We start from the raw sequence: 56,849 nt of genomic DNA, 5'->3' as shown, positions 1-56,849 counted from the left end.
GCCCCGCCTGTGGGCGCAGGCGTACGTCGAGTTCGCCGCCGGCGAGAAGCGCCAATACCTGCACGACCTCGGCCTGCGTCTGATGCCCAATGTCGGATGGGCCGAGCGCGGTCGGGGATCTGCACTCGGGCAGGGCAACTCGGTGCCCCGCTTCCACATCACCTGGGGCACCGGACCGGGTGTCGTCGAAATCTTCCTCACCCGTGTCATCGCCGCCTCACAGCGGGGGCTGGTCACATTCAAGCATCGGCACCAGGTCGACGAGATCGTCGTCACCAACGGCGCCGCCACCGGGGTGCGCGGCACCGTCCTCGAACCGTCCACCGAGCCGCGCGGGGTGAAGAGCTCGAGAACGGCGGTCGGGGACTTCGAATTCTCGGCGCAGGCGGTGGTCGTCACCTCCGGCGGCATCGGCGGAAACCCCGAACTGGTCGCGAGGAACTGGCCTGCCCGGCTGGGCAAGGCGCCCGAGAACATGCTCGCCGGGGTCCCGGCGCACGTTGACGGCAGAATGCTGGAAATCACCGAGAACGCGGGCGGCAACATCGTGAACCGCGACCGCATGTGGCACTACACCGAGGGCATCCAGAACTGGGACCCCATCTGGCCCAATCACGGGATCCGGATCATTCCCGGCCCGTCGTCCATGTGGTTCGACGCCAACGGGAAACGGCTGCCCAGCCCCAACTTCCCCGGGTTCGACACCATGGGAACACTGGAATACATCATGAACAGCGGCCACCACCACACGTGGTTCGTGCTCGACCAGAAGATCATCGAGAAGGAGTTCGCGCTGTCGGGCTCCGAACAGAACCCCGACATCACCGGGCGGGATTTCAAGCTCCTCGCCGCGCGCCTGAGAAAGGGTGCGCCCGGACCGGTCGAAGCATTCAAACAGCACGGGGTCGATTTCGTGGTCCGCGACAACCTACGCGACCTCGTCGACGGCATGAACGCGCTCACCGACCAGCCCCTGATCAAGTACGAGGACCTCGAACACGAAATCGTGGCCCGAGACCGCGAGGTGAAGAACAGCTACAGCAAAGACTTCCAGGTGATGGCTATCCACAATGCACGAAACCTTCTCGCCGACAAGATCACTCGCGTCGCCGCCCCACACGAGATACTCGCCCCCGAGAACGGCCCGCTGATCGCTGTCCGGCTGCACCTCCTCACCCGCAAAACCCTCGGTGGTCTCGAAACCAATCTCGACTCACAGGTCATCAAGCCGGACGGCACGCCGTTCGAGGGCCTCTACGCCGCGGGCGAGGTCGCCGGATTCGGCGGCGGCGGCGTGCACGGTTACAGCGCCCTCGAGGGCACCTTCCTCGGTGGCTGCATCTTCTCCGGGCGCGCCGCCGGCCGAGCCCTCGCCCGGTAGGCGGCTCCGCCGCTCGTGCGCCTTTCTGGTTGTTACTGCTACCAGAAAGGCGCACGGGCGCGAAGCGCCTACACTCCGGCGAGGGTCCGATTTCCCGACTCGGCCGCCTCGAGTTCGCGGACGAGCGGCAGGATCTTGGCGCCGAAGTATTCGATCTCCTCCTGGAAGTGGAGGAACCCGCCCAGAATGAGATCGACTCCGCGGCGGCGGTATTCGACGATGCGCTCGGCGACTTGTTCGGGTGTGCCGATCAGCTGGGTACGGAACCCGTCGTTGTACTGCACCAGATCTTCGAAGGTCGAATCCGCCCACATACCCGATTTGTCGGCGGTGGACGCACCCGCTTGCTGGACGGCCGACTTGAACCCTTCGACGGCCGGCTTGTTGGCCTTGTCGATGATTTCCCGGAGGGTGTCGCGGGCTTCCTTTTCGCTGTCGCGGGCAATGATGAATCCATTGAGACCGAACTTCACTTCGCGGTTCGCCTCACGCGCATGCCGACGAAGGTCCACGATCTGCTCGGTGACACCGTCGTAATCCTTGCCATTGGAGAAGTACCAATCCGCGTAGCGTCCTCCGTTCGCCCGGGCCGCGGAAGAGTTTCCGCCCTGGAACAGTTCCGGGTTGGGCCGTTCCGGCGTGTTCAACGGTTTCGGCTTCAGCGTGAAGTCGTGGATGCGGTAGAAGTCCCCGCGGAAATCGACCTCGTCTTCGGTCCAGATCTTGCGCAGCACTTGCAGGAACTCGGCGCTGCGCCGGTAGCGCTCGTCGTGTTCGAGCCAGGGCTCTCCGAGGTGGGTGAACTCGTCTTTGAACCAGCCGCTCACCACGTTCACCGCGAACCTGCCGTTCGACAGGTGATCTGCTGTGGCTCCCAGCTTCGCGAGTACGGCGGGCTGCCACAACCCGGGGTGCACCGCCGCGATCACCTTCAGCCGCTCGGTGGCCAGCAACAGCGCGAGACTGAAACTGGTCGATTCGTGCTGGAACTCCGCGCCGTAGCTCGCCTCGTAGCGCACCTGGCTGAGTGCGTACTCGAAACCGTTGTTCTCCGCCGTCTGGGCGAGCTTCTTGTTGTATTCGTAGTCCCAGCTCGTGCGCTGTTCGATGTCGGACGTGACCAGTCCGCCACTGACGTTGGGCACCCAGTAGGCGAACTTGATCTGATCGGCGATGTGTTCCGTTGACATACCCAGGATCGAACCTGTTCACCGCGGTGGCGCCCACCCTTCCGATCATGACGCGTGCAACCCTTCCTCCTTCCTGTGGAGGCGTGTGAGCTTCGCTGACATGACAGCCGTACAGGAGCGAAGAGCTGCTTCCCCGATCGCAAGCGAGACGGACTACAACACGCTCGCCAATACATTCCGCCCCATCTTCTCCGACATCGCCGAGGGGGTGGTGCAGCGCGAGCGCGACCATGCTCTTCCCTACGAACAGATCGACGCTCTGAAGAGAGCTGGTTTCGGCGCAGTCCGGGTACCCACGTCACACGGCGGTTTCGGCGCAAGCATTCCGCAGCTGTTCCGGCTTCTCGTCGAACTCTCCGCTGCGGATTCCAATGTTACGCAGGCCTTGCGAGGCCATTTCGCATTCGTCGAGGACCGTCTGGTGGCGGACGAAGGCGTGGACCGCGACCTGTGGCTGCAGCGTTTCGTCGACGGCCAACTCGTCGGAAACGCGTGGACGGAGATCGGGGACGTCGCCCTCGGGGAAGCCAACACCAAGGTATCGCCCTCACCCGACGGTGATCACTTCCTCGCGAACGGCGCCAAGTACTACAGCACGGGGTCCATCTTCGCCGACTGGATCGACCTGTATTCGCAGCGCACCGACACCGGCGCTTTCGTCATCGCCGCCGTCGACGCACGCCAACCGGGTGTGACCCACAGCGACGACTGGAACGGTTTCGGGCAACAGACCACCGGTTCGGGCACGTCGACCTACGAGAACGCAGTGGTCCGGCCGGAGAACATCTTCGACTTCTCCACGCGCTTCAAGTATCAGACCGCCTTCTACCAGTTGTTCCACCTGGCGACTCTGGCCGGGATTGCCCGAGCTGCGACGGACGCCATTGCCGCACGCGTCGCCGCCCGCACCCGCACGTTCAGTCATGGCAACGCACCCACCTACGCTCAGGACGCCCAGATCCAGCAGGTGGTGGGTGAGGTGTCCGCTGCCGCGCACGCAGCCGAGGCCATCGCGATTCATGCCGCGGAGCCGGCGCAATGGGCCTACGAGGCCGCGTTCGGCAGCGACCCCGACGAGGAGAAGGCGGCCAACATCGCCGCCGAAATTGCCTCCGCGCAAGGACAGATCGCCTCGACGTCCCTCGTCGTCCCGGCCACGGCGAAGATTTTCGACGCACTCGGCGCCTCGGGTGTCGACCGCGGCTGGGACCTCGACAGGTTCTGGAGAAATGCGCGCACCGTGGCGAGCCACAACCCGGTGGTGTTCAAGGCGAAGGTCGTCGGCGACTACGAAATCAACGGAACCGAACCCATCTACGTCTGGGCCATCGGAACCGCACGGAACGACACAGGAGACCAGTCATGACAGTAACCACGGCAGAGACAGTCTGGGCAGAGACCCCGACCACGAGCGCCGAGTGGATTGCCCGCGCACAGAAGGTGAGCGACATCCTCGCCCGCGACGCCGTCGAACGCGACCGCGTCGGAGCCGCCCCCTACGCGGAGGTCCAGCTCCTCAAGGACAGCGGACTGGTCACCCTCCTGGGCCCCACCGAGTTCGGTGGCGGCGGACAGCGCTGGGAGACGGCGTATCAGGTGGTCCGGGTGATCGCCCGCGGCGACGGTTCGATCGGGCAGCTCCTCGGATACCACTACCTGTGGGCGTGGGCCGTGCGGCTCGTCGGCACCGAACCGCAGATCGGCGCGGTCGAGGAGCTGTACACCAGCAACAACTTCCTCTTCGGCGGTGCGGTCAACCCGCGGGACACCGACCTCACCATCGTCGACCGTGGCGAGACCCTGGTGTACAACGGCGTGAAATCGTTCTCCACCGGAGGACGTGCCACCGACCTCACCGTGCTCGAGGGCATCATCGAGGGCACCACCACCCATGTGTTCGCCATCGTTCCGACCGCTCAGGACGGTATCGTCTTCCGCGGTGACTGGGACAACCTCGGTCAGCGTCTCACCGATTCCGGTTCGGTGGAAATCAATGACGTCGAGGTGGACTGGGCCGGCGCAGCAGGGTTCGTGGACAAGGAGTTCCAGCCCCTCGTCTACAACACGCTGAACTTTCCGGCACTCGAGATCGTGTTCGCCAACTTCTACGTCGGAATCGCCCGCGGCGCCCTCGACACCGCCGCCGAGTACACCCGAACACGCACCCGCCCATGGCCGTACGGGGGCGACAACAAGGAACTCGCCACAGACGAGTGGTACCTGCGTGAAGGCTACGGCGACCTGCAGGCGAAGCTGTGGGCGGCGGAGGCCTTCGTCGATCAGGTCAATCGCGAGTCCGACGCGGTCCTGCACGACGCACGGGAAAACCTCACCGAGCAGGCCCGCGGCGATCTCGCCGTGCGGATTGCCGCAGCGAAACTACGGGCTGCCGACGTTGCCCTCGAAATCGGAACGAGAGTCTTCGAGTTGACGGGTGCGCGCGCCACCTCCAACAGTGTCGGGCTGGACATCTTCTGGCGTAACGTCCGAACGCATACGTTGCACGATCCCGTGGCGTACAAGCGCCGCGAGGTGGGCGGCTACGTCCTGACCGGCGAGATTCCCGAACCTACCTGGTACACCTAGGACCTCGCACATCTAAGTTTTATGATCGCCGAGTCCGGCTACCTACATCCGGTAGCCGGACTCGGCACGTCACGACCACTCGGAGGATCATGACCGCCGTCCAGAACGCTCACCGGATCACCGACGAGGCGCAGGCCCTGGCCGTCGCCGCCGATCTCGCCGCACAATTCGCCGTCGACGCCTCGGCCCGTGACGCGGAACGGACACTGCCGCACGACCAGATTCGGGCACTGGCACAGTCCGGCCTTCTCGCGCTGAGCGTCCCGCGCGAGCACGGCGGAATCGACACGCGAACGGAGACGCTCACGGAGGTGTTTCGCCTTCTGGCAGAATCCGATCCGAGTATTGCGCAGATCCCGCACAGCCACTACACGTTCCTCGAGGTGTTGCGGCTTCAAGGGACTTCCGATCAGCGCAAGTTCTTCTACAGCGAAGTTCTCGCCGGTGCGCAGTTCGCCAATGCGCAAAGCGAGCGCGGGACGACGACCATCGACGTCGACGCCACCACTCTGGTCGAGGAGGGCGCCGACTTTGTCGTCGACGGAACGAAGTTCTACAGCACCGGCGCCCTCTTCGCCGACTGGATCGCAGTACGGGCCACACTTACCGGGGCCACCACAGCAACCGGAAAACCGGCCAAAGCTGTTGCCTACGTCCCGAGGACCGCACCGGGACTCTCGATCGTCGACGACTGGGACGGCATGGGTCAGAAAACCACCGCGAGCGGCACGGTCACCCTCGAATCCGTGCGGGTGCCCGCGACCCATGTCGTGCCGTTCTCCCCAATCTTCGACGCACCCACCACGTACGGTGCGCAGGCGCAGATCCTGCACGCGGCCATCGACGCCGGCATCGCGTCCGCCGCGCTGAACGAGGCGGTACGGTCGGCACGTCGGGCGCGGCCGTACTTCGAAGCCGGTGTCGACGACGCCGTCGACGACCCCCTGCTCGTCCAATTGGCCGGTGAAGCATCGCTCGGGGTGCGGGCGGCCACCGCTCTGCTGCGAGAGGGGGCCCGAAGCATCGATGCCGCACGCAGAGACCTGACCGAGTCGACGGCCGCCGTCGCCTCGATCGACGCGGCCGCTGCCAAGGTGGCGTCGGCAAGAGCGTCACTCGAGGCCTCGTCCGTGCTGTTCGAGCTCGGTGGCACGCGCAGTGCGTCGGAGTCGGGCAATCTCTCCCGTTTCTGGCGCGACGCGCGTACCCACACCCTGCACGACCCCACACGCTGGAAGATCCAGCACATCGGCCGGTGGACGCTGTCGGGGACCATTCCGCCCCGGCACGGGCTGCTGTAGGCCCTCCGGGCTCGTGAGTGGTTAAGGAGTCTTAGGACTCGTCAGCCACTCACGGGCGCTAGCCGCCCAGCTTCGCCCTCATGAGGAACACGTTGTAGTCGGACCACGTCGACAGGGTGAAGTACAAATCCTCACCGCTCGACCACGGGTGGATGAAACCGCCGTACAGCTCCGGATATTCCATGGCGCTGACCATCGGGGCACCGTCCGACCATTCACCCTGCGGCGAATCGGACTCCCGGAGAACGATGGCCGCCTTGGAGGTGTCGAGGTAGGACATCTGCCACTTGCCGGTGGCCTCCTCGTACCGCACGGACAGTTCGCCGGCCGGCGCGTTCACAATGGGGGTGGCCTCGTTGAAACCACCGACCGGGGTCCAGTTTCCGTGCTGCCAGTACTGGTAGGCCGACTTGTTGAGCACCTGATCGGCGGGAACCCGCGCGAGGCCGATCGAACCCAGCCGGGTATTGGGGGTGCCGAACATGTAGACGAAGTCCCCGACCGGAACCATCGAGGCCACCTGGAATTTGGTGACACCGAAGATGTTGTCCCACTTGGCGTAGGGGTCCTTGGTCCACGTCGACCCGCCGTCGTCCGAGTAGGCGATGCCGCCATAGTTCGTCCACCACGTTGCGGGAATGCTGTTCCACGTCCGAATCGACATGTAACTCATGTACTGCCTGTTGCCGACCGCGAATCCCGACGTCGGAATGGTCGTGATCTCGACGTTGTCGAGTTTCCGGCTGTCCAGCAGTTCCGCCGCGTGACAACGGCTGTCCTGCACCATGCTGTCGAGGCTCATACCGTCTGCGAGGTTGCGGTCGGAACTGAAGCCGAGGACATTGCTGCGCCAGTCGCCGCCCTGGCCACCGGGCGGCATGAAGCCCTTGCCGACGGTGTCACCGAAGGCGACCGCGACCTGGTCGGGCGCACTCTCCCACATGATGCCCAGGTCGGTGCCGTTGACCTGGTAGCGCTTGTCGGTCCGGCTGACGGAGCCGGCCCCGGTCACCTTGGCCACCCGGGTCACGTCCCCGATCTTCGGGGTTGCGGGAGCGGGGCTGCGGGGTGCTTCCTCGGTCGCGGGATGCACCAGCGGCGGCGGAGGCGGTAAGGCCACGTCTGCGCCGGGGACGGGAATGCCGAGGTGGAAGGGCGTGAATTTCACGCTGACATCCGGAATGTTCAACACGCTCGACAGGTTTCCCGGATCGAGCTCGGTGTCGTCGGTGAGGTCGGGGCAGGGATCCATGCACGGGTCCGCGGGCAGCGGCGGTGAAGCAATACGCGTAGGTTCTGTGGTGGGCGCCGGGTACGGAACGGTGGTGATCTTCGGGTACGGGATCGGAATTTCGAGCTTTTCCGGTATGAGCGAAGCGGTTTCGTTGGTGCTGTCGCTGGCGCAGGAACCACTACCCGGCACCCCGTTGGACACCGTTTCGGGTTCGGCGCCGGCCGAGCTCTGATTCGAGTAGACGATCACGCCCGAACCGATAGCCACCGCCGCGAACGACGCGACCCATCTCTTCGACATCCCCGAACCCCTCCGCTGTCCACTCTTTCCGCGCGCAGGTCCGTCTCGGCCACACCTGGCGAGGGCAACTTAGCATCGCCGGGTTACGTCCACCGATTCCCACACGCCATACCCGGGGGTAACATTCCGCGGCGTCACTGTCGCTACAGGACGTCGTTATCCGTTCACTGGTGACCTGACGCCTCCGGTTGGGTCAGCCCTTCCAGGGCCGTGCGGTAGAGGCGCTCCTTGATCGTTCGCAAGGTGGGGCCGGCCTTCGGCGCCAGTGTTGTCGCCAGTTCCATAGCGGCGGGGGCTACGTCGTCTTCCTGGGCGACCCGGTCGACGATGCCGGCGGTCGCCGCGTCGGCGCCGCTGTATCGGCGGCCCGTGGTCATGGCCGCATTCGCGGTGGGGACGGGCAGTTTTGCGCGAATGAGGTCGGTCATGCCGACGGAGAACGGGATCTGGATATAGACCTCGGGGAAACAGAAGTAGCCGCGGTCGGCACGCATCACGCGCTGATCGTGTGCGAGGGCGAACATCGCGCCCGCACCGAAAGCGTGGCCCTGAATCGCCGCGACCGTGGGTACCCCGAGCCCCAGCACCCGGGCGAACAATGCCTCCACGCGTGCACTGAAGCCGGGGATCGCATCCGCGTTGGCCATCAGCCATTCCAGGTCGAGCCCGTTGCTCCAGAACTTGCCGGATGCCGTCGTGACGAGTGCGATCGGCCCGCTCTCGGCCGCGACGACATCGAGCTGCGATTCGACGGCGTCGAGCCAGTCGGGATTCATCCGGTTCTCGTCCGAGCCGAGATGCAGGACGAGAACGTCGCCCACCCGGTTCAGTGCCGGACCAGTTGTCGATGAGAAAGTCATTTCTAGAAACTATATTCTAGAACTGGAGATGTCCAGCGGCCGATCTGAGAGAATGCGCACATGGCCCGGACGACGTTCTCCACCGATGACCTCCTCGACGCCGCCCGCGAGGTGATACTCGAGCGCGGCCCCCGAGCGGCGACCATCACGGCGATCGCTGCCCGGGCCGGTGCACCGACCGGTTCGATCTATCACCGCTTCGCGTCCGTCGACGAGTTGCTGGTACGCGTGTGGCTACGGGCGGTACAGCGCACCCAGCAGGTGCGGCCCGACGGAAGCGACGCGGCCGGTGATCCGGTCGAGATGGCCGTGCGGCTCGCGCTCGCGTTCTACGACCACTGCGTCGAGACGCCGCAGGACACACTCCTACTCGATCGCCTGCGCCGGGAGGACGTGCTGCACCTCGATCTCGACCCAGCGCTGCGAGCGGAGGTCCAGGCCACCGACAGAGACACGGCCGCACTCATGGCGGCACTGACCCGAAACGTGTTCGGGCGTGCAGGCCGAAGAGAGTCGGACCTCGTCGTGCTCGCCGTCATCGACCTTCCGCACAGTTTCGTGCAGCGTTATCTGCAGTCGGGGAAGAAGCCGCCGCGCAGTCGTCGCGAGAAGCTACCCGACGCTGTCCGCGCGGTGCTGACGGACCCGAAGGTCCCCGCAGAAGGTCCCGGCGAGTCTCAGCCGCCCGTCCCGAACAGCATCCCCAGCACGTAGGTCGCGGCCGCGGCGCCGTAACCGATTGCCAGCTGGCGTAGAGCCCGCTTGACGGGTGGGCCACCCGAAAGTAGCCCGACCACCACACCAGTTCCGAGTAGCGCCACGCCGACGAGCGCAGCAGCGACGAGGAGCGCTGCTGTGCCCTCCAGCCCGAACAGGTACGGCAGTACCGGAATAATGGCACCTGATGCGAAGAAGCTGAAACTCGCCGCGGCAGCACCGATGCCGGTGCCGACGGCCTCGTGCTGGTCGACGCTCTCGGTGGCAGGTTCAGGGTGATGCGTGGTCTGCAGCACCTCGTTCGCGCGGTTCTCTGCCTCCTCCACCGACATTCCGCGCGCCCGGTAGACAAGGGCAAGTTCGTTGGCATCGACGTCGAGGAGAGCCACCGCCTCACGGGCGGCACGCCCCGGCGTGGAGGCCTCGAGCAGCTCGCGCTGCGATCGGACCGACACGTACTCGCCTGCTCCCATCGAGAGTGCGCCGGCGAGCAGACCCGCAAGACCGGTCAAAAGAACGATCGAATTGGAGACGCCGCTTCCGCTGATGCCGAGCACGAGCGCCAGATTGCTGACCAGACCGTCGTTGGCACCGAACACGGCGGCACGGAAGGTGCCGGACAGCCGATTCCGTCCCCGCGCAGCCAGTGCGCGTACCACTTCTTCGTGGATGCGTTCGTCGGCGCCCATGGCATCGGTCGCGTCGACGTCCGTCGGATAGGGCGATCGCGTCTCCGCGCGCTGTGCGAGGGCGAGCACGAACACCGAGCCGAATCTTCTCGCGAGGACACCCAGGATTCGAGTCCGGAGGTCACCGCGCACAGGCTTGCCGACGTGCTCCCCGAGGAGCGCCCGCCAGTGCGCTTCGTGACGACCCTCGGCATCGGCGAGTGCAAGGAGGATCGCGCGTTCCTCACCCGTTCGACGCTTTGCCAGGTCCCGGTAGACCGCCGCCTCCGCGCGCTCGTCGGCGAGATAGCGACGCCATTTCCGGATGTCCTGGGAACTGGGATCCGGTCTGGCACCGGAATCGGACACCATGCTCAGCCTCCGATCGTCGACTGTGAGAAGGATACCGAGGCGGCATGTGACTCACGCCGGAAGTCAGTCCTGGCGTGCGAGTGCCTTCGCGAGTGCATCGTCCCGAGCGGACACCACCGCGGGGTCCCGGCCGGACAACAGGTCGAGCACGGCTTTGGGCCTGGACAGTGGTTCTCGGATGGTGTTCCTGGCCCTCGCGAACACACTGCAGTCGCAGCCCGCGTTGACGCCGTCGGCGTCGATGCCCGCGTCGCGGCACAGCGCGACGGCCCGCGGCACGTGGAATTCCTGGGTGACAATCAGAGCCTTCGTCACACCATACGTACGTATGGCCCGCGCACAGGTGTCGTAGGTATCGAGCCCATAGGGGTCACCGACGATCACATCTCGGTCGATGCCCTTCTCCACCAGGTACTCCGTCATCGCCGCGACCTCGTCGCCGGACCTCCCGCCCGCGTCACCCGACACGAGGACCGCACGCGCTCGGCCGTCCCTCACGAGCTGGATGGCGACGTCGAGCCGGCCGGACAGGTACGCCATCGGCTTGCCGTCACGCACCTGCGCACCGAGGACGATTACCACGGGAGCTGCCGGAGCATCCTCGAGGTCATAGATGTGCCCGGTGGCCTGACGCGACACCCAGACCGTCGACGCGGCCACGACGATTCCGGCGAGGATCCCCGCCACCGCTCCCACCCCGAGCATGCGGCGGACCCACCGTCGTTTCCCCATGCGGGTATCCAACCACAGGCCGACTCGCCGACCCGCGGATGTTTCTACTGCCCCGACTCGCCCTCAGGGAACCGAGACGGCGTGTGTGTGAGACTGGACCGCCTGCCGAAGTTCCGTCCGAGAAAGTGTGCGGGAACCGCACGCGCACCGAGCCGGAATCTGATCGTCCTCGAATCTGGAGGCGTCGAGCATGTCGATGTAGTCGGTGCCGGGTCGATCGCCATGATGTCCGGTGCCCGCCCGATCACGTGATCCGTGACCCCCGGGACCACCCCCGGCGACGACCACAGGGCCCTCGTCCGTCCGGTACACGGTGGCAACGCGGTGACTGGCCGGGCAGGTCACCCGGACGATGGCGTGATCACTGCGTTGCGTACCGAGCGACTCCACTGCTGTCCGCGCAAGCCTTCGACGATCCGTCGGTAGAAGTTGTTCTGTGTCCATACAGACATTCCACACCCGATCGGCGCGTACTTGAAGGGTATTTCGCAGTTCTACGCACTCGGCCGGGACACGTGGTGGTCGTCCGTGCGACTGATGGCCACGGCCGACACGATCACGCCGATCACCACCCCGACCAGGGTGTCGATCACCCGACTGACCGCGATACCGGGGGTGACTGCCGACCCCAGACCGGTGAGCAGCAAAGCCATCGGGGTGATCACGACGGACGCGAAGCCGTAATTTCTGATGACGACGAGTTCGGTCGCCGTCTGCAGTACGACGATCACGACCACCGTCTGCCAGTACCCCAGAGCCGCGGCGATCAACGCTGCCGCAAGGACTGCGCCGGCCAGATTTCCGGTCAATCGCTGGATTCCGCGCTGCACCGTCTGACTGAAAGTCATGCCCTGCATGGCCGCCATCGCACCCATCGATGCCCACAACGGATGCTCCAACCCCACAGTGAGGCAGAAGCATCCGGCGAGGAGCGCTGCCACTGCAATGCGGGCAGCACTGACCGCCGCGTCCCGTGACCGCAGCCGGCGCATGCCGTCCGGAAGGAAACGGCCGGGCGTCGGCAGTTCGCGATCGGGGCCCTCGATCCCGGGAAGAACACTGCGGCGCTTCACCTTGCGAAGTTCGCCCTCGTATTCGGCGAGGGTGTGCAGGGTGGCGCAGTCTCGATCCGACGTCCACCGATCGACCACCGTTTCCGCGTCGGCGAGCAGTGCGGAGAGTTCACGAACGTGCGCGTCCTGGCGCCTGCCGGTGTGTGCCAGCACCTCCCACGCACGATCGACGGCCCGGCGGGCAGAGGTCAAAGTATCGCCCTCGCACTTCCGACCCAGTTCCGACACCGCCGCGAGGGCCCTCGCCACCGCGAGCCGCGCAGGTCCGAGCGGAAGGAAGAAATAGGGCGTCATGACGGCGAGCCACCCGACGACCACTCCGCCTGCGACAGCGGCCACAGCCGGTCCCACGTCGGAGAGATTCCTGGCATACCCGACTGCAGCCGTAGCGGCGAAGATCAGGATGACGGGACCGGGGCCGGCGATCCGGAAGGCGGTCAGCAGCCAGGCAGCGGCACCCGCGGCCACCGACATCAGGGCGATCTGCCACCACACCGCCCAGCCGGCCGCACCGAGCAGTGCGCCGGCAGCGACGTAGACAACCAAGGCGATCCCCACGAAACCGGCCTTGCGGGCGAGCTGCGGATACGGCTCGTACCGCCCGAACGCCGCCGTCAGCGCACCGAGCGCACCAAGTCCCGCCAGGTTTCCGTGCCCGAGCAGTCCGCCCAGCACCAGCACCAGTGCCGTAGCCGCACCCACGCGTATCGCCGGCGCGATGGTGGCGTCGACCGGGTGGACCTCGAGCGCTCGACGCCAGGTGGTGGGTGCCACCGAATGCTTCAGCGCAGTGCGGCAGTGCTCGAGTCGACTGCTGTCGGGCACGTATCGAGGGAGAACCTGCATTGCTCGAGAATAGCGTATATTTCACTAGTAAAATAGTTGTGAACTAGTGTGAGGTCGGTCGCTACCATGGCTGTCATGAGCAGCACTTCCCGTCCGGACGAGGACTTCACCGACCGCGTCCGACGCGAATGGGCCGAAACCTATCCCGAGGTCGATACCTCACCGATCGAGGTGATCGGGCGGATCACCCGCATCGGGTCGCGCGCGTTGCAGCAGTTGGACCATTCGCTCGACGAACACGGAGTCTCCCGCCCCGAGTTCGACGTGCTGTGCGTGCTGGCCCGGAGCGGGCGGCCGTTGCGGGCCAGTGAAGTAACAGCTGTGACCATGCTCAGCGGCGCATCCACCACCAAACACGTCGACCGCCTCGGCAGGCTCGGCCTCGTCGAACGCCTGCCATTCGAACGCGACGGGCGGGTGGTCCTGATTCACCTGACCGACGCCGGGCGCGCGCTCGTCGACGCCGAGTTGCCGCGACGAATCGAGCGCGACAGGCGGCTACTCGACGGTCTGGACGAGGACGAACGCTCAGTTCTGGCCGGGCTGCTCCGCCGCATCGCCACCAACGTCGAGTCCGGAGTCCACCCCTAGCTGATCAGGGCATTTCGACGGTTTCGGCGCGGGCGATCTCGTCGAGCGCCCGCCGCAGGTAGTCGGTAGGGGGCACTGCGGCCGTGGCTGACAGGTCGGCGATCACCAGAACCGCCGCCTCGAACACGCGTTCCGGTGATCGCGGGTTCTCCTCCACCTCGGTCACCCCGAGTGCGCCCGTGAGCACGCTGACGAAGGCGTCGACCGGGACGGCGGGGAACCAGAGGGCGGCCGCGCGAGCGCAGCGGCCGAGCACGTCTTGCACATCGTCGCCGGTCAGGCCGTCGGGGTGGAGTGTCTCGAGCAGTTCCCGGACGACGGCTGCCAGCACGACCCGAACCTGTTCCGGCGGTGCCCCGGCCAGCTTCGCCGCTGCTTCGGTCAGCGCTGCCGCGTCCGACGAGCGAGCAGCGGCGAGTGCGGTGTCGACCGCTTCGGCAATGTCGCGGGCGACCGTCGGCCAGTGTGTAGGCCACATCGGGTGATCCTCTTTCTCCGGGAGAAGTGCGCCATCACCCTCTCACGGCGGCCCGACACCTCCACTCCCCCGCACGCGCTCGATCAGCCGGAGCGCATCGAACGGTGCATACCCCTTCATGTCGTTGTCGAAGTACACGAACACATCGAGCCCCTGCTCCATCCACCGCTCGATCTTGCGTGCCCACCCGTCCAGCGCCTCGTCGTCGTAACCGCTTGCGTAAAGCTCCTTGTCGCCATGCAACCGGACGTAGACGAAGGTGCTGGTGGTCGCCTCCACCAACGGATACCGGCCCGCGGTGTCGGCCACCACGAAGGCGATGTCGTGGGCACGGAGCAGTTCGGTCGCCTCCGCCGTGTCGAAGCTGTGGTGGCGAACCTCGAGCGCGTGGCGTAGCGGGCGGTCGGCATCGGTCTCGAGCAGAACTCGATCGCCGGACAGCTTCTCGTCGTGGTGAGCCGCGAGCGCCGCCGCCTCCGCGCTAGTACGCGGAAGCTGGTCGAAGAAGGCGGCCAGGCTCGACTCGTCGAAGGCGAGTGTCGGGGGGAGCTGCCACAGGAACGGCCCGAGCTTGGGTCCGAGCGCGAGCACACCCGAGGCAAAGAAGTTGGCCATTGCGCTCTCCGCATTCACCAGCCGCTTCATGTGGGTGATGTAGCGGCCACCCTTGACCGCGAACACGAAGTTCTCCGGGGTCTCGCTCCGCCACTTCGCGTAGCTGGTGGGTCGTTGCAACGAATAGAACGACCCGTTGATCTCGATGGACGTCAAACGCCCCGCCGCATAGGACAATTCCTTCCGGTGAGCCAGTCCCTCCGGATAGAAATCGCCACGCCAGCCCGGATACGTCCAACCGGAGATACCTATTCGGGCCTGCGCCATATCACGACACTAACGGCGTTGCCTCTTGCGCGCGATCGCTCCCGGGGAGAAGCATGGGACGGACCACAACCGAGGAGGCCCCATGCCGAAATACCTCTGGCAGGTCACGTACTCATCCGAAGGCGCGCAAGGCCTCCTCACCGAGGGTGGCACCGCCCGACGCGAGGCGATCACACGGATGGTCGAAAGCATCGGCGGGACAGTAGAATCCTGCTACTTCGCGCTCGGCGGACGAGATCTGTTCGTCATCGGCGACGTACCCGACGAAGTCGCGGCCGCCGCTCTCGGCATCCGTACCGCCGCATCCGGTGCCGCACGGTCGGAGTCGGTCATGCTGTTGACACCCGAACAGATCGACGACGCCGTACGGCGTGAGGCCGACTATCGCGCACCGGGAAGCTGACGGTCCGCCGAGTACGAGTCGCCGGAATGAATGACGAACAGGGGAGGTTGCACGCCACATGACAGAGACCACAGCGAATACCCCGCAGCTCGGACAGTTCGGCGTATGGCGACACGCGGGCGGCCTACAGCCCGAGGTGGGCGCTGCCATCGAGAAGGCAGGCTACGGCGCCATCTGGATCGGCGGGTCTCCGCCGGCCGACCTCGAGGTGGCGGAGCGCCTGCTCGACGCCACCTCCACGATCACCGTGGCCACCGGCATCACCAACATCTGGACTGCACCCGCCGAAGAGGTCGCGGAATCGTTCCACCGCCTCGAAAAGCGTCATGCCGGGCGTTTCCTCCTGGGGATCGGCGTGGGCCACCCCGAACAGCCGGGACTGAACTACAGCAAGCCGTACTCCTCTCTGGTGAGCTACCTGGACGTCCTCGACGAAGCCGGAGTGCCGGCCGATCGCCGAGTGTTGGCCGCCCTCGGCCCGAAGGTGCTGGAGCTGTCGGCGGCACGCAGCGCCGGCGCCCACCCGTATCTGACCACTCCTCAACACACCCGCGAGGCCCGCGAACTCCTCGGCACCGGTCCGATACTCGCGCCCGAGCAGAAGGTCGTTCTCGACACCGATACCGCGCGGGCACGCCCCATCGGACGCGCCGCCGTCGACAACCCCTACCTGCACCTGCGCAACTACGTGAGCAACCTCGAACGGCTCGGGTACACCCAGGAGCAGATCGCCGACGGCGGCAGCGACGACCTGATCGACGCCCTGGTGGCTCACGGGGAGACGGAATACATCGCCGGACGCCTGCGCGAACACCTCGATGCCGGTGCCGACCACGTCGCGATTCAGGTGCTGCCGGCCGGGGACGATCCGGTTCCCGCGCTTCGCGAACTCGCGGCCACGCTGGGGATCTGACTTACGCTAACGAAATAGTGTGACAGCACGTCCCGCATACCGGCAGAAGTCCGGCTCATCGGTCGGGGTAGGGTCCCCACTGAACGGCAGCCAGGACTGAACGCAAGGGTAGGAACTGTGCAAGAGCCAACGGCACGTCCAGTCGGCCCCTACGCCTCGGGACCGCCCGAAGCAGCCTTGACCGTCGACGCCGTCACCCTCGACCGGTTTCGCGGCGCGGAACTGTGGCGAGCGGTGGTCATCGGCGTCGTCGTCGTGGCCTACGTGCTGTTCTCCGTCGCCAGCTGGCCCTTCGGTCGCCGCGGCCGCACCCTCGCGGACGCGGCGTCGGAAGGGTTGGTCGACGGTTTCGAGGTGCTCGGACCTACCTTCGTGAAGGTCGGGCAATTGATGGCGTCGTCGTCCGGGGTGTTCCCCGCCCCGCTGGCCAACGCGTGCCTGCGATGTCTCGACGACGTCCCCCCGGTACCCGCTGCCGAAGCACGCAGGGTCATCGAGCAAGACCTGGGACATCCGGTGGACGCACTGTTCGCCGCGTTCGAGGACATCCCCCTCGCCGCCGCCTCCGTTGCGCAGGTCCACGCCTGCGTTCTGCACGACGGCCGGGAAGCGGTCATCAAGGTTCAGCGCCCCGACATCTTCCGCCGCATGGTGGTGGATCTGCGCACCGCGTACTGGGGAGCACGAATTCTCGAGCGGCTCTTCGAGTTCTTCCGCATCGCCAACGCCACCGCCATCATCCGCGACCTGCACGCTGCCACGATGACGGAGCTCAACAGCGCCGTCGAGGCCGATCGCCAGGCCCGATTCCGTACCAACATCGGGGCGTTCGGGGACAACAAAGGGGTCACTACCCCTGAGGTGTACTGGGACTACTGCGGTCCCCACGTGATCTGCATGGAACGCATGTACGGACTGCCCCTCGACCGTTTCCCCGACCTCGCACACATGGACACCCGGATGCTGATCCGCCGGGGCGTGAAGGTCTGGCTCGAATCGGTCATCGTCCACGGGCCCTTCCACGGCGACGTGCACGCAGGCAATTTGTGGGTGCTCGACGACGGCCGTATCGCGATGCTCGACTTCGGCATCGTCGGGGAGCTCCCGGAGTCGTGGCGTCAAATTCTCCGCGACATGTTCTATGCGACGCTGATCGACGGCGACTTCTCCCGGATGGCCCGTGGTATCCGGAGCCTGGGATACGTGACGGACAACCCTGCGACCGACGAGGAGGTCGGCCTGCAGGTAGCGGCCGCCCTCGCGCCCCTCCTCGGGCGTGACCTCGGCGAACTGCGCCTCAGCGAACTGATCATGGCGTTGGTCGGGATCGGCAAGAAGTGGGGTGTCGCGAGCCCCGAGGAGTTGGTGCTGTTCGGCAAGCAGCTGGGCTACTTCGAGCGCTACGCGACGGAACTCGCGCCCGGGTGGGTTCTCGGGCAAGACCTGTTCTTGTTCCGCAACGTGTTTCCCGACGCGGTCGCCGCGAAGTCGCGGGAACTCGGGATCGAGCTACCGGACGAGTAAGGGTTACCGCCCGGTGAGCGACTCGAGCACCGATGCACGCTGGAGCGGATCGGCGGGAAGCCGGTCGGGCGTGAGGATCCACTGGTTGCCCGTCCACGGGTCGGACACGGTGAGAACCCCCGAAGACGGAACCTGTTGAGCGATTCGCTCGAGCACCGCGACACCGGGGTCCGTCTCCGCCGCACTGTCTTCGCCGACGATGATCAGGGACGTTCCCACTGCAGGACCGTGGTCGGCCAGATGGACGACCGCGCAGCATCCTCCGCTCCGTAGCCGTGCGGAAAATCGTTGAGAATTACCAGCCGCGGGGACGGCACTGTATCCGCGATTCCGTTGCGGGCGGCCATTTCTGCAAGGTCGACGCTGTCCGAGAGTGCGGCGAGCCGTGCCGAGATGTCGGCGGCGGTAGTCACCACCGGGGCTGCCAGCAGCGCGGCGAGGGGCTCGGTGAGAGCGCGCAACGAACCGCTGAGGTCCACAACTTCGAGTCTGGGCGTCGCCGCGGCGGATGCCACCAGCATGCGAACCGCCAGTGCGGCGACGACCGGCGCGGCCTCCGCCGAGTCCCCAACGATCCACAGCGGGCGAGCCAGCGGATAGTGCACACAGAACGGCACCCGCAGGTCACCGAGATCGGGTGCGGACAATTCGCCGAGCCGCAGACCGTCGGTCATCGCCCTGCTCGCGTCCCGAGCCGACCACGAGGTCGATTCGAAGGTGGCCAGCGAGCGCGGCAGCAGCGGGTCGATGACGCGGAGTTCCTCGGCCAGCTGCGTTGTCTCACCCGCGAATTTCGACTGCGCCTCGGCGAGGAGCGCGTCGTGACGCTCCTGGGCTCGGGCCTGCAATCCCGCCGCGGCGGGGCTGTTTCTCGTGGACTGGTCGGCCACCGACGCCGACAGCTCATCGTCCAGCCGGGCCTGGGCATAGTCGCGGGATGCCCGGAAGGAGGCGGCAGAGCGAGCTGCATCCTCGAAGATCATCCACGCCCGCTCGAACGAGTGGGCTGGGTCGAGGGGCACGGCGGCAGGCCCGGCAGGCGCAGGGGCAGGGACTGTCGGCTTCGGCTCGTCCACCTCGACCCCGTGCCGGGTGAGCAGCTCCGCCAGGCCGCCGTCGTAGCCCTGCCCGACGGCCCGCACCTTCCACTCGTCGCCGCGGCGATAGAGCTCGAGGCAGATCGCCGCCGTCTCGCTGCCGACGAGCGGCACCTCGAAAGCGACCAGCGGAGCGCCCTGCTCGTCGGAGAGTGTGGCCGACAAACCGCTACGAGGGAGAGGTGTTCCCTCGTCGGCCGTCGGGTCCACACTCACCACACAGAGCACCGACGAAGCGGTGCCGTCCACCTTGCCGAGATCCAGCCGAATCACGTTGCCGTCGTCGAGAGTCACGCCGGCCGCGGATCGAGCGTTGTAGAACACGAAGTGATCCGACGACAGCGCGCGAAGGTTCCCGTCGACCACGAGCACCGACACGTCGATCGGACTCGCATTCACCGCCTGGAAACGCACCGAATGCGAAGGCAGCACCGTGTTCTGGCCGGCCGCGAGGTGAATCGTCACCGCCCTGCCCTAGATGCCGAGGAAGCGGGTGAGTTGCGGAGCCGCTTCACCGGCGTGCTTGGCCTGAATGCCCTCACCGATCGCCTGGAGTTTCCATTCGCCGCCGACGCGGTACACCTTGGCCATCACCATCCCGGTGAACGGCATGCCGCCCTGCAGGGTGAACCGGGCGAGCTCCGCCTGCGAGGTGCTGTCGACCAACCGGCAGAAAGCGTTCTTCACCTGTTCGAAGGTGTGCCCCCGGTAGGAGGTCACGATGAAGACGATGCTGGACACGTGCGGCGGGATGCGGGTGAGATCCACCATGATCACCTCGTCGTCGCCGGCGCCCTCCCCGGTGAGGTTGTCACCCTGGTGCCGGATCGAACCGTCCTTGGAGGCCAACTGTCCGTAGTAGGCAACGTCGACGAGGTTGTTGTCGGCGAACAGCACTGCCGACGCGTCGAGATCGACGTCTGCGGAACGGCTGCCGAACATTCCACGCTTCTCGACCGGGTCCCAGCCGAGGCCCATCTGGATGTACGTGAGCGCGACGCCCCCCTCCTTGCGGAGAGTGACCTTCTGCCCCTTGGTGAGGCTGACCGGCCGCGACTTGGTGAGACTGACCTCGGCCGGGGCGGCCGGCGCAGCCGGGGGCGGAGTCGGAGCTGCCGGGGGCGGAGTCGGAGCTGCAGGTGTCGGTGTGGGCGGTGTCGGTGCGGCCGGAGGCGGTGTGGGTGCAGGTGCGGGCGCGTCGTCGACGGACACGCCGTGGTCGGTGACGAGTGCCGCGAATCCGCCGGCGTATCCCTGGCCCACCGCCCGCACCTTCCAGGCACCCTGACGCCGATACAGTTCGAGGGCGATCACGATCGACTCGGAGTTCAGGCCCTCGATCTTGTACTCGTACAACGGGTTACCTGCACCATCGGCCACACGAGCGGTCGGCGGTGCGAATCGGCCGAAGTTACTGTTCGTGTCGTCGAGGGTGATCACCGCACGCACCTGCTCGATGTCGGCGGGCACCGACCCGAGCGCCACCTTCAGCGAGGCCGCCCGACCGGCAGGTCCCGGAACCAGCTGGACGCCCGGACCGCTCGGCTGGTTGAAGAAGACGAAGTCGGCGTCGGAGCGCACCTTCCCCGATTCGGTCACGAGAAGTGCGGACAGGTCTGCGGCGGCCGTCAGTTCGAGAGAGACGACGACCTCGTTGACGCTCAGTGGGCCGTTCTGACCCTTGGAAAGCGGAGTGGACACTGCGTGATTCCTTCACTGTGGGGAGCGTCGGGTTCGTCCCGTTCGACCGGTTTGCCTACCAACCTACAAAAGAGAGGCGACAGACGTCGTCGCCGCACCGTGGGCGACGCGCGCCGACATCCACCGGAGAATCTCCTCACCAGCGGCGATACCGCTGCTCTCGGTGATCGACAGCGTCGGATGCTGCCAGTTCGCCAATTCGAGTTCTCCGTGGCGTGGGCGGATCGCGGCGTCGGCGGCGCTGAGCATGTTGGCGTCGAGCGCACCGTCACCGGCTGCGAGAACGGGTGCATCCGGCGGAAGCACCCCGTCGTCGATCAGCCGCGAACGAACCTCGGCGACCGCCAGGCTCTTACAGACCGCGTTCGGCATCGTGTAGATCTTGCGACCCTGCTGCGACGCCCCCCATCCCCGCGCCACACACCATTCGTCCCACTCCTCGACGAATCCCGACGGCACCGCTTCGGGATCCACCACCAGGTAGGAAAACAACTCGTCGGCGACGCGGAAAGTGCGGACCCAGCTGTCGTCGATCCGGCGACCCAGTTCGGCCCCGACCTCCTCGAGTGAGGCGCCACCGGCCGCGAGCGCGGTCTCGACACCGGTGCGCCACTGCTCGTCGGGTACCCCGTCGACCAGGATGTTCCCGCCGTTCGTGGTGATGGCATACCGCCACGGCGCGCCGGGCAACTCGATCCGCTGGAACTGCACGATGGTTCTCGTCGTCGTAGGGACCACCACCGCCGAAGCGGTGAGCTTCCTCAGCATGGCCTCGGCGGCGGAGGTGACGTACGACAACGGTTTTCCGTCGTACACCTCGACGCACAACACGTCCTCGGCGTCCGGCGTGGACGTCACGTCGGACTCGGCCGTACCGAGCTCCATCGCGGTACGCGAATAAATCATGGTCCGGTCGAGGTCGGTGGCGATCAGCGCCGTCCTGCCCGAACTTTTCGTGTCCTGCCTGCTCATGTCACATCCTTGATGAGGCCCATGCACGAATACGCCAGATCCGGCACTTCCTCCACCGGAACCGAACGCGCCGCGGCGAGCAGTCGAATGTGCGCGTGCTCAGGCGCGTCGAGGTCGCGAACGAGTACACGCCACGGCACCCGTCGCAGCAGCACCCGGGTGGTCTCGCCGACTCCCGGTTTGACGAAGTTGACGGTGGAAATTCCGTACTGCTCGCGGATTGCCTCAACGGACTTCCAGCCGTCCCAGGTCGGTGCCCTGTCCCCGCGGAGCAGCTTCTCCACGTCACCGGGAACGTGTTCGCGCACATCGGCGAAAGCGGCGGAGACAGCGTCGAGGAGATGATTGGACACGTCCTCACCCGCGAGGTGGGCGTAGAACTTGGCGCCGTGGAAATCGCCCGGCCCGATCAGGGTGTCGTTGAGGACCGTGCGCGACACCAGTCCGGAGACCGTCGAGTTGAGGCAGGCGGAGGCGATGAGGAAATCGTCGCGGGTGCCGAACGTGCGTACGCAGTGCCCGGGGTCGGCGAGGACGGCGAGGTCGTCGTCGAAAACGGCACCCCCGGCGTCGCGGTACTCGGTGAGCGCCTGCGACAGCTCGCGCGCGATGGCGCCCTTACCCGTCCAGCCGTCCACGAACACCACGTTGCGGGAATCATGATGCGCCGCAATATAGTCGAGGGCAGTCGCATCGATACCGCGGTCCCGGACGATCGAGACGGCGTAGTGGGGCAGCGTCACTCCGGCAACCTCGCGCGCCCACCGCCGCATCAACACGCCCACCGGGGTCCCGGCGCGTGCCAGCGATACGAGGGTGATGTCCCGGCCTCGTTCGGCCAGGACCAGTTCGGTCACGGTCCCCACCGCCCGGGCAAGTCGGATCGCACTGTCCTGCAGGACCTTCTCGAACAGCTCGCGGTATTCGGCGTCCGGCTGATACTCGATCGGCAGGGTTTCGGCGTAGTGGGCGTCACCCGCCTGGATGCGCCGTTCCCGCTCGGCCACGTCCGCCTCGAGGTTCACGTGGGAGAGGTCTTTGAGTAGCCACGCCACCTCTTCGGCGGCGTACGACCCGAAATCAGGTCCGGTCAACGGGCCGGGTCCGGTCGGGCCCGTCACGACGACGCACCCTCTCGTGCGGCCCGTAGCCGGGCGGGGTCGGCTCCAGACACGACGGCGAGCACCACGTCGGTGCCCGATGCGGTGAGCACGTCGAGCAGGCCGCCTTCGGAAGTCAGCCGGTCGGTATCGGCCGGCGCGTCGACCATCACGACCACCACGGCATCTTCGTCCGGCCACTGGGCGTTGTACAGGAATCTGGGCTGTTCCTCACCGGATTCGGGTGCAATGAAGCGGAATCCACGGCGCAGCGGATAACCGGCCTCGTTCAGCACGTACGCCGGCGACCGCGTCGTCGTCTGGTATCGCACCCGATGGCCGGATGTCGAGAGCGCTTCCGCAACCCTCAGCGGCAGATACATCAACTCCTCGTGCCCGACGACGATCACGGGGCGCCGAGAATCGAGACGATCACCCAGTGCGGCAGCCACGGATCCGACAGCGTGATCGAAGGCGGCAACGTCTTCGCGCAGGAATCCGTGACGCCCTCCGTCGGGAACCGTTGTGGGCCAGTCCAGGTCGATGCGCTCGACCGTTCCCGCCCGTTCGGCGACTCCGTTGAGCACCGGGTCGGGAAGAGCGGTGACGGACTCCACCAGCCCGTCCGGGAGCTCGGTGCGGCCCTGCGCCAAGCTGACACTGTCGATCCGGACATCCAGCTCCGCCGCGGCGACGTCCATGGCGTCGCGATGCTCCGAGGTACGCATGTCGACGAGCGACGCCACCACGTACCGGCTGCGCGGGTTGTGCCGGTGCAGTGCACGAATCGCGTCGACGGCGGTGGCCCCCGTGGAAATCTCGTCGTCGACGAGGACGAGTGGCAGGTCGTTGGCGAACAATTCGGCGCTGGTCGGTTGCAGCTGGTGGCTGGTGGCGTGGGAGTGCCCTTCCTCGAACCCGGCGAACGTCCCCACCTGCGGGACGTCACGACGAGTCGAGTGCAGGTAGCACCGGGCGTGCAGCCGGGCGGCGACACAGTGCCCGAGGCCGGTCGCGGTCTCGGCGAACCCGAGCACCACCGGGTCGGCGTCCGAACCGAGCACCTCGGCAACCAGGTCACCGAGGGTGTTGCCCGCGGAGATCACGACCCCGGGTTCGGTGGGCAGGTGCTTGCCGAGGACCGTCGAGACGAGCAGGTGCGCACGGCGCGGGTTGCGGCGCAGCCCCGGCTCGATCAGCTCGGGAACGGTGAGCCCGACCGCCGAATCGACGTGGGTGAGCGTCAGCCCGAGATGCTCGGTGGCCCAGGGTAGCTCGCGTAGCGAGGTCGATGACGTCATCGGACGGCCAGAGCAGTCAACAGATCCACGAATGTGATCCCCTCGTTTGTCACGCCGAACACTTTGGCTCGGACGAGCGTCTTCTCGGCCCAATTGCGATGAGGGCGCATCTCGTTCATCTTGTTGCGGTACCCCGAGGCGCGCACCCCGCCGACGCCGTCGGCGCCGAGAATGTCGAGAGCGTCGTGGTACTCCTCGTGAGTGACCGCGGAGAGGGCATGTACGGCGGCCACGTGGGTGGGATGGATCACCGTTTTGCCCTGGATACCGTTGGCCCGGTCGAGGGCGATTTCACGGAGCAGACCGTCGAGATCACGGCTCACCAATTGCTGACGGAACCGCACCTCGTCGTGTTCCTCGAACGGAGTGGCGCGCAGCGTGGGCCGGAACATCCGCTCGTGATCGGCGAAGTACTCCCACACCGGTCCGGTGATGACGTGCCCGGTGTGATCGCTGCGCCCGAGGTAGTTGACGATGGCGGCGATCGCGTCGGCCACCACCCGGACGTCGTAGATCGTCAGGTCGCGGTCACGTCTGATCCCGAAGGTGCCGCACATGTCGGTGGCCCCGACCCGCACCGCGAGGATCTGATCGCGGCGCTCGGCCAGCAACTCGCCGATACGCGCGAGTTCGTGGTCACGGGTCTCACGGTGTACCAGTTCCGGCGATTCGAGCACGGGCATCGCGTACAGGTGCTTGCCGAGACGATCGGACGCCGCGGCCAGCTCGTCGAGGAATTCGCGGCCGGTGACGCTCCCGAACTTCGGTATCACGAAGCCGGTGAGGACCTCCGCGCCCGTGGTCAGCAGCTCGGCGATGCGCCGAAGATCCGCGGCCGTCCGCACCCGCACGAACAGCTGCAGCCGGGCACCACCCGAAGCGGCCAGCCGGTCGAGCGCGTCGACGGCATTGAGCAGCGCGAACTCCACTTGATCGTCGGCAACGGCGTCCTCGAGGTCGAGGACCATCGAGCACACGCCCTCCGCGGACCGGCGAAGCACGATGTCCGCCAGGTCGGACCGCGTGGCCGGCACGTACAACGTTGCACCGAGGGCGACGGCCAGCACCACCCTGTCCTCGTCCGGTTCCAGCGACTGCGGAGCGTGCAGGAACAACCGTTCGTGGGTCTGTGAGTCGAGGTGGTGGAAGTGCCGTACCCGCGGCATCGTGGTACCCGGTGTCACGGCGCCTGCCGCGGTCTGTTCGCTAATACTCATCGTCCCCCCATGTCATCGCTGCGCTGTATGTCCTCTCATCTTCTGAACCACCTCGGCAATGAACGCCGACACCGCATCGAGCTGGGTGATGTACGCCCAGTAGTCGGGGTGCCTGCCCGTCAGTGTCCCTGCGATCCGGTCGATCCGCTCGAGCTGGGCGTCGAGGACCGACCCCCATTCCCGCACGAGCCCGCGATTGACAGCCAACATCTGGGCATCGCGCAGGCGAAATCTGATCTCGTTCTCTTTCGCACGCGGATTCTCGCGGACATGCCGCAGTAGTCGCAACCGGTCGGTGACACCGTCCACCTTCGCCTCGGCATCCGCCAGATGAGTCCGCGCCGCGCTCGTCAACTCGAGCGCGCCTTCCGGGTTGCCCGCGGTCAGGGCCTCACGCGCCTTCTGCAGATCGGCCTCGGCCTGTTCGATCTGCAGGCGACTGTCCTGCTCGTTGCGGACGAGATCCGCCGAACTTCTCGCGTTGAACTCTCGCAGTAGTGCGGAGTAGGCGGGCGCGAGCCGCTCGGCGCGGGTCTGCACGGCGGCGATCCGGGTGGTCACGGACGACACCGCGTGTGAGGCGTCCCGCTCCTTGGACGGCGCCGCCGCCAGCGCACTGTCGAGGGCCGCCGCAGCTTCCCGTACCCGGCCCGCGGCTTCGCGCACCGGGTTGGCCCCCCGGGCTGCCTGCAAGGCCGCGACGGCGTCGTCGAGCGCCGCAGCGGATGCCCGCACCGACGGATAGTCGCCGTACGCCTGGTGTCGCCGCAGCCCGTCGCGAGCGGCCTCGGCGGTCTGCAGGGCCTGCTGCGCCACCTGTGGAACGGCGGCCAGCATCGCCGTCGATTCTTCGAGATGACTGCGATGCGCGCGGTAGAACTCGTCCAGCGCCTGTGTCGCGGCCACTAATTGCGCTGTGACCTGCTCGAATGCGGCGGTTGCCGTCGGCGACTGGACGCCGTCGAATTGATCTTCCGCCGCGAGATACGCGGACGCCGCCTGATAGCACCCGTCCCGAACCGGCTCCCACAGCCGCTGGACTCCGCGTTCCGGGGTGAGCTGTTTCGAGGCGTCGACCGCCGCGGCGGCGATGCTCTGGCGGTTGTCCATGTCGAGAAACGCTGCGACCATGGTGTCGTGGGCGCGACGGGTCGACTCGTCGCTCCGGGCTCTTCCTCGGAAGCGTCCCGACCATCCGCTCGTCACACCTGAAATCGTACTGGTCGGCGCAGTCGGCCCGAGCTGACCGGAATCGCCTGTGGACAAACCTGTGGACAGGTATCGGATGGGACAAGTCGGACAAATTCATTATCGTGGTGGTGCACGACGATCTCGAGACTTCGACAGCCGTCGAGGTCGAACACCTCCTCTCGAAAGGACCCCTGAATGGGCGTCAGCTTGACCAAGGGCGGCAACGTTTCACTCACGAAGGAGGCGCCGAACCTGACCGCAGTGGCTGTCGGACTCGGATGGGACGCTCGTTCGACCACCGGTACCGACTTCGACCTCGACGCCAGCGCCATCGGTGCGGGTGCCGACAAGAAGGTTGTCTCCGACCAGCACTTCATCTTCTTCAACAACCTGCGCTCGCCGGACGGTTCCATCGAGCACGTCGGTGACAACACCACCGGCGCCGGCGAAGGCGACGACGAGGTGATCAACGTCAACCTGGCGGCGGTCCCCGCGAACATCGAGAGCATCATCTTCCCCGTCTCGATCTACGACGCCGAGACCCGCTCGCAGTCGTTCGGTCAGGTTCGCAACGCGTACATCCGCGTCGTCGACCAGGCAAACGGCAACGAGCTCGCCCGTTACGACCTGTCCGAGGATGCGTCCACCGAGACGGCGATGGTCTTCGGGGAGCTGTACCGGAACGGCGCAGAGTGGAAGTTCCGCGCTATCGGCCAGGGCTACGCGTCCGGGCTCGCCGGTATCGCCCGCGACTACGGCGTCAACGTCTGACGGTAGTTTCGCTACATCAGCCGGGTAGGGTTTCGCGTCGCTGACGTGGAACCCTCCTCGGCGTTCGTACTCCAGCAGTAGCCACCCGGCATTGCCCAACAAGAAAGGCCACGCTCAGTGGTTCTGCGAATATTCGGTCTGTCCTTCGCTGTCACGGTGGTGTCCATCATCATCGCGGCGCTCTACGGAGGCCCCCAAGCCGTCCTCCTCGTCGTCATCCTCTCGATCCTCGAGATCTCCCTGTCGTTCGACAACGCCGTCATCAACGCCACCGTGCTGCGGCGGATGAGCGAGTTCTGGCAGAAAATCTTCCTCACCGTCGGCATCGTCATCGCCGTGTTCGGCATGCGCCTGGTCTTCCCGCTGGTCATCGTGTGGCTCGCATCGGGCCTCGGCCCGGTCGCCGCCCTCGACCTCGCACTCAACCCGCCCGCCGACGACGCCGCATACTTCCCCGACGGCAGCCCCAGCTACGAAACCCTGCTCACCGACGCCCACCCGCAGATCGCGGCGTTCGGCGGCATGTTCCTGCTGATGCTCTTCCTCGGATTCATCCTCGAAGAGCGCGAGATCACCTGGCTGTCCTGGCTGGAGAAGCCGCTCGCCCGCGCAGGCAAGCTCGACCAGCTCGCAGTCATCGTCGCCGGTGGCCTGCTTCTGCTGACCGCCTCGTACATCGCACCCGAAGACACCGTCTCCACCGTGATGGTCGCCGGCGTCCTCGGCATGATCACCTACATCGCCGTCAACGGCCTCGGCGAACTGTTCAACACCCCCGAAGAGGATGAGAACGGCGAGGTCGTCGAGGGCTCCAGTGGCGGCCCGACCGAACTGGCCAAGGCCACCGGCAAGGCCGGCTTCTTCCTGTTCCTCTACCTCGAGGTCCTGGACGCGTCGTTCTCCTTCGACGGCGTGATCGGTGCCTTCGCGATCACGTCCGACCCGATCATCATCGCCCTCGGCCTCGGCTTCGTCGGTGCGATGTTCGTCCGCTCGATCACCGTGTTCCTCGTTCGCAAGGGCACCCTGTCCGACTACGTGTACCTCGAACACGGGGCGCACTGGGCCATCGGCGCCCTGGCCGTGATCCTGCTCGTCTCGATCGGCTACCACGTCAACGAGAACGTCACCGGACTCGTCGGCGTCGCCCTCATCGGAGCCGCGTTCATCTCCAGCATCTTGCGCAACCGCAAAGCGGCAGCAGCCGGCGGGAGCTCGGACAATGACGTGGACGAGCCGAAACCGCTCTCCATCAGCTAGGTTCTGCCTGTACTCACATCCTGCGGCAGTGTTCGTGACCCGGTCACGAGCACTGCCGCTCGGCACTGGAAAGGGCACCTATGGCGCGGCTGCTCGAGAAGTCGAAGAAGGTGGTCGAAGCCCAACTGGCCGGAACCACCATCCGGGCAATACAGGGATCGATGATTGCCTACGAAGGCAATGTCAGCTTCAAATCGGCCGGTTTCGGTGGCGGCGACGGTGTACTGGCGGGGATGAAGAGGCGCGCCACCGGCGAGTCGCTGTCCTTGATGGAATGCTCCGGCAACGGTGTCGTCTACCTGGCGGTGGGCGGCCAGCACGTCACCGTCATCGACCTCGCGGGTGAAACGCTGCAGGTAGAGTCGCAGCAACTCCTCGCACTCAGCGGCAACCTGAACACCAACGTCACCTTCACCGGTCTCCGCGGCGGTGTCGGCGGCCAGGGCCTGTTCACCACGACGGTGTCGGGGCAGGGGCAGGTGGCCCTCCTCTCGGCCGGTGGCCCGCTCATCCACCTCGAGGTGTCGCCGCAGTATCCACTCGTGGTCGACCCCGACGCCTTCGTCTCGGCCCGCGGGCAGTTGACCCAGTCCTTCGTCACCGATGTGTCGTGGCGGACCGCCGTCGGCCAGGGCAACGGTGAAGCCTTCTCCCTCAAGTGGGACGGCCACGGCGTCGTGTCCATCCAGCCGGCGGAACGGTGATCAGCATGGTGTTCACACAGGTCAATTCGAAGGTCGTCAAGGTCGATGTCGGGGCAGCGGGCGGAGTCGTCGCGCGCACCGGATCGATGCTGTTCTACACCGGTCAGGTCCAGTTCTCACCGCACCAGGTTCCCGGTTCGCAGTCCATGGCCGGGATGGGCGGGTTCACCCGCATGGCCGGACGCATGATGCAGGGCGAACACGAGCGCACGATGCTCGCGCAGGGACAGGGCGAGGTGCACTACGGTCACGCCGGTCTCGAGGTGCACGTGGTCGACATGTCGCAGGGTGGAACTCTGTGCGTCGAGGCGTCCCGACTGCTGGCCCACAACGCCGGACTGCAGAGCTCGGTGGTCTCGGTGATGAGTCAGGGCGGTGGCGGTGGTCGCGGAATGCTCGGTGCCCTCCGCGGCGCCGCTGCGGGTGCGTTGTCCGGGACAGGCATGTTCACCACGCAGCTGTCCGGGTACGGATCGGCGGTGCTGTTGGCGCACGGCGGTTTCCTGGAGATCCCTGTGGGCGGTCCCAACCCCATCCTCGTCGACCCCGACGCGTTCGTCGGTACGTACGGAAACGTTCAGGTAGAACTGAAGTCCGCGGTCGGCTGGCGGGATGCCGTGGGCCGCGGCGCCGGAGAAGCGATGCAATTGCAGTGCACCGGACAAGGAATCGTCTACGTTCAGGCTTCGGAGGAGAAACTGTGAGCACCGTGCTGAATCCGACGACCCTGGGCGCCAGCGACAACATTCCGGACAACAGTTACGCCTACTGCATCGACCTCACTGCACCCTGGTTCATCCGCAAGGGTGCGATGATCGCCTACTACGGGCAGATGCAGTTCCAGGCACTGACCCACGGATTGCACGGCGCCGCACTGCACATGGTGGCCAACCAGTTCTCGGCGCCGCTCTACATGGGTGAGTATGCGGTAGCCGAAGGCTTCGGGAAGCTGATCATCGGTGACCGCGGCTACGACATCAACTCGTATGACCTCGACGACGGCAACCTCACCATCCGGGCGTCCAATCTCCTTGCCTTCGAACCGGGTTTGTCGCTGAACCAGTCGATTGTCCCGGGGTTCCTGACCCTCATCGGAACCGGCAAGTTCCTTGCCTCCTCCAACGGCCCGGTGATGTTCGCCGAGCCGCCACTGCGGATCGACCCCGAAGCACTCGTCGGGTGGGCGGACTGCCCGTCGCCGAGCCACCACTACGACCAGGGGTGGATCAGCAACTTCCTCGCCGCCGGCGCCCACATGATGGGCATCAACTCGGGGGAGGAACGCCAGTTCGACTTCACGGGCGCCGGAACGGTGTTGATTCAGTCCAGCGAGAAGGTCCTGAGCGACACGCATGTCGTGCGCAGCATCGAGGGCCAGATCCACGGCATCACCCCGAGCGGTCTGCAGCGGCTCAACGGTGTGATCGCCGCCAAGCTGGCCGAGCAGCCTCGCTGACGTCGGGGCGAATGTACCTTTCGACGCGGTAGCAAAGCCGAAAGGTACATTCGCCTGCTCACCGGGCGGGGTTGGGGCCGAGCCGGATGACGTCGGTCCGGGCATGCAGCCCGATTTCCGGCCACCCCACGGTCAGGGTGATCACCCCCGACTCCGGGTAGGCGCCGACCCAGTAGCGGGGCTCGGTGTGATACTCGGACGCCTCGCTCGTGGCCACCCTCGACGTGGACTGCAGGTGGCTCGGGTCGGCCTCACCGACCACGTCGTCCACCCGCACGTGCACCGCGAGATACGACCAGCGGGCGGACGGGTCGTCGGGATCGTCGAGGGGGCGGGTTTCGTGACGCGCCCTGTCAGCCGTGCGTCCGGTCGCGGTGAGCTCGATGCGCAGCTCGAGACCCGCCGGGTGGGCGACCACCTCTGCCAGCCGGAGCGTCAGATCACGGGTAGTCGCGAGTTCGACGGGGCCGTATACGACGACCCCTCCCGTGGCGGGCGGCGCGGCCGCCGGCCACCGCCTCCTGCGCATGCACCCCATGGTCCCACCGGGGGCAGCGGCCTGCCACAGCTACGTTCCGGGCCGAATGCTCACGGCAGCTGGGCCATGCCGTACAGGAGTGTCGCGCGCACCCGGAGTACCTGCCGTCGCTCGGACACCATCGCACGACGAAAGTCTTCCCAGTCGTCGTGTTCCCGACCTGCTGCATTGCGGAATACCTCGACGAGTTCGTCGGTGGCCGCGTCGTGGGGGTCGCCGGCGACGGCACTCAGCTCGGCGTCACCTTCGACGACCGCGTAACTCCAGAAGTCGGGCGCGCTCACGTGCAGCGACACCCGGGGGTCCCGCGCGGCGTTGCGTGTCTTCGCCCGGTCCGCGGTCACCGAGATCCGGGCGGTGTTCGTGTCGGGGTCCCAGGTGTAGAGAACGTTGGATAACTGCGGTCGGCCATCCCTTTTGATCGTCGTGAGGACGGCGTGCGAGTGTGTCGCGACGAGGTCGAGCAGGGGACGCTGCGCGTCGTTCACTTCCAGGCTCATACCGACACCCAACCACGGTGCGGTCGGTGATGTTCCCGTTGCGCCATCTGCAGCGCAGTCTCACCCGGACTCGCCCGGTGATCCTTCCGCATCGAGCAGGACACGCGCCGAACCGGCGAACGACCGGACCTGCGCGTCGTCCCAGAGGTGTGCGGGCACACCGCCACCCAGTAGTCGCCGAACCAGTGCGGGGTCGTCGCCGAGGGGCACATCACTTCCGGCGATCACGATGTTGCCGTAGCGACGGCCCTTCAGCATGGCCGGGTCCGCGATCACGGCGGTGTGCGGGAACACGCTGCCGATGGTGGCCGCTTCCCGCCGCGCCTTCACGAGGTCGCGGGTGTCACCGCAGTTGACGACGTAGATCCCGCCCGGTGCCAGGACCCTGCGAACATGGCCGGTGAATTCGACGGTGGTGAGTGACGGAGGCGTCGTGTTGCCGGCGAACACGTCACGAATGATCAGATCACGGCTCGACTCGGTGAGGGTTTCGGTGACAGCCCTGGCTTCACCGACGCGTAGTCGGAGCAGCGGTGCCCGCGGCAGATCAAACCATCGACGCACCAGTTCGGCCAGCTTGCCGTCCAGTTCGACCACTACCTGCCGGGCGTCCGGGTACACGGCCGACAGATAACGGGCAAGTGAGCAGGCGCCGCCGCCGAGATGCAGTGCCCGCACCCGGTCCGCGCGCTGCCAGCGGGACCCGATCAGGTCGGCCATCCACCGCATGTACTCGAAATCGAGGTGTTCGGGATCCGTGAGGTCGATGTGTGAACTTTCGACGCCGTTCACTTTGAGGACCCAGCCGTGGGGATTGACGTTGTCCTCGGCGAGTTCGCAGGTTCCCGTGTCGATCGGATAAACCCCGGCAACGGGCCCACCTTCGGCTGCGTGCGCAGTTCGGCCGCCGCGCTGCCTGCCCATATACCGACTTCCCTACCGTTCGCATCGACTGCTCGCGTCTGCTGCGACAATCGTCATCCCACGATACCGGCACGACTACGCGGTGACCTACCGTAGTGGCGCGCACGAGAGAGGGAGGCGATGGAACCTCAGGAAGTCGACTTCGCCCACACCGAAGGCGCGGCGCGCAAACGTCGCGAGAAGGCCGTGGGGCTCGCCAGATACGTCTGGGATCGCGCTATCAGCGGGAAGGAACTGCTCGACCTCACCGACGGCACACTGCGGAAACTGGCCCGGGCAGCCGGATCCAACCCACCGAGCACCATGGAAACCTGGCTCACCGTGGCCGAACTGCTCGACCAGAAGTCGGCGTGGGCCGAGCGCCACCCGGATCATCCGTCGGCATCGCCCGCACACGCGGACGAGAAGATCATGTGGGTGAAGCCGCCCGTCGCGCCCTGGACCGACTGATCCCCGGGTCACACTTCAGGCCGACGGCCGCACCGCGAGGATGCGGTCGTCGCTCTCTGCCGGCGACCCCCGACCGTCGCGGTTGCTCGTGCTGAACCACAGCGCCCCGTCCGGTGTGGCGACGACGGTGCGCAGCCGCCCGTACTCCTCTGCGAACAGCGACTGCGGTTCACCGAGCGAGCCGTCCCCGCCGACGGGTATCCGCCACAACCGTTCGCCCCGCAATGCCGCCACCCACAGCGACCCGTCGAGGTAGGCGACGCCGGACGGTGACGCCTCGTCCGTAGGCCACTGCACCACCGGGTCCACGAATTCGGCCTCGTCCGCCTGCCCTTCGACGTCGGGCCATCCGTAGTTGGCGCCAGGCCGGATCAGGTTCACTTCGTCCCACGTGTTCGCGCCGAACTCGGTGGCCCACAACCTGCCTGCGTCGTCCCAGGTGATGCCCTGCACGTTCCGGTGTCCCAGCGACCAGACCGGTGATCCGGACAGCGGGTTGTCGGGCGGAATCGTTCCGTCCGGATTGATCCGCAGGATCTTGCCGCCGAGCGAGGAGGGATCCTGGGCGAGCGGCCGATCGCCGGCTTCGCCGGTGGTGACGTAGAGCTTGCCGTCGGGTCCGAAGGCGATTCGGCCCCCGTCGTGGATCGACCCGGCCGGAATTCCTGTGAGGATCGGGACGGGCTCGCCGAGGCTGCGGCCGTCGTATCGCACGGCGACCACGCGGTTGTCCTCGTCGGTGGTGAGGTAGGCGAAAATTGTCTGGTCCGACGTGTAGGTGGGCGACACGGCGAGCCCGAGCAGTCCCGACTCCCCCCGCGCTGCCACTTCCGGCACTTCCCCGACCTCGGTCACGTCGCCGTTCGGTTGCAGGCGACGGATGGTGCCGCTGTCCCGCTCGGCGATCACCGCGGCGCCGTCAGGCAGCAGCGCGATTCCCCAGGGCACCTCCAACTCGGTCGCGATCACGGTGGGAGCGGCTACGGGTGGTTGCGCCGCCGATGTCGCCGCCGACTCCCCCGTGCTCGAATCGGTCTGGCAACCGGTGGCGGCAAAGCCCACCAGCAACGCGGCAACCGCAACACATCCCCGTTTCATGAGAGTCCTTCCGCCGCGCGCCGGTCTCCACCCATACAAGTGCGAAAGTACGCTCGCGCGCACGATGCCGCTCACCGGACGCGAACGGCGCCTGATCACCCACTCGGGCGTGCTTACACTGAGCATCATGGGAACTGCAGGCGATCTCGACCTCGAGCGGTACTTCGAACGGATCGGATACCACGGGGACCGATCCGCGACGACGGCAACACTGAATGCCATTGCCGCCCACCATGCCCGGTCGATTCCGTTCGAGAACCTCGATCCGTTCCTCGGCACACCGAATCGGCTGGACCTCGAGTCGCTGCAACGCAAACTGGTGGAATCGCGCCGAGGAGGTTACTGCTTCGAGCAGAACCTCTTGTTGCGCGCCATCCTCCTCGAACTGGGCTTCGAAGTCACCGCCTTGGCGGCTCGAGTGCTGTGGGGCTCGACGTCGACCGACGTGATCAACCCGCGCTCGCACATGCTGCTACTGGTCGATGTCGAAGGTGACCGGCGCATCATCGACGTCGGGTTCGGCGGCATGACCCTCGACACCACGTTGCGCCTCGAAACGAACACGGTGCAGGACACTCCGCTCGAGCCGTTCCGGCTGCTCGACCTGCGCGGCGACTACCTCTTGGAGGCCCTCGTCGGGGACGAGTGGCGTCCCATCTACCGCTTCGACCTCACCCCGCAGCACCCCGTCGACTACGAGGCGCCGAACTGGTACCTGTCCACCTGGCCCGGTTCCCATTTCGTCACCGGACTCCTCGCTGCCCGAGTCGCGGAAGGGCGACGGTACGCACTCAACGGAACCCGGTTCACCGTCCACCCGCTCGGTGGTGAGTCCGTCCGACTCGAACTGACGAGCGCCGACGAGCTCCGGAAATGCCTCGAATCGGAGTTCCTCATCGACACCAGCGGACTTCGCGGACTGGACGAGGCGTTCCACCGGTTGCCCTGACAGCGTGCTCGCCGGGCAACCGGCTCGACGCTCAACTCCAGCGTGCCTGGCCGCCGTCGAGCGGGATGGTGGCACCGGTCAGGTAGCCGGCGTCGGGTCCGACGAGGAAGACGACGGCGCGTCCGATGTCCTGCTCGCAGTCCCCGATCCGGCCCAGCGGTATAGACCGGACGAACTCGGCCGCCTCCTCCGGATTGTTCTCCGTCCACCACTGCAGTCCGGGAGAGAGGGCATGCGGCGCAATGGCATTGACCCGGATTCCGTCGGCGCCCCACTCACTGGCGGCGGTGCGGGTGAGCGAGCGCATGGCCTCCTTCGTGGCCGCGTACAGCCCGTAACCGCTGGTGTCCCAGCGCACCGCCGAGGAACTCACGAGATTGACGATCGAGCCGCCGCCGCGTGCTTTCAAGTGGGGATGGCACAGCTGCATGAGGAACAGAGTCGCCACGGGACCCACCGCCATGGCCCGGTCCAGCAGCTTGGGAGTGACCTCCAGCAACGGGCCGAGCGCACTAGCGTTGGCATTGTTGATCAGGATGTCGATGCCGCCGAACACCTCGACCACACGTGCGACCATCGGCCCCAGTTGCTCCCGCTTGCTGATGTCACACACGAAAGACTCGGCGACACCACCGAAGTCGGCGATGGCAGCGCACGTTTCGACGAGTTTCGACTCCGTGCGCCCTACCACCGCGATCCGCGCGCCCTCCTTGGCCAGTGCACGCGCCATGCCGGCCCCGACGCCCTGCCCTGCTCCGGTGATCAGTGCCACCTTGCCGTCCAGCGCGCCCATCAGGGATGCGCCGTCAACCGGAAGCTGGGGATGTCGGCGAGAGACATCACCGCCTCGAAGGTCCGCTCGTAGCCGGTGTGCGCGATGCGCCACCGCCCGTCCGGCCCGCGAGCATAGCGGTCGGAATAGAAGGCAGCTCCGCGCAACGCCATGTCGTGTTCGGGGATCAGCACGAGGTCGGAGAGGTACCACCGGCCGGTAGCGGTGTCACCGTCGACGTCGATCTCCGGGTGGCCACAGTGATGCTCGGTGATGGTCTGCGGGCCGAGGCTGGTTCTCATGAACTCGACCACCGCGTCGCGTGAATCGAATGTCAGATGTTCGCCGTAACTCGCGGTCGCGTCGGGAAGCAGGGTGTCGGCGAATTCGTCCCAGTGCTTGGTGTCGAGGGCGCGCAGGTAGGCGTACTTGAGTCTGCTGATCGCGGCGACAGCTTCCAGGTCCATGATCACCCTCCGGGTACCAAAACTGATACCTGTTCTACCACGGATGGACGGCGCGCGGACTAACTCGACACCACGTCGGCCAGCTGCGGATCGACCACGTCACCGAGAACGTCCCAGGGGACGGTGACGATCACCAGCCCGACGGCGTGCGGCCCCACCTGATAGTCGTCGAAGTGAATTTCCATCCCGGCGGGGGTCGCGAGCCAGTTGGCGAAGTTCTTTTCGACGGGCTCGATGCCGGTGCGGTCGAACTCAGGGCCGGCAGCCGTGGCCGGCAGCAGGGTTGCGCAGTGCTCGGACAACCTCCGTAGACCGGCATCCAGATCTGGGAAGAGATCGGCGAGCGTGATCGGCGCGGCCGTGTCGGCGTTCACGACCACCGTCGCGACGATCGGGGTGGGATGCGCACCGGGTGGATCGGCGTTCCACGATGTCACCAGCAACCCGCTGATCACGTGCTCACCGATGTGCGCGACTTGGTGCTCCTGGCTGCTCAGTGTGAAGGCGTCGGTGCCCGAACCGTCGATCTGGTCCTGGAGTGCGGCCCGCATCGATTCGTTGAACTCGGCGGTGACCGCCGAGTTTCCGCCCTCGATCTGTGGGATGACGACGTCGTAGGTGACGTGGCCGGTGGAACCGTCGACCCGCAGCTCGGTCTCCGTGTACGGCAGGCTCGCGGGCGTCGTCGCCTCGGCGCCTGCCGTGTCCGAAGCCGGGGCTACCGTCGTTGTCGACGGCTCACTAACCGCCGTTCCTTCCTGGCCGGAGCAGGCGGCCAGCGCGAGGACGACCGCCGCGAGCGCTACTCCCCGACCAATTCTCCGGATTCCGCTCATGAGGTATCTCTATCACGCCGATTCCGTGAGGTCACCTACCAATCGGGTCGACGATGGTATGCAGCGTGTCGACGAAATCCTGTGCGGTGGAGGCGTCGTAGAGGTCGGCGGAATACACGAGTTCGGCGTCGATCCCGGTGGGCTTTCCGTCGGCGTCGTGTCGCTCGGTGAAGTGGAAGTGGAGATCGCACTTGGCGATGTCGAGTGGCCGCGGAGTCACCTCGAAGTCGAGCCCGGAGACGTCGAAGGCCGCCGGAGCGAAGTTGTTCAGCGACAGCGCCACTTGGAAGAGCGGGTGCAGCGACCCCGACCGAGGTGGGTCGAGTACCTCGACGAGCCGTTCGAATTGCACATCCGCATTCGCCAGCGCACGGAGCTCCACGTCGCGGGATCGATCGACGATGTCGGACAGTGTCATGCTCGGGTCGACCCGAGTTCGCAGAACCAGTGTGTTGACGAACATTCCCACCACGTCGTCGAGCACCGGATCCCCGCGGCCCGCGATCGGGGTCCCGATCGCGATGTCGGGATCGCCGCTGAGCCGGGCGAGCAGTACCGCCACGGCCGACCTGAGCGCCGTGAAGAGGCTGGCGTGGTGTTCGTGCGCGGTGGCGAGCAGCCCCCGATGCGCATGCTCGTCGAGGGTGAACGGAAGTCGCCCCGCTCGATAGGTCCACCGGTGCGGCCGGGGGCGGTCGGTGGGCAGCGCGAGTTCTCCGCGAAGGCCCGACAGTTCCTTCGTCCAGTGGCCGATCTGCTTCGACGCGACACTGCCGGGGTCGTTCTCGTCCCCGAGCATCGTTCGACGCCACATGGTGTAGTCCGCATAGTGCACGGCCGGAGGCTCCCACTGGGGTTCACCGCCCATCGCCCGGGAACGGTAGGAGTCGGCGAGGTCGCGCGCCAAGGGAGCCAGGGACCATCCGTCCGCGCAGATGTGATGGAGGACGCAGGACAAGAGGTGGTCGTGGTCGCCCAGACGGAAGAGCCGGGCGCGGAGCGGAGGGTCGCGGCGCACGTCGAATCCCGCCGTCAGCAGGTCCGATGTCTGGTCCTCCGCATCCGTGTCGTCGGCGGGCACCGGCGACAGGTCGGGCACGGCGTCGACCACGTCGAGCACGCGCTGGTACGGACCCGCCGGCGAGTCCGGATACACGGTTCTCAGCGAGCGATGCCGGTGGAGGACGTCTGCCATCGCCGACTGCAATGCTTCGGCATCGAACGGCCCACGCACTCGTACCGTGAAGGGGATGTTGTGGAGAGCGGGATCCACGAGCGTGCGGTCGATGAATTGTTGAGAGGGAGACAGCGGCACGAGCTCGGGCATCCCCTGGCCGCCTTGGAATCCTGCGACGCCCAATCTCGGTGCCCCCAGCGCCTGAGTTCGCGACGGGTGTTCACAAGCGTCCGTAATCGACAGTGCGAGTGCTGCGACCGTCGGTGCATCGAACAGTTCTCGCACACCCAGCGTTGTGCCCAGCTCGGCGTTGAGCGTCCCGACCACTCGGATGGCCGACAACGAGTCGCCGCTCAGGTCGAAGAAGGAATCGTCGGCGCCCACCGAATCCACCCCTAGTACTCGGGAGAAAACCCGGGCGACGCAGTGCTCGGCGAGTGTCTCCGGGTCGCGATGAGGCACCGAATCCGAGCCGAACTCCGGAACGGGTAGCGCCGACCGGTCGAGCTTTCCCGTCGGTGTCAACGGAATCGAATGCACGAGCATGAACGATTTCGGAATCATGTAGTCCGGCAGGAATCGCGCCGCGTGCGTTTTCAACGCTTCCCGATCGATCGGCGCGTTTCCCTCGACCATGACATAGGACACGAGGTTCGGATCGCCAACCGAGTTCCTGTGCACCATCGTCGTGGCATAGGTGACGCCCGGATAAGTGTTCAACGTGGCGTTGATTTCACCCAGCTCGACCCGGAACCCACGGATCTTGATCTGGTCGTCGGCCCTGTCGAGAAACTCGAGAGTCCCCGACACCGTCCAGCGCACCACATCGCCGGTGCGAAACATGCGGGATCCGCTGTCGCCGAACGGATCGGCGACGAATCGTGCGGCGGTCAGGTCGCACCGCCGATGGTATCCCCGGGCGAGGCCTGCCGTGGTGAGGTAGAGCTCACCGGCCGCACCCGGCGGCAGCGGACGCAGGCGATGATCGAGAACTACCGCGTCCACACCGCGCATGAGACCGCCGATCGTCACTCTTCCGTCCGGCGACATCGGCTCCGTCAGAGTGACACTGCATGTCGTCTCCGTCGGACCGTACGCGTTGCGCATCTCTCGGCCACCAGCCCAGCGTCGCACCAACTCCGGGGACAGCACTTCGCCTCCGACCAGCACCAACTCCAGCTCGTTTTTCGCGGCGGAGTCGATCGCCGCCAGGGCGGAGGGCGTCGTCAACAGGTGGGTGACGTGTTCCTCGCGCAGCAATCGCGACAGCTCGTCGCCGCCGAAGTGGCCGGGAGGGGTCACGACGAGCGTTGCGCCTCCGATACACGCCGCGAGCACTTCGACGAGCGCGGTGTCGAAACTCGGTGAGGCGAAATGCAGAACACGAGAACGAGTGGACACCGCATACTTGTCCCGAATCTCCTGCGCCAGATTGGCGAGACCGCGGTGCGTGACGACGACGCCCTTCGGCGCCCCGGTCGACCCGGATGTGTAGATCAGATAGGCGGGGTGGTCCAGACGCAGGGGACTCACTCGTTCCACATTGCTCGTCGTCCCGGACAATGTTCTCGGACAATACTCTTCGGGGTTATCGATATCGATAGTCAGCCAATCAACCGTGTCGGGTAGACGATCGAGCTCCGAACGAACGGTCAACCCGAGCGTCGCGCCGCAGTCGGCCAGGCAATAGGCGACACGGGCGCTCGGATGTGCCGGGTCGATCGGAACATAGGCCGCGCCGGCCTTCGCGACCGCCCACAACGCCAGCACCGATTCGAGGGACCGGGGGACGGAGACTGCGACGAAGCTCTCGGGACCGATACCCCTGCCGATCAGCTCCCGAGCGAGCCGGTCGGCGACGCGGTCCAGGTCACCGTAGGACAGCTCACGCCCCCGGTCGCGTATCGCGACAGCCTCGGGATCATCGGCGACGGACCCCGCGAGGAGACGGTCCAGTGTCATCGGGACGACATCCGGAAGCCCCTGCGCGGGGGCTAATTTCTCGTGTTCACCGGCAAGGAAGACGTCGAGATCGGAGATCAGGCATTCCGACTCGATCGAGGCGGTGAACCGGTCGAGGAAGGCGAGGAATCGGTTGTGGTGCCCGGCCAGTTCCGCCTGACCGTACAGGGACGAGTTCCCCTCGAAGTCGATTCGGGCGGCACGCTCCGACGATCCCGGATAGATGTTGACGGCGAGGTCGGCGACCGGACCGGTGGTGAGGACCCGAACCGTTGCCTGCACGGCGCCCAGCGTGATCTTCTTGAACATCATGAGGTTGATCACCGGGCCGAAATGCATGAGTTCCACTCCGCCCGAGGCGAGGTCGCGGCCGATGTCCTCGCGGCGGTAGCGCTGGTGGCGCAGGGCCGCCGTCACTGCAGCCTCGGTCATTGCCACCGCATTCCGAACCGTGCCCGAGCCGATACCCCTGAGTCGCAACGGAATGACGTTGGAGACGCATCCTCCTGAAGTCCGCAGACGGGCCGTCGTTCTCGCCGATACCGGCAGGGAGAGCACCACGTCGTCGTTGCCGGTCATCCTGGCGAGGTACGAGGCGAAGGCGGCGACCGTCACCGCCGTGGAATTGCGCGAACTCACGCTTCGAGCCGCGTGTCCGGTCGCAGTCCGGGCGGTCGGGCAGGAACGCGCGGCGCGTCCGCTCAATCCGACGACCGTAGGGAGATCGCTGCCCTGCTCCCGCCAGTAGTCGCGGTCCCGGACGAACCGGGTGGAGGTGCGGTAGGCGGCGTCCTCCTGGATGACGCGATCCGGTCCCACGGCGCGGCAGTCCGGCGGTTCCCTGCCCGCGACAGCGGCGACGTACAGCTCGGCGGTGCGGCTCATCAGCATCATCGCGGCGTACCCGTCCGACGCGATGTGGTGCGCTCGCGAGTACCAGTAGTAGTGCTCGTCTCCCAGTTGCAGAATATGTGACGCGAGGAGCGACCCGTCGTACATGTCCGTGCGCGCGCTTCGGTCGTGGTGCATCCACCGGTGGGCCGCTTCGACGGGGTCGTTCTCGTCACTCAAGTCGGTAGTGGGCACCCGATCGACCACAGTCGGGTCGACCACCTGATGTGGCTGCCCGTCGACATCCAGGAGACGGATTGCTCCCCAACCGAATTCGAGATGCGCGCGACGGGTGCAGTCACCGAGAACAGCCAGGTCGACAGGCCCGTGCAGCTCGGCGTAGTGGGCGATGACGTACGGGATCTCCGGCGTGAGCTGCTGCGCGAACCAGATGGACCGCTGCGCGGCGGTCAAGGGCAGGGCGGTGGTCATTGCCACAAGTGTGCGCGCCTGCCGCACCCCTCACCAGTCACCCCAGGGTGCACAAGTACCACCTCGAAATAAAAGGGGTGCCTTCGCCGCGATCCGGGTAGCGTCGAGCGCGTGACTATTCGCCTTGGTTACCAAATGCCGAACTTCAGTTACTCCGACTCCGTCGCGGATCTCTTCCCGACGGTCATCGCGCAGGCGCGCGAGGCCGAGTCAGCCGGCTTCGACACCGCGTTCGTGATGGACCACTTCTACCAGTTGCCCGGGATAGGCAAGCCCGACGAGCCGATGCTCGAGGCCTACACCGCCCTCGGCGCTCTCGCCACGGCCACCGAGACCATTCAGTTGTCCGCGCTCGTCACCGGCAACACGTACCGCAACCCACCCATGCTCGCGAAGACGGTGTCCACACTGGACGTCGTCAGCGGCGGCCGCGCCGTCCTCGGTATCGGGGCCGGCTGGTTCGAACTCGAACACCGCCAGTTCGGGTACGAATTCGGAACGTTCACCGACCGCTTCGAGCGCCTCGACGAGGCACTGCAGATCATTGCGCCGATGCTGCAGGGAGAGCGTCCCACCTTCGACGGCAAGTGGTACCACGTCGAAGACGCCATCAACGAACCCCGGATCCGCAACGACCTGCCGATCCTCCTCGGCGGTTCCGGCGAGAAGAAAACGTTCCGGCTGGCCGCCCAGTACGCACACCACCTGAACATCATCTGCAACGCGGCGGAGATCCCGCGGAAGCTCGAGGCCCTGGACGCACGCTGCGAGGAGGTCGGGCGCGACCGTTCCACCCTCGAGACCAGCTACCTGGCTTTCGTCATCATCGACGAGAGCGGTGACCGCGCCCGACAGCTCCAGCACGAATTCCTGCTCACGCAGGGCGTCGACCTCTCCACCGCCTCCGACGAAGAGCGAGCCGCGGCCACCCAGCGGCAGTTCTGCGGATCACCGGACGAGGTGGCCGAGCAGATCCAGACCCGCGTTCTCGACAAGGGCATCGACGGCATCGTCCTCAACCTCGTGGTGAACGGGCACGAGCCCGGCATCGTGGAGCTGACCGGCCGCACACTCCGCCCTCTGGTCGGCGGCTGACCCAGGAATACGCGCACTGCCTCCGCGGTTGGACTTCGGAGGTAGTGCGCGAGGCTAACGTCTCGCGCCTGTTCGGTGACGAAAGGTGACGAAGTCCGTGAGTGCTGCGCTGTCGATTCTGGATCTGGCCCATATCCGCGAGGGCGACTCGGCGCGGAACAGCTTCGAGGCGAGCGTGGCGCTGGCCCAGCTCGCGGAGACGCGCGGCTACCGCCGCATCTGGTACGCCGAACACCACAACATGGCATCGATCGGGTCATCCGCGACGAGCGTGCTCATCGCCCACGTCGCCGCACACACCAGCACCATTCGTTTGGGTGCGGGCGGCATCATGCTGCCCAACCACGCCCCGCTGACCATCGCCGAACAGTTCGGCACCCTCGAGACCCTGCACCCCGGTCGCATCGACCTCGGACTCGGACGCGCCCCCGGTAGCGATCAGAAGACGATGTACGCGCTGCGCCGCGACCCGGCGTCGGCCGACCGATTCCCGCAGGACGTTCTCGAGCTCCAGGCCTACCTGGCAGGCAAGTCCCGGGTTCCCGGGGTCGACGCGATCCCGGGCAAGGGCACCAACGTCCCCCTCTACATTCTCGGTTCCTCGCTGTTCGGTGCTCAGCTCGCCGCCAAGCTCGGACTCCCCTACGCCAACGCGTCCCACTTCTCCCCCGACTCCCTGGTCGACGCCGTGACTCTGTACCGGGAGCGCTTCGAGCCGTCCGAACAGCTGGCGGAGCCGTACGTCATCGCCGGCGTCAATGCCATCGCCGCAGACACCAGCGAGGAGGCCCATCGGCAGTTCGAGTCCTCACTGCGGCGTCGTGTGGTGCAGATGGTCGGCCGCGGGCAGAAGTTCACGCCCGAGGAAGTCGACCTGATCATGACCTCACCCGCAGGTCAGCAGATCACCCAGATGGTGCGCTACTCCGCCGTCGGAACGCCGACCGAGGTCAAGGCGTACCTCGACGAGTTCGCCGAGCACGCACAGGCCGACGAGCTGATCGTCGCCTCGATGGCCGAGGACACCGAGTCCTGGCTGAAGTCGTATGACCTCCTCGCCGACGTGTGGCGCTCCGCGCCCGTGCGCCTTTCTGGTAGCTAGCACAACCAGAAAGGCGCACGAGCGGCGAAGCCGCCTACTGGTGCACGATCACGCCGCGGATGTTCTTGCCGTCCCGCAGGTCCTGGTACCCCTCGTTGACCTGCTCGAGGGTGTACTTGGTGGTGATCAGCTCGTCGAGCTTCAGCTGTCCGGCGTCGTAGAGGCGCAGCAGCCGGACGATGTCGTACTGCGGGTTCGCGGAGCCGAAAAGGGTTCCCTTGATCGTTTTCTGGTTCAGCGTCAGGTCGGTGCCGGACACGTGCACCGTCAACTTGGTGGGATCCGCGAGACCGGTGATGACGACGGTGCCGCCCTTGCCGATGACGGCGGTCGCGTTCTGCACTACCTCTTCGTCGACGGTTCCGACAAGAATCAGTGCCTGATCCGCGCCCTGCCCCCACGTCAACTCGTTCACCTTTGCGGCGGCCTCAGCGGCATCGGCGAATGCATGTGTGGCGCCGAACTTCAGCGCCGTCTCACGCTTGAAGGGCACCGGGTCGACGACCACGACGTATTTGGCTCCCGCACTGACCGCTCCCTGCACGGCGTTGATGCCGAGCCCGCCGATGCCGTAGATGACGACGGTGTCGCCCGCCCGGACGCCACCCGCGTACACCGCAGTTCCCCAGCCCGACGGGACGCCGCAGCCCACGAGGACCGCAGTCTCGAGCGGCAGCCACTCGTCGATCTTCACCACCGAGTGCTGCGAGATGGTGGCACGCTCCGCGAAGGTGCCGAGCATGCACATGGCACCGAAATCGTCTTTGCCAGAATGGAATCGGAACGATCCGTCCGGCATCGACCCTTCGAGGATGGTCGCGCCCATGTCGCAGAGGCTCTGACGCCCGGTGGCGCAGTAGCGACACGTTCCGCAGTTCGGGATGAAGCTGCAGACGACGTGGTCGCCGGGCTTGACCTTCGTGACCCCGGGCCCGACTTCTTCGATGATGCCGGAACCTTCGTGCCCACCGACGATCGGGTAGCGCGGCGGCAGGTCACCGTCGGTCAGGTGCAGGTCCGAATGGCACAGACCGGCGGCGGTGTACTTGATGAGAACCTCGCCCGGCCCCGGACCGTCCAGCTCGAGTTCCATGATCTCGAAGGGCTTGCCCGGTCCGAGTAGGACGGCTGCTTTTGTCTTCATGTCTTCTCCTCGACGAGTGACGGTCAGAGTGCGATGTTGACGGCTTTGGTCTGGGTGTAGAGGTCGATGGCGGTGGCACCGAGCTCACGACCCCAGCCCGACTGCTTGTACCCGCCGAACGGCATTGCCGTGTCGAAACCGTTGTACTGGTTGATCCATACCGAACCGGCCTTGAGCTGACGGGCCGTGAGGTGCGCCTTGGACAGGTCCTTGGTCCAGATTCCGGCGGCGAGGCCATAGATGCTGCTGTTGGCGGCCTTGGCCACACCTTCCTGCGCGTTGAACGGCAAAGCGGCTACGACCGGGCCGAAAATCTCTTCCTCGACGATGCTGAATTCGGGTTTCACGTCGACGAATACGGTCGGTTCGACGTAGAACCCGCTCTCGCCCCAGCGCTTTCCGCCGGTGAGGGCGCGTGCGCCGTCGGCGAGTCCCGCAGCCAGGTAACCGGTCACCTTGTCGAACTGTTCCTGCGACACCAGCGGTCCGAGCTGAGTGGTGGGATCGAGACCGGGGCCGATCTTGACCTGCGACGCCGCCTCGGCCACCGCAGCGGTGAAGTCGTCGAAGATGCTGTCCTCGACGAACATCCGGGTTCCTGCGACGCAGCACTGGCCGTGGTTGAACAGCCAGGCGTTGAGTGAACCGGTCACTGCGGCGTCGAAGTCGGCGTCCGCGAACACGACGTTGGCGCTCTTGCCCCCGAGTTCGAGGGACACCTTCTTGAGGTTGCCCTTGGCGGCGTCGACGATCTTCTTGCCCACCTCCGTGGAACCGGTGAACGCGATCTTGTCGACGTCGTCGTGGGCGGATAATGCCGCGCCGGCGTCGCCGTACCCGGTGACGATGTTGACCACACCGGGCGGGAAGCCTGCCTCCTCGAACACTTCACCGAGCAGCAGGGCGGTCAGTGGTGTCTGCTCGGCGGGTTTGAGGATTACCGTGTTGCCGGCCGCCAGTGCGGGCGCCAGCTTGAAAGCGGCCATCAGCAGCGGGAAGTTCCAGGGCACGATGAGGCCGCAGACACCGACGGGCTCACGCAAGGTGTAGGCGTGGAACTGCCCGCCCGGGACGAAAGGCATGCTCACGTTGACCGTGCTGCCCTCGATCTTGGTGGCCCAGCCGGCGAAGTACCGGAAGACGTCCGCGGACCAGGCGACGTCGACGGCGGAAGCGATGCCCGCCGACTTGCCGTTGTCGAGCGACTCGAGTTGGCCGAACTCGTCGGCGCGTTCGGAGAGGATGTCACCGACCCGCCAGATGAGACGTTCCCGCTCGTTCGGCTTCAGGGTCGGCCAGGGGCCTTCGTCGAATGCCCTGCGGGCGGCGCGAACTGCGCGATCGATGTCCTCGGCTCCGCCGCGGGCTACCGTGGTCAGGACCTGACCATCCGCCGGGTCGATGGTCTCGAACGTCTCACCGGTCGCCGATTCCACCCACTGCCCGCCGACGAGGAATTTCTTGGTACCGGACAGGAAGTTCCGTACTGCCGGCAAGAGTTCTGCCTGGCTCGGCTCGATCGTCGCTGTCATCAAAACCTCCGAAGTCGTGAATGTGACGTAGCCCATAGTGCACGGATGGCAATGTCACTAACTGTCCTGACTCCGGACACTTCGCCGTTCGACGACGGTATTCGCGAAGCGCTGTCAGACAGTGATATCCAGCGCGCGCATACGGGTGTACAGCGTGCTGCGGCTGATACCGAGCGCGTTCGCGGCGTGCACTTTGTTGCCCCCGCATTCCTGCAGCGCATCGATGATGGCCTGCCGCTCCGCGCGCTCACGTCCGGCGAGGCGGGTCACTCGCGGCGGCGTCCGATACGACTCCGGTAGATCGGAGACAGTGATGTTCGCGCTGGTGCGTCGCCGCGCCGCAGTCCGCAGGACGACGGACAGCTCGGCGAGATTCCCGGGCCACTCGCGGGCCACGAGCGCTTCGATCGTGCTTGCCGTGAGGCGCAATCCGGGTTCCAGCGAGTCGAGAATCGCCTGCGCGATATCCGCGAACTCGCGGCTGCGTTGCCGCAACGGCGGGAGCACCACCTGTCCGGAACACCGACCGATCAACCCGGCAACGCTCGGTGGGACACTGTCCAGGGGTGTACTCGTCAGGACGATGCGCGGCCCTGCTTCCGAATCGAGCATCTTCGCGAGAAGCGGTTGCATCGACTCGGGCAGGAGCTGCACCTCTTCGATCCCGAGAACGTCCACCGAACCGGATGCCAGCGTGACGAGCCTGTCGAGCCATCGCTGCGTGCCGTCGAGCGCGATGCCGGCAGCGTCCATACATACGAGCGACTTGTCACCGGCGAGGTCGCGAATCGCGGTGGTTCTGCCGGTGCCCGGCTCACCACTGATGACCACCGGTTCCCTGGTGTCCCGCAGCCGTGCGAGTTCAGACCTGCTGCGCTGCAGCACCGAACTGGACGCCAATCTCCCGCGACGAATCGGCGTGCTGGTCCGATGCTCCGGGCGGACGACGAACACCGCCCCGCCCTCCGTGCCCTCGACGTAGTCGGCCTGCACCAGTGCTGCTTCGCCGGACGACAGTCGAATACGAGCCGTCTTCGACTGATCGGGACGCAGATCTGCGACCATGCTCCGGAGCGTCGCATGGTCGGCCACCTGGAGAAGGTCCAGCGCGACCCGATTACTGAGATGGATGTCCTCGCCGATCGCGGTGACCGCGAGCTGATTCTGGGGCGAGATGCGCTGGAACGCGTCGACCAGGCGCTGTTGTGACACCCGAGACCCCTCGAGCAGGCGTCGTTCGATGTCACTCGCCGCGCGCGCGAGGAACGGGGCGAAGAGCGGGTTCGCCCGGGCGGCGACCCCCGTCATGTCGAGGATGCCTTCCACCCGGCGAGTCGCTGGATGGACGATGGGGTGGCCGTAACAACTGAAGTCCTTGAACCGTTCGAGGTAGTGCTCGTCGCGGTGAATGACGACGCCACGGCGGATCTCGAGCGGCGTGCCCAGCGCTGTCGTGCCGACACAGTCCTCACCGAATCGTGTGCCCAGCACAGCGCCGGCGGCGTCGATCATCCGTTCGACCTTGGCCCCGTCGAAGAGCCTGGCCACTATGCGGCAGTCGCGGTCAGCGAGGAGAACGCAAAAGCCGGTGCCCTGGATCTGGGAATCCATTTCGGCGAGGATGGGCCGCGCGGCCTGTAGTAACCGGCTGGATCCGTCGAGGTCGCTGCAGGGGTCGGCGTCCGGTGTCGAACTCGGTTCGAGGCCGCTGAGCGCCGACCGCTTCCACGACAATGCGATTTCGGGCCGCATTGCCGCAGACCCGGTCGAGCCGCCGAATTCCACCCTCGCCTCCTTGGCCTCTCCGGGGCCGTGCACACGACGCGCGACCCCTCCTGAACGTACTGACAGTCTGTGACCCACGCCATAGTGCCGTGCGTCCGGGGCAGCAAGTGTCCGAGATCTGCACACATGCCGCTACCCGGCGAAGAGTTCCCTCACGAACGGGATGGTGTCCGCCTGCGACTCGATCAACGTGCCGCTGTGATCGGTGGGATAGGTCTTGAACGTCACCGGCTCACCGTTCGCGGTGAGTGCCGCCACCAGGGAGAACGCTGAAGGAGCAGGAACGTCGATGTCGGTGAGTCCTTGCCCGATGAACAGCGGGCGGTCGTAACCACTCGTGGGCACACCCATGTAGTCCACCAACAACGGGTAGAAGTTCGGGATCTCGTTCAGCGGCTTGCTGAAGAGGTCACCGACGATCACCCCCTCCGCGGCCTCGTGCATCTCGTGGACGCACAACTGCTCGGCGGCGTCGACATACTGCGCACCGAGTGGGGTGAGGTAAGCGTCGAGGCCGATCTCGGGATGAGCAGAGCGCAGGCCGGCCAGGATGTAGAACAGATACGACGTGAGCCCTGCCGGAATGGCGGTCGGGGGAACTCCGGGACCGAGCGGCAGCAATGCCAACTCGATGTTCGCGGGAACGCCGGTACCGACGGCGCCGCGGTAGTCGAGCGACTTCCCGCCGTACTCCGTCGCATAGCGCCCGGTGATGACAGCGGCGCCGCCGCCCTGAGACTGGCCGACCACCACCCACTTGTTCGACAGCGATTCGTCGACGGCGCGCGCAGCCTTCACGGAGTCGACGACACTGTGCGCCTCTACCTTGCCGTCGAGATAGGGCATCACTCCCGGCGTGCCCAGCCCGACATAGTCGGTGGAGACGATGGCATATCCCTGCTCGAGCCAGCGCCCGAGATACGGATAATCCCGCTCGGGCAGGCCCGGCCCGACGAGAGAGGGAGCGCAGTGATCGGCCAGACCCGAAGTGCCGTGCGCCCACGCGACCACCGGCCAGCCACCGTCGGGCGCCTCGCCGGGGGGCACGTACATCGCCCCGGTGCTGAGTGCAGGATCGCCGTCCGGGCCGATCGACCAGTAGGTGATGCGCTGCGCGTCGGCGGCACCGGGAATCCATAGAGCGGATGGGAGCGGAAACACTTCCACGACATCACCGGGTGCCCCGGCGGCATCGTCTGCGAACGCGGAAGGGGCGGCGAGGCACGTGCCGACCAGCGTCAGGGAGGCTACGGTCACACTCGCGGCCGCCCGTGACATACGTATGAGGGGTCTCTTCACCGACTCACCGTAGAAGGGGTTATACCGTCGACACCAGCACTTCCATCGACCATCGGAGGACGACGCCGTGACGCTCGACTCGTCTGCTCCCGACTACCGCGCCCGGATTTTGGCCGAACAGGCCGATGCGGAGCGCCGGCTCGCGTCGCTGAGCAGGCGCTTCACCGCCATCGTCGAAGGATCGGAATTCACCACGGACGACGACGAGCACGATCCGGAAGGGTCGACCATCGCGTTCGAACGGGCCCAGGTCTCGGCCCTGCTCGCCGACGCACGCCGGGACGTGGAGGAGCTGACGGCCGCGCTGGCGCGACTCGATGCCGGAACCTACGGCACGTGCATCCGGTGTGGGAGGTCGATCGCCGACGTCCGGCTCGACGCACTTCCCGCCGTCCGCACCTGCATCGAGTGCTCGGGCTGACGCGCGTGCCGTAGTCCCGTTCAGCGCTTGATCGAAATCAGTGGAGGATCGAGGTCAGTGGAGGATCGAGGTCAGTGGAGGATCGAGGCCCACGCCCGGCCTGCCACCTCGCGTGCTCGGCGATGACCGTCGGGCGGATCTACGCCCTCCGCAAGATCCCCAAGTGCTTCCGCCAGGTCTCCGATATCCACCTGATGTCGCATCGAGGTGTCGAGCAGTTCGTCGAATGCTTGGTCCGGGCTGTACGAGTCCCCTCGCGCGTCGGTCAGGATGTCTATCGCTGCATCCAACGCGGAAAGGTGGCGCGTTTCGCGGGTGTCGCGGTGAGCTTCAATTGTCAATCTTTCGCCCCTGAGTTGTCGCTGCTCGGCGTTTTCCGATCATGTGTGGGCACATCACATCACGATCGGTGCCGATTCGTCGCCCATTTCCCCGCAACAGCCAAAGTTGTTTCCGGACAGTGACATCCGTCCGCTCTGAAACTACTTGTAACCGCCGTTCTTACCGCGGGGTTCTACTCGGCGGTATTCCCCGCACGCGTGCGGGAGGATGGGTACGGCAGTTCTGAACAACTCCAGAACAGCGGATCCGAACCGTACAGACCGTCCGCTCCGGGATACTGACAACCGGCGGCTTTTTCGCCGGTTTCGAACGGGCGGCCGTGCGCCGCGCTGTCCCTGTGGACGCCTCGGCAACGGAACTGTTCAGGATCGGGTGATGGACGTGAAACTCGTCGTCGACCTCAATCGGTGTCAGGGATACGCACAGTGCGTATTTCTCGCACCGCGTGTCTTCACACTGCACGGCGAGGAGTCCCTTCTCTACGACGCCGGACCGGACGACGGCGAACGCGAGCGGGTCGCGCTGGCCGCGGCCGCCTGCCCGGTGCAGGCCATCACCACCGACATTCGGCCGCAGTCGCATGGGCAGTGACATGCGGGTCGTTATCGTCGGTGCATCGCTCGCCGGCTTGCGCGCAGCGGACGAGTTACGGCGACTGGGGTTCGACGGCCCACTGACCATGATCGGTGACGAACCCTACGAACCGTACGATCGGCCGCCATTGTCGAAAGCGGTGTTGCTCGGGATCATGCCGCCCGAACATGCGACGCTGCCCGCTCGAACCGACCTCGACGCGAAGTGGCGACTCGGTGTCCCGGCAATCGCGCTGGACATCGAGGACAACCGGGTCGTACTCGGCGACGGCGACACCGTCCCCTTCGACAAGGTTCTGCTCACGACCGGAGTGCGGGCACGCCCGTGGCCGAAACCGGAGGAAAGCGACCTCGACGGTGTCTTCACGGTTCGTACCCTGGACGACTCGCGGCGCCTCGACGAACGGCTGTCTGCGGGTCCCGGTCATGTGCTGGTCATCGGCGCCGGATTCACCGGTTCGGAGATTGCATCGGTGTGCCGCGAGCGCGGGTTGTCGGTCACGGTCACCGAACGTGGACCGGCACCCCTGGTGGGCGCCCTCGGCGGGGTTGTCGCGGCGGTCGCGGCTGACATGCAGCGCGACCACGGTGTCGACCTACGCTGCGGCATCACCGTTGCGCGATTGGAAGGTGACGGGCAGGGCCGACTGCGCCGGGCACACCTGTCGGACGGAACAGCCCTCGACGTCGATGTGGCCGTCGTCGCTCAGGGCAGCATCCGGAACACCGAATGGTTGGCCGGGTCCGGTCTCGCCGCGGGACCACGGGGAGTGGCTTGCGACGCCGGCTGCCGCGCGTTCGACCTCAACGGGCTCGTCACCGACAATGTTTTCGTGGCCGGTGACATTGCCCGGCAACCACATCCGCTCTACGACTACCAACTGATCGCGCTCGAGCATTGGGGCAACGCCATCGGGCAAGCGGAAGTGGCTGCCCACAACATGATCCACGAGGGGTTGCACCGCCGCCCTCATCTCGACATTCCTGCATTCTGGTCCAGTCAGTTCGGGGTCAACATCAAATCGGTTGGTATCCCCACCTATTCCGATCAGGTGGTCGTCACCCAGGGTTCGGTTGAGGAACGTCGATTCGTAGCAGCCTACGGTTTCCGTGGACGCCTCACCGCGGCAGTCGCGTTCAACCACGGCAGGTGGCTGGACTTCTACCGTGACCTTATCGAATCGGCGGCTGCCTTTCCGCCCGACTTCGCCGTGATGGACCGGACCGATCCCTGGGAGGTGCGGTCGTCGGAGCTGCCCGACCCCGCCATTCTGAGCCACGGCCCGACCGTGTCTGTGACCGGACACCTGCCCACCGAGCGCCACGTCGAGTTCGTCTCGGCACCGAAGTAACCGAAGTAACAGGGAGACTCGCCATGTCGCGTGCGCAGTTACTCGAACGTATCACCGACCAGTCGAATCGAGCGAACCCGTATCCCTTGTACGAGGAACTTCGTGAGACACCGGCGGCGCTGCAGGACAACGGTTCCTACCTCGTCGGACGGTATTACCACGTCGCCGCGTTGCTGCACGATCCGCGTATCAGTTCCGACTTGCACAACCGCCGTGCAGGAATGCCCGGGGCCGATCGGGCCGACAACGGTGGACCGGCATTCATCCGTTTGGACCCGCCCGAGCACGACCGGCTTCGGCGGTTGACGACGCGGCAGTTCGGACCGCCACACATGCCCGGCAGAGTCGACTCCATGCGCGGAGAACTCGCGGACCTCGTGTCCATCCTTGTCGACAACCTCGAGGGAAAGGACCGCATCGATCTCGTCGACGACTTCGCGTACCCCTTCCCGGTGTCCGTGATCTGCCGACTGCTGGGTGTTCCCCGTGAGGAGGAACCGCGTTTTCACGTGTGGGCGGATGCGCTGGTGGCCTCCATCGAACCGACCCGCGATTCGGACAGCGACGCGAAGATGAAGGCAGCTCAGCAGGCACAGATGGAAATGGGCATGTTCATGGCCGGGCTGATCGAGGAACGCCGAAAGATTCCGGGTGACGACATGTTGTCCGGGTTGGCGGCCGATCGCCATGAGGGCGGTCTCGACACCCTCGAGCTGGTCACCAATTCGATCATGTTGTTCATCGCCGGCCATGAGACGACCGTCAATCTCATCACCAATGGCATGCTCACCCTGCTCCGTAATCCGGGCGAGCTGGACCGCCTGAAGCGCCACCCGGAGCTGATGCCTCTGGCGGTCGAGGAGTTGCTGCGGTTCGAACCGCCCGTCCATTTGGTTCCCCAGCGAACCCCTATCGTCGACATCGAGGTCGGTGGCGTGACCGTGCCGAAGGGTTCACCGATCGTCCTGGCTTTGGCCTCCGCCAACCGGGATCCGGAGCGGTTCACCGACCCCGATCGGTTCGTTCCCGACCGCGCCGACAACCAGCACCTCGGCTTGGGCAGCGGCATACACAGCTGTTTCGGCGCACCACTCGCCCGGCTCGAAGGTCAGATGGCGCTCAATGAACTGATCCGCCGACTCCCGAACCCGCGCCTCGTGGAGGACCCGCCGCCGTACCGACCCAACCCGGTGCTGCGCGGTCCTCGGCACCTCATGGTGGACTGCGGATAATTTCTGCTGCATCATCCTGCACCTCGCTCCGTTCGGTGAAGACTCCGGCCTCGCGCATGCTCGATCAACTCACCGGGGTGGTGCCGGTGATTGATTCGCGGAGCTCGTGTGGGATCGATCTGCGGTGGTGGGATCCATTCAGTCCTGCCCGGGAATTCTGAATCAGGCCGGGTTGTCGTGGTGTTCCAGCCGGCTGAGCCATCGTTGACCTGTGCGTGGCACGCATCGCATGCGAGGGTGAGGTTGTCGATGTCGGTCCCGCCGCCTTTCTGCCAGTCGGTGACGTGGTGGACCGCGCACAGACTGGCCGGCGCGGCGCATCCCGGGCGGGTGCATCCACCGTCGGCAGCGATCAGTGCAAGCCGCTGATCGGCATTGGCGAGCCGGCGACGTCTGCCGAGGCGCAGAGGACGACCGGAATGGTCGAACAGTACGAGAACTGGATGAGCATGCTCGGCGAGCTTCAATGCGTCCTCGAGGGGTAGGAGGCCACCGCTCGCTGTCGTCGCGAGACCGCCTGCGGCCTTTTCGAGTTGATCCAGCGTCATCGTGATGATCGCGGTGACGGGCAGGCCACGATGTCTGCCGAGTACCCCCGTTTCGAGCAGTGCCCGGAATATGGCACTGAACGCGTCATGGTTACGTTGGGCCGCGGAGCGGGTGTCGCGCGCCGCCGCCGCTGCGAGTGCTGTGCGATCGAGTGTGGGGTCTTCGCTGTCACCCGTCGGTGATTCCGGATCGTCGGGGTTGTTCATTCCGGGACGGGCCCATTTGGCGAGGATCGGGTCGAGCAACGCCCGCGCCGTGGGATCGAGTTCACCGGAAATTCTCGACATCAGTTCGGAATCCTGCCGCGCGAGCGAGATGCCGCGTCTGCGCTTGCGGTCACGGTCGTCACCGAGGTTTCCGTCTGGGTTGAGGTACGCGAGGATCCGGTGCCCGGCCTGCTCGACGTCCTCGGGTGTCCCGGTTCGCGCCAGCTGGGCCAGGATCGATTCGGCGTGGGAGACGCCGTCGTTGCCGACAGCGTGCGGGATCTTCCGCATCACCTTGGCCACTGCGCGCGCATGTCCGGGACCGATGTCCCCCTCACGTTGCGCTGCAGCGGTTTCCGGCAGTGCTGGGTCGATTGAATCACCGGACAATGTATGCCACACGCCGAGGTTCCGCGCTGCCGTGACGCGGGCGGATGCGTCCACCGCAGACACACGGAGAACATCGACGAGTAACTTGTTCGGCGAGTTGTATCCGAGCTCGGCCGGTATCGAGCGTTCGACACTCTCGACGACCAACCGATGCGACACCGCGTCGGCGCGGCGCAGCGACCGCTCCAATCGCCGCATGGCCTCGAGCACGTCGGAGTCGCGCAGTGCCGTCAAATCGCTTTCGAGGAGCACGTCGATAGACGCGGACAACGTTGACAGCTGCTCTGCCACCGGACTATTCAACACTGAGCTATCGAACACTGTGCTAATCACCGACCCCCCAGTCGAACTGATGAGTGCAACACTACCCCAGGGGTCCGACACGTTCCGCCAATCAATCACGATGAGCAGGCTGAACCACGTAACCCTCAGGACTCCCCGCCCCGCAGGGTGTCGGACGGCGTCACCCCGTACTTGCGCCGGTAGGCGGCCGCGAATCTGCCGGTGTGCATGACGCCCCAGCGCGAAGCGATGTCGGAAACCGTTGCAGGAGAGCTGCTTGCACAAAGATCTGCGTGGACGCGCTCGAGCCGGACGTCGCTGAGATATTCCATCGGCGTCATGCCCACGTATTCGCGGAATCCCTGCTGCATGCGACGGACGCTGACGTCGACGAGTTCGGCCATCTCGCCCGCGGTCCAGGGGCGGGCGGGGTCTTGTTGGATCGCGTCGACCACCCGTTTGACGATGCGCGGCCGGATACCGGACGCGCCCGCGTCGTCATCCGGCATCGCGGCAAGCACCAGCGCGGTGGTGAGTGCACCGCAGAGCTGCCGCGACACCTGCTCGCTCTGCAGGAGGATGCTGTTGTGCAACGCCTGGTCGGCGACGGATCGGACGAATCCCAGCCATTCGGCGCCCGCACCGGACCGCAGATCGAGTTGCCGCGGCAACTGCCGGCCCGGCCTTGCGAGTACGCGATCCATCTCCCGCTGCAAATAGTCGCGCTCCACCTTGAAACCGATGATCTCGCAGGAGCTACTCCAGTCGGTGATCACGGTGCGGGTGTCCGGTGGGCAGATGGTCGCGAATCCTGGCGTCGAGGTCACTTCCCTGGCACCGGTGACGGACACGATGTGGCCGGCCAGCGGGATGTTGATGCCGTATGCGCCCGGGTGGTCGGATTCGATCGACACGGCCGCGCCGAACCCTATTCGTGCGAGCCGTGAGGGGCCGAGTTCGGTGGACTCGAGCGATGACCTTGCCGCGTCGTCCCGGGAAAGCGGCCGCAGGTCGTGAGGGAAGTACGCGTCGGCCACCACTTCGTGGACTTCGTCCCAGTCCGTGAACCCCGAACCCACCAGCTGATCTCGCATGCCTGCTTCCAGACCTCTCACCTCGCGCTACGGCCGCGCACGGGCAATTCCCGACCTTAGCATCGCCTGTGACGTCCGTCACTACAAGGGTGTGGGCGCCGACCCCGGCAACTCTCTTTCGCGATCCGGATCGCGCCTTCGCAATGCGGATCGACGGGCTGTGACGGCCGTCATATGTTGTGTGCATGCCCTGGAAATGCAGGGGCGTTCGCACGAATCGTGCAGAAAGGCGGTCTCGAAATGGATCAACGCACTCTGCGTAACATCTTCGGCCAGTTCGCCAGCGGCGTCACCGTGATCACGTGCACCAACGCAGACGGCACTCCGCACGGAGCCACTGTCACGGCCTTCACCGCCATCTCGATCGAGCCTCGGCTGTGCCAGGTGACGCTGACCCGGAAGTCGAAGGCCTGCGGCTACTTGACCGACGCACCGTTCGCGGTGAACATCCTCGCCGCCGATCAACTCGACACGGCCATGCACTTCGCCGGGAAGCCGCAACGGACGGAACCGGTGTGGGACTCCTCGGGTATCGCTCCCACACTGTCGGGCAACGCAGCAACGCTGATCTGCTCGCCCTGGGCCTCCTATGACGGCGGCGACCACATCATCTT

The 56,849-nt window shown here is 66.0% G+C and carries 55 protein-coding genes (2 of these 55 only partly in view); 23 read left to right on the top strand and 32 right to left on the bottom strand.

Annotation, left to right across the window (positions count from 1 at the left end):
* Positions 1-1,381, top strand: the 3' portion of a protein-coding gene (locus L1080_RS29360) for an FAD-binding dehydrogenase (RefSeq protein WP_250767799.1). The gene continues 269 nt to the left of window position 1, outside the view; the window shows 1,381 of its 1,650 coding nt (coding positions 270-1,650); its start codon lies beyond the left edge, outside the window; its stop codon occupies positions 1,379-1,381.
* Positions 1,382-1,449: 68 nt separating this feature from the next.
* Here L1080_RS29360 and sfnG read toward each other — a convergent pair whose 3' ends face one another.
* Entirely contained in the window at positions 1,450-2,571 is a 1,122-nt protein-coding gene (gene sfnG, locus L1080_RS29355; protein WP_250767796.1) for a dimethylsulfone monooxygenase SfnG, read from the bottom strand.
* 100 nt (positions 2,572-2,671) lie between these two features.
* Between sfnG and L1080_RS29350 the strand changes: the two genes are divergently transcribed.
* The 3 genes from L1080_RS29350 to L1080_RS29340 all read left to right on the top strand — a co-directional run bounded on the left by L1080_RS29350 (position 2,672) and on the right by L1080_RS29340 (position 6,458).
* Complete coding sequence (locus L1080_RS29350; protein WP_250767793.1) at positions 2,672-3,937, top strand: acyl-CoA dehydrogenase family protein; 1,266 nt, start codon at positions 2,672-2,674, stop codon at positions 3,935-3,937.
* On the top strand, positions 3,934-5,157 hold the full coding sequence (locus L1080_RS29345; RefSeq protein ID WP_250767777.1) for an acyl-CoA dehydrogenase family protein: 1,224 nt from the start codon (positions 3,934-3,936) through the stop codon (positions 5,155-5,157). Before L1080_RS29350 ends, L1080_RS29345 begins: the two co-directional genes overlap by 4 nt.
* Before the next feature lie 89 nt (positions 5,158-5,246).
* Entirely contained in the window at positions 5,247-6,458 is a 1,212-nt protein-coding gene (locus L1080_RS29340) for an SfnB family sulfur acquisition oxidoreductase (RefSeq protein WP_250767774.1), read from the top strand.
* Between the two features lie 58 nt (positions 6,459-6,516).
* Here the strand turns inward: L1080_RS29340 and L1080_RS29335 are convergent, their stop codons facing one another.
* Positions 6,517-7,992, bottom strand: coding sequence for a DUF4185 domain-containing protein (locus L1080_RS29335; RefSeq protein WP_159923409.1), 1,476 nt, complete (start codon positions 7,990-7,992; stop codon positions 6,517-6,519).
* A 164-nt stretch (positions 7,993-8,156) separates the two neighbouring features.
* On the bottom strand, positions 8,157-8,852 hold the full coding sequence (locus L1080_RS29330) for an enoyl-CoA hydratase-related protein (RefSeq protein ID WP_250767770.1): 696 nt from the start codon (positions 8,850-8,852) through the stop codon (positions 8,157-8,159).
* Positions 8,853-8,912: 60 nt separating this feature from the next.
* Here L1080_RS29330 and L1080_RS29325 point away from each other — a divergent pair, with 60 nt between their 5' ends.
* Entirely contained in the window at positions 8,913-9,566 is a 654-nt protein-coding gene (locus L1080_RS29325) for a TetR/AcrR family transcriptional regulator (protein WP_250767767.1), read from the top strand.
* Here the strand turns inward: L1080_RS29325 and L1080_RS29320 are convergent.
* The 4 genes from L1080_RS29320 to L1080_RS29305 all read right to left on the bottom strand — a co-directional run bounded on the left by L1080_RS29320 (position 9,530) and on the right by L1080_RS29305 (position 13,260).
* Positions 9,530-10,609 (bottom strand): VIT1/CCC1 transporter family protein, encoded by a 1,080-nt coding sequence (locus L1080_RS29320; RefSeq protein ID WP_250767765.1) that lies wholly within the window; start codon positions 10,607-10,609, stop codon positions 9,530-9,532. The genes L1080_RS29325 and L1080_RS29320 overlap by 37 nt on opposite strands.
* 63 nt (positions 10,610-10,672) lie before the next feature.
* Positions 10,673-11,341 (bottom strand): SanA/YdcF family protein, encoded by a 669-nt coding sequence (locus L1080_RS29315; protein WP_250767762.1) that lies wholly within the window; start codon positions 11,339-11,341, stop codon positions 10,673-10,675.
* A gap of 63 nt (positions 11,342-11,404) precedes the next feature.
* Positions 11,405-11,785 (bottom strand): hypothetical protein, encoded by a 381-nt coding sequence (locus L1080_RS29310; protein WP_250767759.1) that lies wholly within the window; start codon positions 11,783-11,785, stop codon positions 11,405-11,407.
* Positions 11,786-11,835: 50 nt separating this feature from the next.
* Positions 11,836-13,260 carry an FUSC family protein gene (locus L1080_RS29305; protein WP_250767755.1) on the bottom strand — a complete coding sequence of 475 codons (1,425 nt, stop codon included), beginning with the start codon at positions 13,258-13,260 and terminating at the stop codon, positions 11,836-11,838.
* 75 nt (positions 13,261-13,335) lie between these two features.
* On the opposite strand from L1080_RS29305, the gene L1080_RS29300 reads away from it, so the two are divergent.
* Positions 13,336-13,851 carry a MarR family winged helix-turn-helix transcriptional regulator gene (locus tag L1080_RS29300; protein ID WP_374432977.1) on the top strand — a complete coding sequence of 172 codons (516 nt, stop codon included), beginning with the start codon at positions 13,336-13,338 and terminating at the stop codon, positions 13,849-13,851.
* A 4-nt stretch (positions 13,852-13,855) separates the two neighbouring features.
* On the opposite strand, the gene L1080_RS29295 is transcribed toward L1080_RS29300, so the two are convergent.
* Together L1080_RS29295 and L1080_RS29290 are read right to left on the bottom strand one after the other, a co-directional pair.
* Complete coding sequence (locus L1080_RS29295) at positions 13,856-14,329, bottom strand: hypothetical protein (protein ID WP_250767752.1); 474 nt, start codon at positions 14,327-14,329, stop codon at positions 13,856-13,858.
* A 42-nt stretch (positions 14,330-14,371) separates the two neighbouring features.
* Positions 14,372-15,211 carry a DUF72 domain-containing protein gene (locus L1080_RS29290; RefSeq protein WP_250767748.1) on the bottom strand — a complete coding sequence of 280 codons (840 nt, stop codon included), beginning with the start codon at positions 15,209-15,211 and terminating at the stop codon, positions 14,372-14,374.
* Positions 15,212-15,293: 82 nt separating this feature from the next.
* On the opposite strand from L1080_RS29290, the gene L1080_RS29285 reads away from it, so the two are divergent.
* From L1080_RS29285 to L1080_RS29275, 3 genes are all read left to right on the top strand, one after another.
* Positions 15,294-15,614 carry a GYD domain-containing protein gene (locus L1080_RS29285; RefSeq protein ID WP_109333912.1) on the top strand — a complete coding sequence of 107 codons (321 nt, stop codon included), beginning with the start codon at positions 15,294-15,296 and terminating at the stop codon, positions 15,612-15,614.
* A gap of 58 nt (positions 15,615-15,672) precedes the next feature.
* On the top strand, positions 15,673-16,527 hold the full coding sequence (locus tag L1080_RS29280) for an LLM class F420-dependent oxidoreductase (protein ID WP_250767744.1): 855 nt from the start codon (positions 15,673-15,675) through the stop codon (positions 16,525-16,527).
* A gap of 117 nt (positions 16,528-16,644) precedes the next feature.
* Positions 16,645-18,051, top strand: a complete 1,407-nt coding sequence (locus L1080_RS29275; RefSeq protein ID WP_159923387.1) for an ABC1 kinase family protein — start codon at positions 16,645-16,647, stop codon at positions 18,049-18,051.
* 3 nt (positions 18,052-18,054) lie between these two features.
* On the opposite strand, the gene L1080_RS29270 is transcribed toward L1080_RS29275, so the two are convergent.
* The 8 genes from L1080_RS29270 to L1080_RS29235 all read right to left on the bottom strand — a co-directional run bounded on the left by L1080_RS29270 (position 18,055) and on the right by L1080_RS29235 (position 26,570).
* Positions 18,055-18,270: a hypothetical protein gene (locus tag L1080_RS29270; RefSeq protein ID WP_250767741.1), complete on the bottom strand. Its 216-nt coding sequence runs from the start codon at positions 18,268-18,270 to the stop codon at positions 18,055-18,057.
* Positions 18,255-19,613, bottom strand: a complete 1,359-nt coding sequence (locus tag L1080_RS29265; RefSeq protein ID WP_250767738.1) for a TerD family protein — start codon at positions 19,611-19,613, stop codon at positions 18,255-18,257. Before L1080_RS29265 ends, L1080_RS29270 begins: the two co-directional genes overlap by 16 nt.
* A 9-nt stretch (positions 19,614-19,622) precedes the next feature.
* Positions 19,623-20,849: a TerD family protein gene (locus L1080_RS29260; RefSeq protein ID WP_250767735.1), complete on the bottom strand. Its 1,227-nt coding sequence runs from the start codon at positions 20,847-20,849 to the stop codon at positions 19,623-19,625.
* A gap of 63 nt (positions 20,850-20,912) precedes the next feature.
* Entirely contained in the window at positions 20,913-21,821 is a 909-nt protein-coding gene (locus L1080_RS29255; protein ID WP_250767732.1) for an HAD family hydrolase, read from the bottom strand.
* Positions 21,818-22,942 (bottom strand): cysteine protease StiP family protein, encoded by a 1,125-nt coding sequence (locus L1080_RS29250; RefSeq protein WP_250767729.1) that lies wholly within the window; start codon positions 22,940-22,942, stop codon positions 21,818-21,820. Before L1080_RS29250 ends, L1080_RS29255 begins: the two co-directional genes overlap by 4 nt.
* Positions 22,939-24,222 (bottom strand): phosphoribosyltransferase family protein, encoded by a 1,284-nt coding sequence (locus tag L1080_RS29245; protein ID WP_250767726.1) that lies wholly within the window; start codon positions 24,220-24,222, stop codon positions 22,939-22,941. The genes L1080_RS29250 and L1080_RS29245 overlap by 4 nt, the downstream gene beginning before the upstream one ends.
* Positions 24,219-25,439, bottom strand: a complete 1,221-nt coding sequence (locus L1080_RS29240; RefSeq protein ID WP_374432969.1) for an HpcH/HpaI aldolase/citrate lyase family protein — start codon at positions 25,437-25,439, stop codon at positions 24,219-24,221. The genes L1080_RS29245 and L1080_RS29240 overlap by 4 nt, the downstream gene beginning before the upstream one ends.
* A 12-nt stretch (positions 25,440-25,451) precedes the next feature.
* Positions 25,452-26,570: a hypothetical protein gene (locus L1080_RS29235; protein ID WP_250767887.1), complete on the bottom strand. Its 1,119-nt coding sequence runs from the start codon at positions 26,568-26,570 to the stop codon at positions 25,452-25,454.
* A 255-nt stretch (positions 26,571-26,825) separates the two neighbouring features.
* Here L1080_RS29235 and L1080_RS29230 point away from each other — a divergent pair, with 255 nt between their 5' ends.
* The 5 genes from L1080_RS29230 (at position 26,826) to L1080_RS29210 (ending at position 30,821) form a co-directional block, all read left to right on the top strand.
* Positions 26,826-27,401, top strand: coding sequence for a TerD family protein (locus L1080_RS29230; RefSeq protein ID WP_159923375.1), 576 nt, complete (start codon positions 26,826-26,828; stop codon positions 27,399-27,401).
* A 117-nt stretch (positions 27,402-27,518) separates the two neighbouring features.
* Positions 27,519-28,661 carry a DUF475 domain-containing protein gene (locus L1080_RS29225; protein ID WP_159923373.1) on the top strand — a complete coding sequence of 381 codons (1,143 nt, stop codon included), beginning with the start codon at positions 27,519-27,521 and terminating at the stop codon, positions 28,659-28,661.
* An 80-nt stretch (positions 28,662-28,741) separates the two neighbouring features.
* A complete protein-coding gene (locus L1080_RS29220) occupies positions 28,742-29,365 on the top strand; it encodes an AIM24 family protein (protein WP_159923371.1) in 624 nt (207 codons plus the stop codon).
* Between the two features lie 5 nt (positions 29,366-29,370).
* A complete protein-coding gene (locus L1080_RS29215) occupies positions 29,371-30,069 on the top strand; it encodes an AIM24 family protein (protein ID WP_159923369.1) in 699 nt (232 codons plus the stop codon).
* The gene (locus tag L1080_RS29210; RefSeq protein WP_159923367.1) at positions 30,066-30,821 is read left to right on the top strand and encodes an AIM24 family protein; all 756 of its coding nucleotides are present in this window, start codon (positions 30,066-30,068) and stop codon (positions 30,819-30,821) included. The genes L1080_RS29215 and L1080_RS29210 overlap by 4 nt, the downstream gene beginning before the upstream one ends.
* Before the next feature lie 58 nt (positions 30,822-30,879).
* On the opposite strand, the gene L1080_RS29205 is transcribed toward L1080_RS29210, so the two are convergent.
* The 3 genes from L1080_RS29205 to L1080_RS29195 are packed head-to-tail and all read right to left on the bottom strand — an operon-like array spanning position 30,880 to position 32,783.
* Positions 30,880-31,350: a hypothetical protein gene (locus L1080_RS29205; RefSeq protein WP_250767720.1), complete on the bottom strand. Its 471-nt coding sequence runs from the start codon at positions 31,348-31,350 to the stop codon at positions 30,880-30,882.
* 59 nt (positions 31,351-31,409) lie between these two features.
* Positions 31,410-31,859, bottom strand: coding sequence for a PPOX class F420-dependent oxidoreductase (locus L1080_RS29200; RefSeq protein WP_250767716.1), 450 nt, complete (start codon positions 31,857-31,859; stop codon positions 31,410-31,412).
* 60 nt (positions 31,860-31,919) lie between these two features.
* Positions 31,920-32,783 (bottom strand): spermidine synthase, encoded by an 864-nt coding sequence (locus L1080_RS29195; RefSeq protein ID WP_213576136.1) that lies wholly within the window; start codon positions 32,781-32,783, stop codon positions 31,920-31,922.
* A gap of 120 nt (positions 32,784-32,903) precedes the next feature.
* Here L1080_RS29195 and L1080_RS29190 point away from each other — a divergent pair, with 120 nt between their 5' ends.
* Positions 32,904-33,233, top strand: a complete 330-nt coding sequence (locus tag L1080_RS29190; protein WP_159923359.1) for a hypothetical protein — start codon at positions 32,904-32,906, stop codon at positions 33,231-33,233.
* A 15-nt stretch (positions 33,234-33,248) separates the two neighbouring features.
* Here the strand turns inward: L1080_RS29190 and L1080_RS29185 are convergent, their stop codons facing one another.
* Complete coding sequence (locus tag L1080_RS29185; protein WP_250767713.1) at positions 33,249-34,331, bottom strand: PQQ-dependent sugar dehydrogenase; 1,083 nt, start codon at positions 34,329-34,331, stop codon at positions 33,249-33,251.
* Positions 34,332-34,458: 127 nt separating this feature from the next.
* Between L1080_RS29185 and L1080_RS29180 the strand changes: the two genes are divergently transcribed.
* Positions 34,459-35,280, top strand: a complete 822-nt coding sequence (locus L1080_RS29180) for an arylamine N-acetyltransferase family protein (protein WP_250767709.1) — start codon at positions 34,459-34,461, stop codon at positions 35,278-35,280.
* A 31-nt stretch (positions 35,281-35,311) separates the two neighbouring features.
* On the opposite strand, the gene L1080_RS29175 is transcribed toward L1080_RS29180, so the two are convergent.
* The 4 genes from L1080_RS29175 to L1080_RS29160 are packed head-to-tail and all read right to left on the bottom strand — an operon-like array spanning position 35,312 to position 41,817.
* Positions 35,312-36,073, bottom strand: coding sequence for an SDR family NAD(P)-dependent oxidoreductase (locus tag L1080_RS29175; RefSeq protein ID WP_250767706.1), 762 nt, complete (start codon positions 36,071-36,073; stop codon positions 35,312-35,314).
* The gene (locus L1080_RS29170) at positions 36,073-36,519 is read right to left on the bottom strand and encodes a nuclear transport factor 2 family protein (protein WP_159923351.1); all 447 of its coding nucleotides are present in this window, start codon (positions 36,517-36,519) and stop codon (positions 36,073-36,075) included. The genes L1080_RS29175 and L1080_RS29170 overlap by 1 nt, the downstream gene beginning before the upstream one ends.
* 59 nt (positions 36,520-36,578) lie before the next feature.
* Positions 36,579-37,355: an RsiV family protein gene (locus L1080_RS29165; protein WP_250767703.1), complete on the bottom strand. Its 777-nt coding sequence runs from the start codon at positions 37,353-37,355 to the stop codon at positions 36,579-36,581.
* 31 nt (positions 37,356-37,386) lie between these two features.
* A complete protein-coding gene (locus L1080_RS29160) occupies positions 37,387-41,817 on the bottom strand; it encodes an amino acid adenylation domain-containing protein (RefSeq protein ID WP_250767700.1) in 4,431 nt (1,476 codons plus the stop codon).
* A gap of 111 nt (positions 41,818-41,928) precedes the next feature.
* Here L1080_RS29160 and L1080_RS29155 point away from each other — a divergent pair, with 111 nt between their 5' ends.
* Both L1080_RS29155 and L1080_RS29150 read left to right on the top strand, forming a co-directional pair.
* Entirely contained in the window at positions 41,929-42,912 is a 984-nt protein-coding gene (locus tag L1080_RS29155) for an LLM class F420-dependent oxidoreductase (protein WP_159923345.1), read from the top strand.
* A gap of 97 nt (positions 42,913-43,009) precedes the next feature.
* On the top strand, positions 43,010-44,014 hold the full coding sequence (locus tag L1080_RS29150) for an LLM class flavin-dependent oxidoreductase (protein WP_159923343.1): 1,005 nt from the start codon (positions 43,010-43,012) through the stop codon (positions 44,012-44,014).
* A 34-nt stretch (positions 44,015-44,048) separates the two neighbouring features.
* Here L1080_RS29150 and L1080_RS29145 read toward each other — a convergent pair whose 3' ends face one another.
* The 4 genes from L1080_RS29145 to L1080_RS29130 form a co-directional block, all read right to left on the bottom strand.
* Positions 44,049-45,158, bottom strand: coding sequence for an NDMA-dependent alcohol dehydrogenase (locus L1080_RS29145; RefSeq protein ID WP_159923341.1), 1,110 nt, complete (start codon positions 45,156-45,158; stop codon positions 44,049-44,051).
* Positions 45,159-45,181: 23 nt separating this feature from the next.
* Positions 45,182-46,690: an aldehyde dehydrogenase family protein gene (locus L1080_RS29140; RefSeq protein ID WP_250767697.1), complete on the bottom strand. Its 1,509-nt coding sequence runs from the start codon at positions 46,688-46,690 to the stop codon at positions 45,182-45,184.
* Between the two features lie 114 nt (positions 46,691-46,804).
* Complete coding sequence (locus tag L1080_RS29135; protein WP_250767884.1) at positions 46,805-48,442, bottom strand: sigma-54-dependent Fis family transcriptional regulator; 1,638 nt, start codon at positions 48,440-48,442, stop codon at positions 46,805-46,807.
* A 165-nt stretch (positions 48,443-48,607) separates the two neighbouring features.
* On the bottom strand, positions 48,608-49,753 hold the full coding sequence (locus tag L1080_RS29130) for a lipase family protein (protein WP_250767881.1): 1,146 nt from the start codon (positions 49,751-49,753) through the stop codon (positions 48,608-48,610).
* 88 nt (positions 49,754-49,841) lie between these two features.
* Between L1080_RS29130 and L1080_RS29125 the strand changes: the two genes are divergently transcribed.
* Complete coding sequence (locus tag L1080_RS29125; RefSeq protein ID WP_250767694.1) at positions 49,842-50,195, top strand: TraR/DksA family transcriptional regulator; 354 nt, start codon at positions 49,842-49,844, stop codon at positions 50,193-50,195.
* 71 nt (positions 50,196-50,266) lie between these two features.
* Here the strand turns inward: L1080_RS29125 and L1080_RS29120 are convergent, their stop codons facing one another.
* The gene (locus tag L1080_RS29120; RefSeq protein ID WP_250767691.1) at positions 50,267-50,485 is read right to left on the bottom strand and encodes an ANTAR domain-containing protein; all 219 of its coding nucleotides are present in this window, start codon (positions 50,483-50,485) and stop codon (positions 50,267-50,269) included.
* Positions 50,486-50,909: 424 nt separating this feature from the next.
* Between L1080_RS29120 and L1080_RS29115 the strand changes: the two genes are divergently transcribed.
* Genes L1080_RS29115 through L1080_RS29105 form a run of 3 tightly spaced genes read left to right on the top strand, consistent with a single transcriptional unit; the run spans position 50,910 to position 53,714 of the window.
* Entirely contained in the window at positions 50,910-51,128 is a 219-nt protein-coding gene (locus L1080_RS29115) for a ferredoxin (RefSeq protein ID WP_250767688.1), read from the top strand.
* Positions 51,118-52,482 (top strand): NAD(P)/FAD-dependent oxidoreductase, encoded by a 1,365-nt coding sequence (locus tag L1080_RS29110; protein ID WP_308202110.1) that lies wholly within the window; start codon positions 51,118-51,120, stop codon positions 52,480-52,482. Before L1080_RS29115 ends, L1080_RS29110 begins: the two co-directional genes overlap by 11 nt.
* A 23-nt stretch (positions 52,483-52,505) precedes the next feature.
* Positions 52,506-53,714, top strand: coding sequence for a cytochrome P450 (locus tag L1080_RS29105; RefSeq protein ID WP_250767682.1), 1,209 nt, complete (start codon positions 52,506-52,508; stop codon positions 53,712-53,714).
* An 11-nt stretch (positions 53,715-53,725) separates the two neighbouring features.
* Here L1080_RS29105 and L1080_RS29100 read toward each other — a convergent pair whose 3' ends face one another.
* Both L1080_RS29100 and L1080_RS29095 read right to left on the bottom strand, forming a co-directional pair.
* Positions 53,726-55,150 carry an HNH endonuclease signature motif containing protein gene (locus L1080_RS29100; protein ID WP_201453398.1) on the bottom strand — a complete coding sequence of 475 codons (1,425 nt, stop codon included), beginning with the start codon at positions 55,148-55,150 and terminating at the stop codon, positions 53,726-53,728.
* 137 nt (positions 55,151-55,287) lie between these two features.
* On the bottom strand, positions 55,288-56,235 hold the full coding sequence (locus L1080_RS29095; protein ID WP_250767680.1) for an AraC family transcriptional regulator: 948 nt from the start codon (positions 56,233-56,235) through the stop codon (positions 55,288-55,290).
* A 240-nt stretch (positions 56,236-56,475) separates the two neighbouring features.
* On the opposite strand from L1080_RS29095, the gene L1080_RS29090 reads away from it, so the two are divergent.
* A protein-coding gene (locus L1080_RS29090) for a flavin reductase family protein (protein ID WP_250767677.1) crosses the window boundary here: on the top strand, positions 56,476-56,849 show its 5' portion. 199 nt of this gene lie beyond the right edge of the window; the window shows 374 of its 573 coding nt (coding positions 1-374); the start codon lies at positions 56,476-56,478; its stop codon lies off the right edge, out of view.

This window comes from Rhodococcus sp. MSC1_016 (assembly GCF_023667485.2).
Lineage (GTDB): Bacteria > Actinomycetota > Actinomycetes > Mycobacteriales > Mycobacteriaceae > Rhodococcus_F > Rhodococcus_F oxybenzonivorans.
This window is presented reverse-complemented; position numbering and strand designations above follow the sequence as displayed.

Bases quoted from the DNA above. Each gene is read 5' to 3' on its own strand.
- L1080_RS29285 (WP_109333912.1), top strand. From the start codon at position 15,294: ATGCCGAAATACCTCTGGCAGGTCACGTACTCATCCGAAGGCGCGCAA.
- L1080_RS29215 (WP_159923369.1), top strand. From the start codon at position 29,371: ATGGTGTTCACACAGGTCAATTCGAAGGTCGTCAAGGTCGATGTCGGG.
- L1080_RS29230 (WP_159923375.1), top strand. From the start codon at position 26,826: ATGGGCGTCAGCTTGACCAAGGGCGGCAACGTTTCACTCACGAAGGAG.
- L1080_RS29280 (WP_250767744.1), top strand. From the start codon at position 15,673: ATGACAGAGACCACAGCGAATACCCCGCAGCTCGGACAGTTCGGCGTA.
- L1080_RS29330 (WP_250767770.1), bottom strand. From the start codon at position 8,852: ATGACTTTCTCATCGACAACTGGTCCGGCACTGAACCGGGTGGGCGAC.
- L1080_RS29170 (WP_159923351.1), bottom strand. From the start codon at position 36,519: ATGGACCTGGAAGCTGTCGCCGCGATCAGCAGACTCAAGTACGCCTAC.
- L1080_RS29095 (WP_250767680.1), bottom strand. From the start codon at position 56,235: ATGCGAGATCAGCTGGTGGGTTCGGGGTTCACGGACTGGGACGAAGTC.
- L1080_RS29305 (WP_250767755.1), bottom strand. From the start codon at position 13,260: ATGCAGGTTCTCCCTCGATACGTGCCCGACAGCAGTCGACTCGAGCAC.
- L1080_RS29345 (WP_250767777.1), top strand. From the start codon at position 3,934: ATGACAGTAACCACGGCAGAGACAGTCTGGGCAGAGACCCCGACCACG.
- L1080_RS29135 (WP_250767884.1), bottom strand. From the start codon at position 48,442: ATGCGGCCCGAAATCGCATTGTCGTGGAAGCGGTCGGCGCTCAGCGGC.
- L1080_RS29240 (WP_374432969.1), bottom strand. From the start codon at position 25,439: ATGAGTATTAGCGAACAGACCGCGGCAGGCGCCGTGACACCGGGTACC.
- L1080_RS29350 (WP_250767793.1), top strand. From the start codon at position 2,672: ATGACAGCCGTACAGGAGCGAAGAGCTGCTTCCCCGATCGCAAGCGAG.
- L1080_RS29205 (WP_250767720.1), bottom strand. From the start codon at position 31,350: ATGCGCAGGAGGCGGTGGCCGGCGGCCGCGCCGCCCGCCACGGGAGGG.
- L1080_RS29300 (WP_374432977.1), top strand. From the start codon at position 13,336: ATGAGCAGCACTTCCCGTCCGGACGAGGACTTCACCGACCGCGTCCGA.
- L1080_RS29180 (WP_250767709.1), top strand. From the start codon at position 34,459: ATGGGAACTGCAGGCGATCTCGACCTCGAGCGGTACTTCGAACGGATC.
- L1080_RS29340 (WP_250767774.1), top strand. From the start codon at position 5,247: ATGACCGCCGTCCAGAACGCTCACCGGATCACCGACGAGGCGCAGGCC.
- L1080_RS29245 (WP_250767726.1), bottom strand. From the start codon at position 24,222: ATGACGTCATCGACCTCGCTACGCGAGCTACCCTGGGCCACCGAGCAT.
- L1080_RS29315 (WP_250767762.1), bottom strand. From the start codon at position 11,341: ATGGGGAAACGACGGTGGGTCCGCCGCATGCTCGGGGTGGGAGCGGTG.
- L1080_RS29320 (WP_250767765.1), bottom strand. From the start codon at position 10,609: ATGGTGTCCGATTCCGGTGCCAGACCGGATCCCAGTTCCCAGGACATC.
- L1080_RS29190 (WP_159923359.1), top strand. From the start codon at position 32,904: ATGGAACCTCAGGAAGTCGACTTCGCCCACACCGAAGGCGCGGCGCGC.
- L1080_RS29255 (WP_250767732.1), bottom strand. From the start codon at position 21,821: ATGAGCAGGCAGGACACGAAAAGTTCGGGCAGGACGGCGCTGATCGCC.
- L1080_RS29325 (WP_250767767.1), top strand. From the start codon at position 8,913: ATGGCCCGGACGACGTTCTCCACCGATGACCTCCTCGACGCCGCCCGC.
- L1080_RS29145 (WP_159923341.1), bottom strand. From the start codon at position 45,158: ATGAAGACAAAAGCAGCCGTCCTACTCGGACCGGGCAAGCCCTTCGAG.
- L1080_RS29185 (WP_250767713.1), bottom strand. From the start codon at position 34,331: ATGAAACGGGGATGTGTTGCGGTTGCCGCGTTGCTGGTGGGCTTTGCC.
- L1080_RS29130 (WP_250767881.1), bottom strand. From the start codon at position 49,753: ATGTCACGGGCGGCCGCGAGTGTGACCGTAGCCTCCCTGACGCTGGTC.
- L1080_RS29290 (WP_250767748.1), bottom strand. From the start codon at position 15,211: ATGGCGCAGGCCCGAATAGGTATCTCCGGTTGGACGTATCCGGGCTGG.
- L1080_RS29165 (WP_250767703.1), bottom strand. From the start codon at position 37,355: ATGAGCGGAATCCGGAGAATTGGTCGGGGAGTAGCGCTCGCGGCGGTC.
- L1080_RS29335 (WP_159923409.1), bottom strand. From the start codon at position 7,992: ATGTCGAAGAGATGGGTCGCGTCGTTCGCGGCGGTGGCTATCGGTTCG.
- sfnG (WP_250767796.1), bottom strand. From the start codon at position 2,571: ATGTCAACGGAACACATCGCCGATCAGATCAAGTTCGCCTACTGGGTG.
- L1080_RS29310 (WP_250767759.1), bottom strand. From the start codon at position 11,785: ATGGACACAGAACAACTTCTACCGACGGATCGTCGAAGGCTTGCGCGG.
- L1080_RS29110 (WP_308202110.1), top strand. From the start codon at position 51,118: ATGGGCAGTGACATGCGGGTCGTTATCGTCGGTGCATCGCTCGCCGGC.
- L1080_RS29140 (WP_250767697.1), bottom strand. From the start codon at position 46,690: ATGACAGCGACGATCGAGCCGAGCCAGGCAGAACTCTTGCCGGCAGTA.
- L1080_RS29195 (WP_213576136.1), bottom strand. From the start codon at position 32,783: ATGGGCAGGCAGCGCGGCGGCCGAACTGCGCACGCAGCCGAAGGTGGG.
- L1080_RS29105 (WP_250767682.1), top strand. From the start codon at position 52,506: ATGTCGCGTGCGCAGTTACTCGAACGTATCACCGACCAGTCGAATCGA.
- L1080_RS29220 (WP_159923371.1), top strand. From the start codon at position 28,742: ATGGCGCGGCTGCTCGAGAAGTCGAAGAAGGTGGTCGAAGCCCAACTG.
- L1080_RS29295 (WP_250767752.1), bottom strand. From the start codon at position 14,329: ATGTGGCCTACACACTGGCCGACGGTCGCCCGCGACATTGCCGAAGCG.
- L1080_RS29200 (WP_250767716.1), bottom strand. From the start codon at position 31,859: ATGAGCCTGGAAGTGAACGACGCGCAGCGTCCCCTGCTCGACCTCGTC.
- L1080_RS29160 (WP_250767700.1), bottom strand. From the start codon at position 41,817: ATGACCACCGCCCTGCCCTTGACCGCCGCGCAGCGGTCCATCTGGTTC.
- L1080_RS29235 (WP_250767887.1), bottom strand. From the start codon at position 26,570: ATGGTCGCAGCGTTTCTCGACATGGACAACCGCCAGAGCATCGCCGCC.
- L1080_RS29175 (WP_250767706.1), bottom strand. From the start codon at position 36,073: ATGGGCGCGCTGGACGGCAAGGTGGCACTGATCACCGGAGCAGGGCAG.